This window comes from Actinomadura oligospora ATCC 43269, assembly GCF_000518265.1.
Classification (GTDB): Bacteria; Actinomycetota; Actinomycetes; order Streptosporangiales; family Streptosporangiaceae; genus Spirillospora; species Spirillospora oligospora.
Genome location: NZ_JADG01000009.1, coordinates 57672 through 114454, shown reverse-complemented (window position 1 = coordinate 114454; position 56783 = coordinate 57672). Strand labels below are relative to the sequence as shown.

At 71.8% G+C, this 56783-nt stretch carries 53 protein-coding genes (2 of these 53 cut by a window edge); 17 read left to right on the top strand and 36 right to left on the bottom strand.

The features are described 5' to 3' along the window. Together P696_RS0114780 and P696_RS0114775 are read left to right on the top strand one after the other, a co-directional pair. Window positions 1–626, top strand: partial view of an LLM class flavin-dependent oxidoreductase gene (locus P696_RS0114780; RefSeq protein WP_026412950.1) — the 3' portion only. Its footprint begins 247 nt before the window's first position; 626 of the gene's 873 nt are visible here — the last part of the coding sequence; its start codon lies beyond the left edge, outside the window; its stop codon occupies window positions 624–626. A gap of 142 nt (window positions 627–768) precedes the next feature. Then, window positions 769–1098, top strand: coding sequence for a DMT family transporter (locus tag P696_RS0114775; RefSeq protein WP_026412949.1), 330 nt, complete (start codon window positions 769–771; stop codon window positions 1096–1098). A gap of 46 nt (window positions 1099–1144) precedes the next feature. Here P696_RS0114775 and P696_RS0114770 read toward each other — a convergent pair whose 3' ends face one another. The 4 genes from P696_RS0114770 to P696_RS0114755 all read right to left on the bottom strand — a co-directional run bounded on the left by P696_RS0114770 (window position 1145) and on the right by P696_RS0114755 (window position 5279). Beyond that, a complete protein-coding gene (locus tag P696_RS0114770) occupies window positions 1145–2299 on the bottom strand; it encodes a CU044_5270 family protein (protein WP_026412948.1) in 1155 nt (384 codons plus the stop codon). Beyond that, a complete protein-coding gene (locus tag P696_RS0114765) occupies window positions 2296–2889 on the bottom strand; it encodes an RNA polymerase sigma factor (RefSeq protein ID WP_026412947.1) in 594 nt (197 codons plus the stop codon). The genes P696_RS0114770 and P696_RS0114765 overlap by 4 nt, the downstream gene beginning before the upstream one ends. 92 nt (window positions 2890–2981) lie before the next feature. Continuing rightward, window positions 2982–3731 (bottom strand): hypothetical protein, encoded by a 750-nt coding sequence (locus P696_RS0114760; protein WP_026412946.1) that lies wholly within the window; start codon window positions 3729–3731, stop codon window positions 2982–2984. Between the two features lie 141 nt (window positions 3732–3872). Further along, complete coding sequence (locus P696_RS0114755) at window positions 3873–5279, bottom strand: aldehyde dehydrogenase family protein (RefSeq protein WP_026412945.1); 1407 nt, start codon at window positions 5277–5279, stop codon at window positions 3873–3875. A gap of 224 nt (window positions 5280–5503) precedes the next feature. Between P696_RS0114755 and P696_RS45555 the strand changes: the two genes are divergently transcribed. Then, a complete protein-coding gene (locus P696_RS45555; protein ID WP_051467612.1) occupies window positions 5504–7114 on the top strand; it encodes an alpha/beta fold hydrolase in 1611 nt (536 codons plus the stop codon). Window positions 7115–7326: 212 nt separating this feature from the next. Then, a complete protein-coding gene (locus tag P696_RS0114745) occupies window positions 7327–8766 on the top strand; it encodes an alpha/beta fold hydrolase (protein ID WP_026412944.1) in 1440 nt (479 codons plus the stop codon). 79 nt (window positions 8767–8845) lie between these two features. Here the strand turns inward: P696_RS0114745 and P696_RS45550 are convergent, their stop codons facing one another. Together P696_RS45550 and P696_RS0114735 are read right to left on the bottom strand one after the other, a co-directional pair. Beyond that, window positions 8846–9115 (bottom strand): hypothetical protein, encoded by a 270-nt coding sequence (locus P696_RS45550; RefSeq protein ID WP_051467610.1) that lies wholly within the window; start codon window positions 9113–9115, stop codon window positions 8846–8848. A 281-nt stretch (window positions 9116–9396) separates the two neighbouring features. Next, window positions 9397–10020 (bottom strand): hypothetical protein, encoded by a 624-nt coding sequence (locus P696_RS0114735; protein WP_026412943.1) that lies wholly within the window; start codon window positions 10018–10020, stop codon window positions 9397–9399. A 265-nt stretch (window positions 10021–10285) separates the two neighbouring features. On the opposite strand from P696_RS0114735, the gene P696_RS45540 reads away from it, so the two are divergent. Next, window positions 10286–10735, top strand: coding sequence for a hypothetical protein (locus P696_RS45540; protein WP_051467608.1), 450 nt, complete (start codon window positions 10286–10288; stop codon window positions 10733–10735). Between the two features lie 196 nt (window positions 10736–10931). Beyond that, on the top strand, window positions 10932–11159 hold the full coding sequence (locus tag P696_RS0114725) for a hypothetical protein (RefSeq protein WP_034484972.1): 228 nt from the start codon (window positions 10932–10934) through the stop codon (window positions 11157–11159). An 86-nt stretch (window positions 11160–11245) separates the two neighbouring features. Here P696_RS0114725 and P696_RS52465 read toward each other — a convergent pair whose 3' ends face one another. The 4 genes from P696_RS52465 to P696_RS0114700 form a co-directional block, all read right to left on the bottom strand. After that, complete coding sequence (locus P696_RS52465) at window positions 11246–12544, bottom strand: cytochrome P450 (RefSeq protein WP_170026462.1); 1299 nt, start codon at window positions 12542–12544, stop codon at window positions 11246–11248. Window positions 12545–13033: 489 nt separating this feature from the next. Beyond that, the gene (locus P696_RS0114710) at window positions 13034–14074 is read right to left on the bottom strand and encodes an ABC transporter substrate-binding protein (protein ID WP_026412940.1); all 1041 of its coding nucleotides are present in this window, start codon (window positions 14072–14074) and stop codon (window positions 13034–13036) included. Window positions 14075–14138: 64 nt separating this feature from the next. Next, entirely contained in the window at window positions 14139–15029 is an 891-nt protein-coding gene (locus P696_RS0114705) for an ABC transporter permease (RefSeq protein WP_026412939.1), read from the bottom strand. Next, the gene (locus P696_RS0114700) at window positions 15019–15831 is read right to left on the bottom strand and encodes an ABC transporter ATP-binding protein (RefSeq protein ID WP_026412938.1); all 813 of its coding nucleotides are present in this window, start codon (window positions 15829–15831) and stop codon (window positions 15019–15021) included. The genes P696_RS0114705 and P696_RS0114700 overlap by 11 nt, the downstream gene beginning before the upstream one ends. Window positions 15832–15988: 157 nt before the next feature. Between P696_RS0114700 and P696_RS0114695 the strand changes: the two genes are divergently transcribed. Together P696_RS0114695 and P696_RS0114690 are read left to right on the top strand one after the other, a co-directional pair. Next, window positions 15989–17641 (top strand): sensor histidine kinase, encoded by a 1653-nt coding sequence (locus P696_RS0114695; protein ID WP_026412937.1) that lies wholly within the window; start codon window positions 15989–15991, stop codon window positions 17639–17641. Next, window positions 17638–18315, top strand: a complete 678-nt coding sequence (locus P696_RS0114690; RefSeq protein WP_026412936.1) for a response regulator — start codon at window positions 17638–17640, stop codon at window positions 18313–18315. The genes P696_RS0114695 and P696_RS0114690 overlap by 4 nt, the downstream gene beginning before the upstream one ends. A 77-nt stretch (window positions 18316–18392) precedes the next feature. On the opposite strand, the gene P696_RS0114685 is transcribed toward P696_RS0114690, so the two are convergent. The 12 genes from P696_RS0114685 to P696_RS0114630 all read right to left on the bottom strand — a co-directional run bounded on the left by P696_RS0114685 (window position 18393) and on the right by P696_RS0114630 (window position 40050). Next, the gene (locus P696_RS0114685) at window positions 18393–19271 is read right to left on the bottom strand and encodes a toll/interleukin-1 receptor domain-containing protein (protein ID WP_026412935.1); all 879 of its coding nucleotides are present in this window, start codon (window positions 19269–19271) and stop codon (window positions 18393–18395) included. After that, the gene (locus tag P696_RS0114680; RefSeq protein ID WP_026412934.1) at window positions 19252–21834 is read right to left on the bottom strand and encodes a CHAT domain-containing tetratricopeptide repeat protein; all 2583 of its coding nucleotides are present in this window, start codon (window positions 21832–21834) and stop codon (window positions 19252–19254) included. Before P696_RS0114680 ends, P696_RS0114685 begins: the two co-directional genes overlap by 20 nt. Before the next feature lie 9 nt (window positions 21835–21843). Next, window positions 21844–25119, bottom strand: coding sequence for a hypothetical protein (locus P696_RS0114675; protein WP_026412933.1), 3276 nt, complete (start codon window positions 25117–25119; stop codon window positions 21844–21846). Continuing rightward, entirely contained in the window at window positions 25119–25769 is a 651-nt protein-coding gene (locus tag P696_RS0114670) for a hypothetical protein (RefSeq protein ID WP_026412932.1), read from the bottom strand. The genes P696_RS0114675 and P696_RS0114670 overlap by 1 nt, the downstream gene beginning before the upstream one ends. Before the next feature lie 71 nt (window positions 25770–25840). Beyond that, window positions 25841–26602: a Crp/Fnr family transcriptional regulator gene (locus P696_RS0114665; RefSeq protein WP_026412931.1), complete on the bottom strand. Its 762-nt coding sequence runs from the start codon at window positions 26600–26602 to the stop codon at window positions 25841–25843. A gap of 142 nt (window positions 26603–26744) precedes the next feature. Next, window positions 26745–27797 (bottom strand): toll/interleukin-1 receptor domain-containing protein, encoded by a 1053-nt coding sequence (locus P696_RS52460; RefSeq protein ID WP_051467606.1) that lies wholly within the window; start codon window positions 27795–27797, stop codon window positions 26745–26747. Window positions 27798–27825: 28 nt separating this feature from the next. Continuing rightward, a complete protein-coding gene (locus P696_RS45525; RefSeq protein ID WP_157429717.1) occupies window positions 27826–28866 on the bottom strand; it encodes a hypothetical protein in 1041 nt (346 codons plus the stop codon). A 3-nt stretch (window positions 28867–28869) separates the two neighbouring features. Beyond that, complete coding sequence (locus P696_RS0114650; RefSeq protein ID WP_026412930.1) at window positions 28870–29913, bottom strand: protein kinase family protein; 1044 nt, start codon at window positions 29911–29913, stop codon at window positions 28870–28872. Next, complete coding sequence (locus P696_RS0114645) at window positions 29910–32159, bottom strand: hypothetical protein (protein WP_026412929.1); 2250 nt, start codon at window positions 32157–32159, stop codon at window positions 29910–29912. Before P696_RS0114645 ends, P696_RS0114650 begins: the two co-directional genes overlap by 4 nt. Next, on the bottom strand, window positions 32147–35332 hold the full coding sequence (locus P696_RS45520; protein ID WP_051467603.1) for a tubulin-like doman-containing protein: 3186 nt from the start codon (window positions 35330–35332) through the stop codon (window positions 32147–32149). Before P696_RS45520 ends, P696_RS0114645 begins: the two co-directional genes overlap by 13 nt. A gap of 17 nt (window positions 35333–35349) precedes the next feature. Further along, window positions 35350–37701 (bottom strand): vWA domain-containing protein, encoded by a 2352-nt coding sequence (locus tag P696_RS0114635; protein ID WP_170026460.1) that lies wholly within the window; start codon window positions 37699–37701, stop codon window positions 35350–35352. Window positions 37702–38529: 828 nt separating this feature from the next. Next, a complete protein-coding gene (locus P696_RS0114630; protein WP_034484968.1) occupies window positions 38530–40050 on the bottom strand; it encodes a phytoene desaturase family protein in 1521 nt (506 codons plus the stop codon). A 241-nt stretch (window positions 40051–40291) separates the two neighbouring features. Between P696_RS0114630 and ygiD the strand changes: the two genes are divergently transcribed. Then, window positions 40292–41164: a 4,5-DOPA-extradiol-dioxygenase gene (ygiD, locus tag P696_RS0114620; RefSeq protein ID WP_245627665.1), complete on the top strand. Its 873-nt coding sequence runs from the start codon at window positions 40292–40294 to the stop codon at window positions 41162–41164. 2 nt (window positions 41165–41166) lie between these two features. Here ygiD and P696_RS52455 read toward each other — a convergent pair whose 3' ends face one another. The 6 genes from P696_RS52455 to P696_RS0114585 all read right to left on the bottom strand — a co-directional run bounded on the left by P696_RS52455 (window position 41167) and on the right by P696_RS0114585 (window position 44841). Then, window positions 41167–41619 carry a pyridoxamine 5'-phosphate oxidase family protein gene (locus tag P696_RS52455; RefSeq protein ID WP_051467601.1) on the bottom strand — a complete coding sequence of 151 codons (453 nt, stop codon included), beginning with the start codon at window positions 41617–41619 and terminating at the stop codon, window positions 41167–41169. A 70-nt stretch (window positions 41620–41689) separates the two neighbouring features. Further along, the gene (locus tag P696_RS45505; protein WP_026412924.1) at window positions 41690–42064 is read right to left on the bottom strand and encodes an HPF/RaiA family ribosome-associated protein; all 375 of its coding nucleotides are present in this window, start codon (window positions 42062–42064) and stop codon (window positions 41690–41692) included. 127 nt (window positions 42065–42191) lie between these two features. Beyond that, entirely contained in the window at window positions 42192–42992 is an 801-nt protein-coding gene (locus P696_RS45500) for a DUF6544 family protein (RefSeq protein ID WP_051467599.1), read from the bottom strand. A gap of 283 nt (window positions 42993–43275) precedes the next feature. Further along, window positions 43276–43911, bottom strand: coding sequence for a LysE family translocator (locus P696_RS0114595; RefSeq protein ID WP_026412923.1), 636 nt, complete (start codon window positions 43909–43911; stop codon window positions 43276–43278). Next, window positions 43911–44228, bottom strand: coding sequence for a chorismate mutase (locus tag P696_RS0114590; protein WP_026412922.1), 318 nt, complete (start codon window positions 44226–44228; stop codon window positions 43911–43913). Before P696_RS0114590 ends, P696_RS0114595 begins: the two co-directional genes overlap by 1 nt. 82 nt (window positions 44229–44310) lie before the next feature. Then, a complete protein-coding gene (locus P696_RS0114585; RefSeq protein ID WP_157429716.1) occupies window positions 44311–44841 on the bottom strand; it encodes a DUF4352 domain-containing protein in 531 nt (176 codons plus the stop codon). A gap of 143 nt (window positions 44842–44984) precedes the next feature. On the opposite strand from P696_RS0114585, the gene P696_RS0114580 reads away from it, so the two are divergent. After that, a complete protein-coding gene (locus P696_RS0114580) occupies window positions 44985–45881 on the top strand; it encodes a class I SAM-dependent methyltransferase (RefSeq protein ID WP_026412920.1) in 897 nt (298 codons plus the stop codon). A gap of 78 nt (window positions 45882–45959) precedes the next feature. Here P696_RS0114580 and P696_RS45495 read toward each other — a convergent pair whose 3' ends face one another. After that, a complete protein-coding gene (locus P696_RS45495; protein WP_342669016.1) occupies window positions 45960–46211 on the bottom strand; it encodes an SbtR family transcriptional regulator in 252 nt (83 codons plus the stop codon). Here P696_RS45495 and P696_RS45490 point away from each other — a divergent pair. Both P696_RS45490 and P696_RS0114565 read left to right on the top strand, forming a co-directional pair. Further along, window positions 46149–46607: an SDR family oxidoreductase gene (locus P696_RS45490; RefSeq protein ID WP_211245754.1), complete on the top strand. Its 459-nt coding sequence runs from the start codon at window positions 46149–46151 to the stop codon at window positions 46605–46607. The genes P696_RS45495 and P696_RS45490 overlap by 63 nt on opposite strands. Window positions 46608–46931: 324 nt before the next feature. Beyond that, complete coding sequence (locus tag P696_RS0114565; protein WP_026412919.1) at window positions 46932–47669, top strand: hypothetical protein; 738 nt, start codon at window positions 46932–46934, stop codon at window positions 47667–47669. Window positions 47670–47987: 318 nt separating this feature from the next. Here the strand turns inward: P696_RS0114565 and P696_RS59300 are convergent, their stop codons facing one another. Beyond that, window positions 47988–48284: a GNAT family N-acetyltransferase gene (locus P696_RS59300; protein ID WP_084337500.1), complete on the bottom strand. Its 297-nt coding sequence runs from the start codon at window positions 48282–48284 to the stop codon at window positions 47988–47990. Window positions 48285–48480: 196 nt separating this feature from the next. Here P696_RS59300 and P696_RS0114555 point away from each other — a divergent pair, with 196 nt between their 5' ends. Continuing rightward, the gene (locus P696_RS0114555; protein WP_170026456.1) at window positions 48481–49011 is read left to right on the top strand and encodes a GNAT family N-acetyltransferase; all 531 of its coding nucleotides are present in this window, start codon (window positions 48481–48483) and stop codon (window positions 49009–49011) included. An 89-nt stretch (window positions 49012–49100) separates the two neighbouring features. Here the strand turns inward: P696_RS0114555 and P696_RS0114550 are convergent, their stop codons facing one another. After that, the gene (locus P696_RS0114550) at window positions 49101–49916 is read right to left on the bottom strand and encodes an SUKH-4 family immunity protein (protein ID WP_026412916.1); all 816 of its coding nucleotides are present in this window, start codon (window positions 49914–49916) and stop codon (window positions 49101–49103) included. A gap of 162 nt (window positions 49917–50078) precedes the next feature. Then, complete coding sequence (locus tag P696_RS0114545; protein ID WP_157429715.1) at window positions 50079–50612, bottom strand: ferredoxin reductase domain-containing protein; 534 nt, start codon at window positions 50610–50612, stop codon at window positions 50079–50081. Between the two features lie 359 nt (window positions 50613–50971). On the opposite strand from P696_RS0114545, the gene P696_RS0114540 reads away from it, so the two are divergent. Beyond that, complete coding sequence (locus P696_RS0114540; RefSeq protein WP_084337498.1) at window positions 50972–52339, top strand: ankyrin repeat domain-containing protein; 1368 nt, start codon at window positions 50972–50974, stop codon at window positions 52337–52339. A 127-nt stretch (window positions 52340–52466) separates the two neighbouring features. On the opposite strand, the gene P696_RS0114535 is transcribed toward P696_RS0114540, so the two are convergent. Then, window positions 52467–53048: a helix-turn-helix domain-containing protein gene (locus P696_RS0114535; protein WP_026412913.1), complete on the bottom strand. Its 582-nt coding sequence runs from the start codon at window positions 53046–53048 to the stop codon at window positions 52467–52469. Window positions 53049–53473: 425 nt separating this feature from the next. Between P696_RS0114535 and P696_RS0114530 the strand changes: the two genes are divergently transcribed. Both P696_RS0114530 and P696_RS0114525 read left to right on the top strand, forming a co-directional pair. Next, window positions 53474–54223: a DUF1963 domain-containing protein gene (locus P696_RS0114530; RefSeq protein ID WP_245627680.1), complete on the top strand. Its 750-nt coding sequence runs from the start codon at window positions 53474–53476 to the stop codon at window positions 54221–54223. Further along, window positions 54217–54603 (top strand): hypothetical protein, encoded by a 387-nt coding sequence (locus tag P696_RS0114525; RefSeq protein WP_211245753.1) that lies wholly within the window; start codon window positions 54217–54219, stop codon window positions 54601–54603. The genes P696_RS0114530 and P696_RS0114525 overlap by 7 nt, the downstream gene beginning before the upstream one ends. A 73-nt stretch (window positions 54604–54676) precedes the next feature. Here P696_RS0114525 and P696_RS0114520 read toward each other — a convergent pair whose 3' ends face one another. Both P696_RS0114520 and P696_RS0114515 read right to left on the bottom strand, forming a co-directional pair. Next, on the bottom strand, window positions 54677–55222 hold the full coding sequence (locus tag P696_RS0114520; protein WP_211245752.1) for a hypothetical protein: 546 nt from the start codon (window positions 55220–55222) through the stop codon (window positions 54677–54679). A 91-nt stretch (window positions 55223–55313) separates the two neighbouring features. After that, window positions 55314–55625, bottom strand: coding sequence for an ArsR/SmtB family transcription factor (locus P696_RS0114515; RefSeq protein ID WP_026412909.1), 312 nt, complete (start codon window positions 55623–55625; stop codon window positions 55314–55316). A 101-nt stretch (window positions 55626–55726) separates the two neighbouring features. Here P696_RS0114515 and P696_RS0114510 point away from each other — a divergent pair, with 101 nt between their 5' ends. Beyond that, window positions 55727–56104, top strand: coding sequence for a glyoxalase/bleomycin resistance/dioxygenase family protein (locus P696_RS0114510; protein ID WP_026412908.1), 378 nt, complete (start codon window positions 55727–55729; stop codon window positions 56102–56104). A 46-nt stretch (window positions 56105–56150) separates the two neighbouring features. Here the strand turns inward: P696_RS0114510 and P696_RS0114505 are convergent, their stop codons facing one another. Beyond that, window positions 56151–56783: the 3' portion of an ABC transporter ATP-binding protein gene (locus P696_RS0114505; RefSeq protein WP_084337494.1), read on the bottom strand. The gene runs 1386 nt beyond the window's last position; 633 of the gene's 2019 nt are visible here — the last part of the coding sequence; the start codon falls outside the window, past its right edge — the gene reads right to left on this strand; it ends in the stop codon at window positions 56151–56153.

Sequence of the window (56783 nt, the reverse complement as noted above, 5' to 3'; positions counted from 1 at the left end):
CGCACGCGATCAGGACCATCGACGACATCAGCGGCGGCCGCTACACCGCCGGGATCGGCGCGGGCGGCACGTCCCGGACGTCCGACGGCGGCCTGCTCGGCGGCCCGGACTGGACGCCCCGCGAACGCGCCGACCGGCTCACCGAATGGGTCGACCTGCTCGACCGCGCCCTCCGCGGCCCCGAGACCACCCACGAGGGCCGGTACTACAGCGCCCGGGAGTTCCGCGTCGGGCCCGGCTGCGTCCAGCGCCCGCGCGTCCCGTTCTACATCGCGGCGGGCGGCCCGCGCGGCATGCGCCTCGCCGCGCGGCACGGCGAGGGCTGGGTCACCACCGCGAACGGCCCCCAGTCGGACGACCCGTACGAACTGGTGCGGATCCACCTCGGCATGCTCGCCGAGGCCTGCGAGGCCGAGGGACGCGACCCGTCCACCCAGCGCCGCGTCCTGCTCACCGGCTTCACCGGCGAGCCGTGGCTGGAGTCGCCCGGGTCCTACGCCGACCTCGCGGGCCGCTACGCCGACCTGGGCATCACCGACATCGCCCTGCACTGGCCCCGCCCCGACTCCGACTGGGACGCCGACATGAAGGTCTTCGAGGCCATCGCCGCCGACCACACCCCCTGACCAGCCCGCCCCCTGACCAGCCCGCCCCCTGACCAGCCCGCCCCCTGACCAGCCCGCCCCCGGGACCGGCCCGCCCCCCACCGGGACCGGCCTGCCCCGGTGGGGGCGGGCCCCCGTTTCGTCACCTCGAAAGTTGCCCGAGATGCCCTACGTCCTCCTCGCCCTGGCCATCGTGTCGGAAGTGATCGCGACGCTGTCGCTGCGCGCGTCCGAGGGCATGTCCAAACTCGGTCCCGGCGCCGTCGTCGTGGTCGGGTACATCGTGTCGTTCACGCTCATGGCCAAGGCCCTGACCTCGCTGAACGTCGGCCCGGTCTACGCGATCTGGTCGGCGCTCGGCACCATCGGCGCGTTCGCGGGCGGCGTCCTGCTGTTCAACGAGCCGATCCGTCCGCTCAGCGTCGCGGGCGCGGCCATCATCGTCCTCGGCGTGATCGTCATGAACCTCGGCGGCGGCGTCACCCAGGGCTGATTCGGCCTTCCCAGAGGTCGATCGGCAGTGGGGGACGCCGTCGTCCTCACTTCCCGGCGATGGGCGGGGCCTGGTCGGTGTAGCCGAAGTCGAGCACCGAGGTGTACTCCAGGTCCTTGGTTCCGGTCATGCCGGACTCCAGGGGGGCGCCCGTCCGCGGGTCGATCACCAGCCGGTAGGCGCCCGGGCCGACCCCCTCCGAGCCCTTGCCGATCCGTGTGAGCGCCTGTCCCCGGCGTCCCCTCTGGTCGGTGACCATGCCCAGGGAACGGACGTCCGGGAGATCCGCCAGCACGCGATAGGCGGCGGCGCGCACCGCCGGCCGCACCGGGCCGATCGGCACGGCGATGAGGTACAGGGCCGCGGTCCAGAGCTGGGCGGAGTCGCCTTCCACCGGACCCATGAGCCCTCCCGAGCGGGTCCAGGCGAGCAGTTGCCGCCGCAGCGTCGCGGTGTCGTCCGACAGTTTCGCGACGTTCAGCCCGCTGGGAGGCTGTCCCATCATGCCGGGTGCGGTGCTCAGGGGTGCGATCCGCACGGGCCTGGGGCGCATGGGGAACGGCTGGCACCGCAGGGACGCCTCGCGGTCGCCGTCAGGCGGGTTCTTGCCCGACCCGCCCACGACCGTGCTCTGGGAACAGACGCCCTGGACCCATGCCGGACTTCCCGCGGCACGCCACGCCTCGGCGTCCGCGGGGGTCGCGGGCCGGGAGGCGAGCTCCTGGCTGGACTCCCAGCTGGTGACGCCGGGCGACGTGGAGTACCACAGGTCCTCGACGACCCGGGTCACGACCCTGAACCGGTGGCCCGCCGCGCTGCCGCGGCGTTCCCGGCCCGCTTCGGTGGAGAAGCGGAAGTAGCGGCCCGCCGGGGCCGCGGCAGCCGTCCTGGTGGCGGCGGCGAGGAGGATGTGCCGCGCCTGCCGGTCGGACGTGGGCGAGGCGGGCGCCGCGCCGTTGCCCGCCAGCATCACCGCCGCGACGCCCGCGGCCACCACGGGCGGCAGGCCCGCGCCGAGCACCCAGCGCCAACGCGGCTTCGGCGACCACCGGCCAGGGGTCCGCCGGTTCGTCGACCGGGGGCTCGTGTCGGGCTCGTCACCGTTCGCCAGTCGCAGCAGGCGCGCGCGGCCGGACGCCGCGACCTCCGGGCCCGCCTTCGGCTCGGCGAAGATCTGCTCGATCATCTTCAGCTCGTTCATGAGTCCCTCTCGTCCTGTGCGGTCCGGTCGCCGAGCGCGCGGCGAAGTCGCGCCTTGGCGCGGTTGAGGCGGGATCCCACGGTTCCGGAGGGAATCCCCAGGGCCTGCGCGATGTCCTCGTAGCCGAGCCCGCCCAGCGCGGAGAGGAACACCACGTCCCGTTCGCCCGGTGACAGGTCGCGCATGGCCCGCACCAGGGCCGGACGGAGCATCTCGGCGGCGACCCGCGCGGTCGCCCGCTCCTCGTGGCCGTCCACGGAGTGCTCCGCGCCCATCCGGCCGATCGCCTTCAGCCGCCGCTGCTCCGAACGCCGGTGCTGGGACACCAGGTTGGTGGCGATCCCGTACAACCAGGGCCGGACGGCCGTGCCGCGCGACGGGTCGAAGGCGGCGCGGCGGCGGAAGGCGATGAGGAACGTCTCGGCGGCGAGGTCGTCGGCGGTCTCCCGGCCGAGCCGCGCCGCGAGGTAGCGGTGGATGTCGTCGAAGTACCGGTCGTACAGCTGCGCGAACGCCTCGGGGTCGGTCAGGGACGACGTGACGAGGCCGGCGTCGTCCTCTATTTCGTCCACCTTCGGTGGAGCTGCCATCGGCTTCCTTTCGGGTCGCGGTCACCCTGTTGTTGGCCGACGACCCGATTCTCTTCGCGCCGATCGCGAAGCCCGTTCTCCGGGGGCGGGGGCTACTGGTACATCTGGCCGCAGACGGCGATGCGGGCCAGGTCGGCCCAGGACATGGCCGTGATGTCCCGGACGTAGGAGCGCGGCACGGCGGTGCCCACGGCGTCCGGGAGGGGGACGCGGGCGCCGTCGGCGGCGTCCCAGCCGCCGACGCTGCCCGCGACGGCGCACTCCAGGTAGGTCGCCGGGTCGAAGTTGTACCAGCGGGCCGGGGTGGCGCGGCGTCCCGACCCGGCCGGACGGGGCGCGTCGACGCCGAAACGGGCACGCGGGCCGGGCGGGCTGTCGGCGAAGTCCTCCAGGTCGGCGAGCTGGGACAGCAGGACGCGCTCCCAGTCGCCGTGGTCGGACGGCTCGTCCCCGGCGAGGGCGAGGTCCTTGGTGCGCCACGCGGGATCGAACGGGGGAGGCGGGGACAGGGCGGCGGCGGTGAACATCGCGGCCACGTCGTCCGGCTCGACGCCGCCGCGGTCCCGCAGGGGGCCGCTCACCTTCCACAGCGCCCGCAGGAACGCCGACAGCGACCACGACGCCGACCGCGCCTCCTGCCCGAGGTGCAGGAAGTGCAGGTACAGCTCACGGTTGGTGCGCAGCACCGGCTCCGGCGGGCCCGCGACCCAGTAGTGCTGCTTGTGGGGGACGCCGCTCTCCAGGACCAGGGCGCGGGCGAGCGCGGAGATCCGCGAGTCGAAGCTCGCCACCCGGAACTCGTTGCCGAGATCGTCCTGGCGCATGACGTCCCACGTGCTCATCCAGGCCCTCCACGCTTCGTCCGGTCCCGCGCAAAGTGTCCCATCCCGGCGCTCTGCCGCCAGTAGCCGCCGCGTCACTTTCCGGACTCGGTTCCCGCCCTTGTCCCGAGCCGGGGCAGGGCGGGAACCGGGCGTGGACGGTCAGGAGCGGGCGCGGTGGATCACCTGGAGGTCGGTGAAGCCGTGCAGGCCCCAGGGGCCGTTCTCCACGCCGACGCCGCTCCACTTGAAACCGCCGAACGGCTGGTGCGGGGCCAGGGCGAGGTGGGTGTTCACCCAGGACGTGCCGCATTCGAGGCGGGCGGCGACGTCCGCGGCGCGGTCGGCGTCGCCGCCCCACACCGAGCCGGACAGGCCGAAGTGGGTGCCGTTGGCGCGGGCGACGGCCTCGTCCAGGTCGCGGTAGGCGATGACGGGGAGGGCCGGGCCGAACTGCTCCTCGTCCACGATCCGGGTGCCGTCCTCGGCGCCCGCGAGGACGGTCGGCTCGAAGAAGTAGCCCGGACGGTCCATCGGACGCCCGCCCGCCGCGGCCTTCGCGCCGCCCGCCAGAGCGTCGGCGACCAGTTCCGACACGCGTTCGAACTGGGGCCGGTTGTTGATCGGCCCGAACTGGACGCCCTCGGACGTCCCGTCGCCGACCTTCGCCTCGCGCGCCCGCGCGGCCAGCGCCTCCACGACGTCGTCGTAGAGGGCCTCCGGCGCGTACACGCGCTTGACGGCCGAGCAGACCTGGCCGTTGTTCATGAACGCCGCGCCGAACAGCTTGTCGGCGACGGCGGCCGGGTCCACGTCGTCCAGCAGGATCGCCGGGTCGTTGCCGCCGAGTTCGAGGGTGACGCGCTTCAGGTCGGGCGCGGCCGACGCGGCGACCCGCTTGCCGGTCGCGACGGACCCGGTGAAGCTGATCTTCCGGGGGACCGGGTGCGCGGTCATCCACGCGCCGAGGTCGTCGCCGCCGCTCACCACGTTCAGCACGCCCGGCGGCAGGACGTCCCGGAGCGCCTCGCCGAGCAGCAGGCTGGACAGCGGCGTGTACGGGGACGGCTTGAGCACGACGGTGTTGCCCGCGAGCAGCGCCGGGCCGAGCTTCCAGGCCGCCAGCAGCAGCGGGAAGTTCCAGGGCGTGATCGCCGCGACGACGCCCAGTGGACGACGCACCACCTCGACGAGCGCCGACGCGTCGTCCTGGACGACCTCGCGCGGCATCTCCAGGTCGGCGAAGTACTTCAGCCAGACCCCGGCGCCGACCGCCTCCATCGTCGCGTCGCCGAGCGGCTTGCCCTGCTCGAGCGTGATGACCCGGCCGATCTCCTCCGACCGCGCGAACAGCACGTCCGCCGCCGCGCGCAGCGCCTCGCGCCGGGCCTTCTCGTCGGTCCGCCAGCCGGCCTGTGCCGTCCGGGCCGCGTCCATCGCCGCGTCGAGCTGCTCCCTCGTCGCGTCCGGCGCCCGCTCGGCGACCTCGCCCGTCGCCGGGTTCACCACCCCGAACGTTCCAGCCGCCGCGACGGCCTCGCCGCCGATCGTCATCGAGTACCCGGCCATGGGACCTCCCACCTCGGCACTACCGAACGGGATTCAGTATTCACCCCGGGGACGGTCACGACCACCCCGTCCGGCTCATGAGGGTGCGGAGGCGGCCCTCGGAGAGGGGGCGCGGCGGTGGGGTTTACCCCACCTGATTCCGGCATGACAGCCCGATGGGCCTTGATCATTTCGGCCCGTAGCGTCGTGTTCGCTAGTGACGGTCCGACCCAAAAGGGGGTTTCGTGAAGAAGCTAGTCGCCGCGGTCGCGGCGGCCGGTCTGGGCATCACCGGACTCGGCGTCCTCGCAGTGACGGGCGCGTCCGTAGGGGTGTCCTCGGCCACGGACGCGTTCGAGGCGCTCCGCCCTGCGAACCTCAGATGGCACGCCTGCGGCGCGGACATCGTCGGCGCCGCGAAGGTCTACGACCGGCTCGGCCCGGTCCGGGTCTCGAAGATCATCCAGTGCGCCGAACTGAACGTCCCGCTGGACCACGCCCGCCCGCGCGGCCAGAAGATCACGCTTCAGCTCACCCGGCTCCCGCACCGGGGCACCGGCAGGGCCAAGGGGGACATCGTGGTCAACCCGGGCGGGCCGGGCGCCAGCGGCGCCCTGTTCGCCCCGGCCGTCTACGCCCTGAACTCCGCCCCGATGCAGGCGGCCTACAACGTCGTCGGGTTCGACCCGCGCGGCATCGGCTTCAGCAAGCCCGCGCTCAGGTGCGACCCCGCCTACGGCAACGCGCCCCGTCCGGCCTACGGCCACGGGGACGCCGGGCTCGAGGCGAAGTGGCTGAAGCGGTCGAAGGCCTACGCGGACGCCTGCGCCCGCAAGTACGGCAAGGGCTCCGCCGTGAACATGCTCGACCACATGAAGACCATCGACGCCGTCCGGGACCTGGAGACGATCCGGTCCGCCCTCGGCACCGGGAAGCTGAACTACTACGGCGGCTCCTACGGCACGTACCTCGGCTCGGTCTACGCCACGGTCTATCCCAAGCGCGTCGGCAAGATGGTCCTCGACGGCAACGTCGGCCCGCGCAACGTCTGGTACGGCGCCCAGGCGCCCCAGAACATCGCGTTCAACGAGAACATGGAGTACTACTTCGGCTGGCTTGCCCGGTACGACGACCGCTACCACCTGGGCAGGAGCAAGGCGGCCGTCCGGAAGTTCTACTACGACCTGGAGGCCAGGCTCACCAGGACGCCGCTCGTCAAGAACGGCGTCGCGGTCGGCGCGGCCGAGCTCGTCGACTCCCTCCAGAACGTCGCGTACAAGCGCACCCAGGGCCTGTGGCACACCTACGCCACCGGCCTGGCCGCCTACAGGTCCGGCGACACCGGCACCTTCCTCGACACCTTCGGCGCCACCACCACCGGCGGCACCGACGACAACGAGTTCGCGGCCTACCACGCCATCCAGTGCTCGGACGTGAAGTGGCCGTCGGACTGGCGGAAATGGCGCGCCGACGCGTCCCGCATGGACCGCAGGGCGCCGTTCTCGACCTGGTTCAACACCTGGTACAACGCGCCCTGCATGTTCTGGAGGGCCAGGCCGGGCACCCCGGTGAAGGTCGGCCGGACCCCGGATCTGCCCAAGAACATCCTGCTGTTCCAGGCCACCAACGACGCGGCCACCCCGTACGCCGACGGCCTGGCGCTGCAGAAGATCCTGAAGGGCTCGCACCTGGTCGTCCAGGACGGCTCCCGCGACCACGTCATCGTGCACCGCGGCGACCTGCGTCCGGGCGGCGTGGACGCCTACTTCGACGCCTACTGGCTGCGGAACAGGCTGCCCGCCAAACCCGTGGTGCACGTCTCGCAACCAGGCGACCCCACCCCGCCCAAGCCCTGATCAGGTAGGAGCGGCCGGACGGCCCCGGGGAGCGGCGCGCAGGTCCTCCCGTCGTCACCGAACGACCGGCTCCGGCGCGCCGCGCCGCAGGTGGGAGGCACCGTCCAGGGGGACGGGCCGAGCCCGCGGCGCGGTGGCCGGAGTCGGCTGCCGGGTGGCCGGTTCCGGCGAAGCCGCTGGGCTCGGCCGGACGGGCGGGACATCATCCCCCCATGCGATCACGACTCTCCGCGGCGCTCGTCGCGGGACTGACGTTGACCCTGGCGGGAGGGACGGCGACGGCGGCGGCGGCCGTACGGCCCCCGATGGCCCCGGCGGCGCCCTCGGCCGGGCCGGGGTTCGTCAGCCCGCATCCGTGCGACGGGCAGCCCGGCTTCACGTGCGCGACGCTCCGGGTCCCGCTCGACCACAGGGACCCGTCCAAGGGCACGCTCGACCTGCAGGTCGGGATGTCCGACACCACCACCGCCCCCAAGGGGACCCTGCTGTTCCTGACCGGCGGCCCCGGCCAGCCCGGCGTGCCCTACCTGACCCGGATGACGCAGCAGCGGCTGCCGGAACTGGCGAAGAACTACCGGTTCGTGATGATCGACCAGCGCGGCACCGGCCGGTTCGGCGCGATCGACTGCCCGAAGATGCAGGCGGAGGTCGGCAGCTCCGACATCGCGCCCGCGAGCCAGGACGCCGTCGCCGAGTGCGCGTCCGTCGTCGGCGACAGGCGCAGCTACTACACGACCGAGCAGACCGTCGGCGACCTGGACATGTTCCGCAGCGCGCTCGGCGTGAACAAGTGGGTCGTGGACGGCGTGTCCTACGGCTCGTTCACGGCGGCGAACTACGCGGCCTTCCACCCCGGCCACGTCGACAAGGTCGTCCTGGACTCGGTGCTGCCGCACTCGGACCCGAACCACGAGCAGATGCTCTACACCACCGGGCAGCACGCCGTGGCGCGCGTCCTTCGCGACGCCTGCCAGACCGCCCCGGCCTGCGGCTACGACCCCGCGCAGGACGTGGCGTACCTGGCGCGTCACCGCGAGGACGCCGTCCTGCTCTGGGACGCGCTCGTCTCCTACGAGTTCTTCGACCCGTCCTACCGCGACCCGAACCCGGCCGGACTGCCCGCCGGATCCGGCGACGTGATCGGCGCGATGCACGCCGCCCGGCTCGGCGACCCCGCCCGCCTGGACGCGCTGATGAAGCTGATGGCGCCCGGCGGTGACCCGGTCGCGGGCTTCAGCGCCGGTCTGCACGAGGCCACCATCTGCGGCGACGGCGTCTTCCCGTGGGGGACGTCCGAGACCCCGGTCGCGCGGCGTCCGGCGGCCCTGGAGTACGCCCGGCGGCATCTGCCCGCGAGCGCGACATGGCCGTTCACCTCCCGCACCGCCGCGGGGAACGGGTTCATCCAGGAGTGCCTGACCTGGCCGGTCGCCCGCCACAACGCCGAGGCGAAGCTCAAGCTCCCGCCGGTGCCGATCCTGCTCGTGAACGGCGACCACGACCTGTCCACGCCCATGGAATGGGCCAAGGAGGAACTCGCGAACGCCCCGCGCGGCAAGCTCGTCATCGTGAAGGGCGCGAGCCACTCCATCCAGAACCGCGAGCGCGGCACCCAGGGACGCGAGGCGGTCTACACCTTCCTCAACGGCTGACCTTCGCCTGCGCGAGGAGCCGCCGCCGTCCGGACGGATACATCCCCGTCCGGACGGCGGCGGCTGTTCGTCGCTCGCGTCAGACGCTGAGCATCCGGTCCACCAGGTCGCGGTAGGCGCGCAGGGTCTGCCGGAGTTCCTCGGTGTCGGACGGCTTCCGGTCTCCGGTGCGCGCACGACCGTCCAGATCGCGCTTGCGAGTGGTCAGGGCCCGTTCGATCGCGGTGACCATCTCGGCGGTCAGTTCGTCGGCCTTCCGGACCGACTCGCCCGGATCGTCCACGAACACCGACTGCAGCGCGTGCCAGCGGTTCCGGTACCGGGCGGCCTCCTCCGGCGGCAGCAGCACGTCGCCGGAACCGGAAGTCCCCGTACCGGCGTTCCCTGCCGCATGGGCTCCAGGGCCCCTCGCCGCCGCATGGTCTTCGGGCGTCGCGCCGTCGGGTGCCTTGGCCGCCGGCGGGGTGGCACCGGACCCCGGGGCGCGAGGTGCGGGTACCCGGGGCCCGGCCTGACCCCGGCCCGCGTGTCCGGCGACGACGCGATCCGCGGGCGGCGTGGGCGGTGTTCCCGGCGCGTCCGGACGGCGCGGGTCGCGTGCCGGATCGGAAGGGGCGGTGGGCATGGCGATCAGCTCCTCGGCGCGGGGCCGCCGCCCCGCTGCTCGGCTGCGGCCCCGGGCGCGGCCTCGTGCCCGGCGCGCTCTCCGGCCCGGTCCCCGGCGTGCTCCGGGACCAGGTCCTCGAACAGCGCGCGGTAGTGCACCATGGCCTGCCGCAGATCCTCGGTCGACGTCTTCTCACGGGTGGCGCGCAGGCGGATGTCGCGCCCGCGCCGGTAGTGGTCCAGGGCGCGCCCGTGCTCCACCGACAGGTGGGCCGCGCGGTCCTCGAAGTCGCGGGCGGGATAGCCCCGCTTGTCCATCACGACGGTCACCAGCCGGTCGGCCTGGTCCAGGGCGGCCTCCGGCGCGTCCACGAACCTCTCCTGCACCTGCGTCCACTGCCCGCGGTACAGCTCCCGCTGGCCGGGGTCCAGGTCGCGCAGCGACAGCTCACCGTGCCGGCGCTCGCGGTCCATCAGCTCGTGCTCGGCGGCGGCCCTGCCGCCCTGCCGCTCCACGGCGCGGTCGTACTCGGGTCCGAAGCGCCGCCGCAGCCGGCGGGTGCGGGCCTGCCGGGCCGCCGCGGCGACCACGACGGCGACCAGGGCGACGACCACGACGGCGACGACGACCATGACGGCGGTCGACATTGCGTCCTCCTCATGCCTCGATCTCATGTCTCGGTTCCGGCTCATGCCTCGATTCCGACGCGCGCCGGAACGAACGGGCCGCCGATGCCCCCTCGCCTCCCGTCGAAACGGACGCGCCCCCAGGGACGGACCGCAGCCGTGAATCGGTCAGGACCGGATTGGTCCGGCAACGGCGTATTCACCCCGGGATGCTGGCGTTCGTGGTCTGATGGTCCGGTGACCGCGCCCCCTCCCGGCGCGGCCGGGCGAGGGGAGGTGACGCGCGGTGCGCCACGCTGCCGGACTCCTCCTCGGCATCCTGCTGACCCCCGCGCTGCTGGCCGGGGCGGCCTGGGGCTACGCGCAGGCGGCGGCGTCCTTCGACGGCGGCGACCGGGTCATCACCGACCACACCCGCGGCTACGGCGCGTTCGCCCTGATGGCCGCGGTCGGGCTGGTCGCCGGGGTGATCATCGTGGCGCGCTGGGCGTCCCCGCTGGTCTCGCTCGTCCCGGCGCTGACGCTGATCGGGCTGTCGGCGGGGTTCCTCGCCGACCCCGGCACGGTGCTCGGCTGGCCCGCCCGGGTGCACGCGCCGGACGACCTGGACTTCGGGCTCCGGATCCTCCTCGGCTCCGGCGTGGACGCGATGCTGGGCTTCGCCCTGCTCGTCCCCACCTGGGCCCCGCGCCGCTGGGGCGGCCGGGAGCGTGGCGAACTCCCCGCCGAGTACTGAACGGCCCCGAGAAAGGTCCCGGGGGACAAAAAATGCGCCCACGGTGAGATAGCGCAGGCGCGGAAAACATGTCCACGGAAGTGTGACTCTTCACACAGTAGCATACAAACCGGATCCGGGCCGATGCGGCTGTGATTTAGGCATCAGGTCTCGGCCACGGGCCCCGCCACGGCCGGTTCGGGCGCATACTGCAGGTATGAAATCCTCTGGATCCGCCGGGCGGCGACGCCTGCCCACCAGCCCTTTCCCGCCTCCGCCCGCCGCTCCGCCCGTCCAGGAGTTCGTCCTCGACGACCGGGTCACCCACGACAAATACGGACTCGGGCAGGTCGTCGGGGTCGAGCCGGGAGGCGCCGTCCTGGTCGATTTCGGGACTCAGAAGGTAAAGATTCTCTCGCCGTACGTGAAGCTCTTCAAGCTCTGAAACCCCCGCCGAACCCGCGCTGAACGCCCGTCGAATTCCGGGGCGTTCATCCCGGATGAGACGCGGCGTTCCACCGCGTTTTCGCCCTACCTCGGAGTGAGGCGGGCGCGCATTCCGGACGGAGTGAGCGTGGACGGGCCGAAGTGGGTGGTGACCGCGTCGAGGCCGGGAACCGCCAGGTGTTTGCGCGCGGTGATGTGCGCGGCGGTGAGGGCGAGCACGGCGAGGCCGAGGTGCGCGCCCACGCAGCCGCGCGGCCCCGACGCGAACGGGAGGTAGGCGCCGGGCGCGTGGGGACGGCCGGCGCCGAGCCAGCGTTCGGGGACGAACCGGCGCGGGTCGTGCGTCCACCAGCGTTCGTCGTGGTGCAGCAGGTAGGGGCTGAACATGACGGCCGTCCCGGCGGGCACCTCGACGTCGCCGAGCGTGACCGCGGTGACGGCGTCCCGGCCGAGCAGCCAGGCGGGAGGACGGACCCGCAGCACCTCCTGCGCGAACGCCCACGTGTAGGGAAGCTCCCGCGCCGGGTCGCCGGTGACGCCGCCCGCGCCGGCCGCCTCCTCGCGGATCCGGTCCGCCGCCTCGGGGTGGGCGGCCAGGTGGTACACGATCCAGGACCAGGCGGCGCCCATCGTGCCGACCGCGCCGAGCAGCGTGAACCCCATCGCGGCCATGGCGACGTCATCGGGCACGGCGTCGGGCTGAGTCCGGATGTGTTCGAGGACCGTGCCCGTGCCCGCCGGGGTGTCGGTCTTGAGCATGGGGCCGATGGTGTCGCGGACGCGCTGGTCGGCGTCGCGGACCCGGCGCCTCAGCCGGGACGGCATCCACGACGGGACGCGCACGGCGGCCTCGGCGGCGCCCCGGGCGGCGTCGAACGAGCCGAGCACGGCGTCCACCAGCGCGGGCGACTCGTCCGGCAGGTAGAGCGGCACCAGCGCCCGGACGCAGATCTCCCAGCACGCCTCGGCGGGGTCGAACCAGGCGCCGTCGAGGGCGTCCAGGTCGGCGGCGAGCGCGTCGCGGACGACGGGCAGCCGGGCGGGCAGAGCCGCCGAACGGAAGGTCGGGGCGGCGAGCTGCCGGGCGTCCATCCAGCGCTGGGTCTGCTCGGCCGTCGGGAACCGGCCGCCCTCGAGCGGGTTGGCGTTCGGCACCGAGTCCCGGTTGGTGCGCGCCAGCACGTCGGCGACCAGGTCCGGGTCGGTCACCACGACCACGCCGGTGTCGAACCGGAACACATCGCCGTAACGGCGCCGGCAGTCGTCGAGAAAGCCCGCCGGATCGGCTTCATAGGCCGTCAGGTGCCGCGCGAGAATGCCGCCGCGCGGCCCGGGAATTCCGTCGCGTGGTCCGGGAGCCGTCTCTTTCGCGCGCTGGAACACCTCGAAGCGCCGCCTTTCCCCGCCGTCCGGTGAATGCGCATGGAAAGGCGCGATGCCGGTTCGCTGATCGCCCTGCCCGGCACCGCGCCGCCGTCTCCGCTAGCGGAGGCGGTAGATGATGTAGCGGCCCTTCATCTGTGCCTTGTGCATGCCGAGGGCACGCTTGACCAGCCTCGCCATGGCCACCGTCCTTCCGGTTCGTGCCGTTCCCGCCCTCGCGGGAGGCGTGTGCGCCCATCTAGACACACGGCCCCGGAACGGGCAACAGACCCCGGTGTCGTTTTCCTTCGACGGTGCCGACCTTATTTCGCTGTCAGCGGCACTACCTGCGGCATTACTGAGAGAAGTGGTATGAGTTCGCATTCGCACCACGGACGGCTCGGAAATGGCGGGGCCGTCCGACGCCGGAAGGGGGAACCGGCGCCGGACGGCCGGGTGGGGCGCGGACGAGGCCGCGCCCCAGGAGGCCGGGCCCTCAGGGCCTGTCCGCTACTGCTTGGCCTTGGTGACGAAGTCGGTGGTGTAGGTCTTGGAGAGGTCGATGGTGTCCTTCTTGCCCTTGACGTTCGGGGAGAACTGGGCCAGGACCTCCAGGACGTTCTTGGCGCCCTCCGGCGGCATGACGCCGTCGGCGGTGAACATGCCGATGGAATCGGTGATGGCCTTCTTGTACAGGGCCGGGTCGCCGCCCGCGTAGTCGGCGGGCATCTTCGCGGCGATCTCGTCCGGCTTGTGGGCCTTGATCCAGCCGAGCGTCTTCACGAAGGCGTTGGCGAGCTTCTGCACCGTCTTCGGGTTGGACTTGACGTAGTCGCAGTCCATGTAGAGCGACGCCGCCGGGTAGAGGCCGCCGAGGGCCTTCTGGGTGCCCTCCTTGGTCCGCATGTCCGTCATGACCTTGGCCTTGCCCGAGGTGGTGAGCTTGGCGATCGTCGGGTCGGTGGTCATGCCCGCGTCGATGCCGCCGTTGCCGAGGGCGGCGATGAAGGTCGCGCCCGCGCCCGCCTTGACGGTGGTGTAGTCCGACGGCTGGACGCCCGCCCTGACGGCCAGGGCCCGGGTGAGGAAGTCGGTGGACGAGCCGGGGCTGGTGACGCCGAGCTTCCTGCCCTTGAACGCGGCGGGGGAGGAGACCTGGCCGGCCTTGTCGGCGGCGACCATCTCGGCCTCGCCGGGCACGTCGGCGAACTGCACGACGCTCTCGATGCACTTGCCCTTGGTCTGCAGGTCGATGGTGTGGTCGTAGAAGCCGACCACGCCCTGCACGTCCCCGGAGATCAGGACGTTCTCGGCGATCGCGCCGGCGGGCTCGGTCAGCAGCTGGACGTCGACGCCCTGCTCCTTGAAGTAGCCGAGCTGCTCGGTGAGCTTGGCGGGCAGGTAGATGACCTTGTCGATGCCGCCGACCATGATCTTGACGCCGCCGCCGGAGTCACCGGCGGAGGACGACTTGGAGCTGCGGCAGGACGTGAGGGACAGGGCGGTCGTCGCGGCCAGGACGGCGGCGGTGACGCGGTACGCGGTGCGCATGGGGTGGGAACTCCAGAAGAACAGGGGGACGGGAGGAACGGGGAACGAGGGACGAGGGGACGGGTCAGACGGGGTTGCTGTCGGCGGCCGACGGCGGACGCCAGCGCAGCAGCCGGCCCTCGAGCATCGTCAGCAGCCACTCGGCGAGCAGCGCCAGCACGGTGATGATGATCATTCCGGCGTAGATGCCGGCCGCGTCGAAGGTGCCCTGGGCGTGGTTGATCAGCAGGCCGAGGCCCTTGTCGGCGCCGCTGTACTCGCCGACCACCGCGCCGATGATCGCGAAGCCGAACGCCGAGTGCAGCGAGGCCAGGATCCAGGACGTCGCGGACGGCACGACGACGGTGCGCAGCACGGCCCACCGTCCGGCGCCGAGGATCCGCGCGTTGTTGACCAGGTTGCGGTCGACCTCGCGGGCGCCCTGGAAGGCGTTGAAGAACACCGCGAAGAACACCAGGACGAACGCCGTGGCGACCTTGGACTGCATGCCGAGCCCGAACCAGATCACGAACAGCGAGGCCAGGATGATGCGCGGGATGGCGTTGGCGGCCTTGATGAACGGCGCGCACACGTCCGACAGGAAGCGGCTGCGGCCGAGCACCACGCCCAGCACGACGCCGCCGAGCGAGCCGAGGACGAAGCCGAGGACGGCCTCGCGCAGCGTGTAGGAGATCTGCTCCCAGATGGAGCCCTGCGAGGTGCCGTTGGAGAACCAGTCGACCAGCCGGTCCCAGATCGCGGTCGGCCGCGAGTAGTAGAACGGGTCGATCCAGTTCCGCGCGGCCAGCTCCCAGGAGCCGAGCCACACCGCGACGAGCACGATCCGCACCAGGTAGATCGTGAGCCTGCGGCGCAGGGCGGCGGACTTGGCCTGGGCGATGGCCCGGGCCTCCTCCTCCGGCGTGGGCGTGGCGGAGGCCGAGGCGGCCTCCGGGGCCTTCACGTCATGCGGCACGGCCGGTCCCCCTCTCGCGGGTGATCTGGACTTCCTCGCGCAGCGACTCCCAGACCTCGCGGTAGATGTCGAGGAACTCCGGCGTGAGCCGGACCTCCTCGGCGTCGCGCGGGCGCTCCAGCGGGACGTCGAAGATCCCCTTGACGGTGGCGGGCCCGGCGGTCATGACGACCACCCGGTCGGCCAGCACCAGGGCCTCCTCCAGGTCGTGGGTGACGAACACGACGGCCGCGCCGGACCCCGACCAGAGGCGCAGCAGCTCGTCCTGCATGAGGCCGCGGGTCTGGACGTCCAGGGCGGAGAACGGCTCGTCCATCAGCAGGATGGACGGCTCGTTGACCAGGGTCTGGGCGAGGGCGACGCGCTTGCGCATGCCGCCGGACAGCTGGTGCGGGTAGTACTTCTCGAATCCGGCCAGGCCGACGCGGGCGACCCACTCGCGGGCCTTCTCGCGCGCCTCGCGCTTGGCGACGCCGCGGTAGCGGGGGCCGGTCGCGACGTTGTCGAGGACCGAGCGCCAGGGCAGGACGGCGTCGTTCTGGAACATGTAGCCGACGCCGTCGGGGATCCCGGTCACGGGCTCGCCGTGGACCCGGACGGTCCCGGCGGACGGCGGCTCGAGGCCGGAAACCAGGGACAGGGTGGTGGACTTTCCGCATCCGGTCGGGCCGACGACGGCGACGAACTCGCCGGGCGCGACGGTCAGGTTCAGGTCGCGCACGGCCGTGTGGAGGCCGGCGCCGGACCGGAAGCGTTTGGTGGCCCCGTGAAGTTCGATCACCGGGGCTTTCTGCTGGGACATGCCCGGCACAGTAGGAAGTGACGGGGGTCACGGGAACCCTTGTCCGCGAAGCCCGCGCTAATCGCATAACCGCACGTTGAGCCCGTTGCGCGGGTTCTGCTCTTTTTGCTCGCGGAGGGCTGGGCGCACCGTAAGGCATCGGGTACTTTGACCTGCCATGCCCGTCCGGTTCCGCCTCCCCTTCGCCCGCCAGGTGCTGATCTTGCAGATCGCCGTGGTGGTCGTCGTGGGCTGCGCGGGCTACGCCCTGGTGGCCTGGCGGCTGGACGGCGAACTGCGCGACCAGTTCGGGCAGCGCGCGCTCACCCTCGCCCGCAGCGTCGCCGCCGATTCCGACATCGGCCGGGCCGTGGTCGCGGGCGACCCCGGCCACGTGGTGCAGGACCGCGCCGAACGCGTCCGCCGCCGCGCCGGGGCCCTCTTCGTCGTCGTCACCGACCGTCACGGGATCCGCTACTCCCACCCCACCGAGTCGCTCCTCGGGCAGCGGGTCAGCACCGACCCGTCCGCGCCGCTCGCCGGACGCGAGGTCGTCCGGTTCGAACGCGGCACGCTCGGGCTCTCGGTGCGCGGGAAGGTCCCGCTGTACGACCCGTCCGGGCCGGAACGCGCCGGGCACGTCGTCGGTGAGGTCAGCGTCGGCTTCGACGCGGGCGCCATCGACCGCGAGCTGGACGACGCGCTCAGCGGGCTCACCGCGTTCGTCGCGGGGGCGCTGCTGCTGGGCGTCCTCGCGTCCGCCGCGATCGGCGTCCGGCTGCGCCGCCAGACCCTCGGCCTCGAGCCGTATGAGCTGGTCGAACTCGTCCACGAGCGCGAGGCGGTGCTGCACGGCGTCGGCGAGGGCGTCGTCGCCGTGGACTCCGCGGGCCAGGTCGCGGTCTGCAACGCCGAGGCCGCCCGGCTGCTCGGCACCTCTCTCGAACGCGGCGTCCCGGCCGGGGACCTGGACGTCCCGGGGCCGCTCCGCGACGTCCTCGCCGGACGCAGCCCCGCCGCCGACCTGTTCGTCACGGCGGGGGAGCGGGTGCTGGTCGTGAACCGCCGCGAGGTCCGCCGCCGGGGCCGGGACCTCGGCGCGGTCGTCACGCTCCGTGACCGCACCGACGTGGAGACCCTCGCCCGCGAACTCGACTCCGTCCGCACCCTGTTCGACGCCCTGCGCGCCCAGCGGCACGAGTACGCCAACCGCCTCCACACCCTGTCCGGACTGCTCCACCTCGGTCACCACGAGGAGGCCGCGGGCTACCTCGGGACGCTGGTCGCCGACGCGTCCGGAGCCCCCGCCGCCGCCGAGCCCCTCCCCGCCGACCCGCTCCTCGACCCCTATCTCCAGGCGTTCCTGTCCGCGAAGACGGCCGTCGCCGCCGAACGAGGCGTCCGCCTGGACGTCGGCCCCGGCAGCTTCGTCCCCGGGCGCGTCACCGATCCCCTGGACGTCACCACCGTGGTCGGCAACCTGGTCGACAACGCCGTCGAGGCGGCCCGGCAGGGCGGCCGGCGACCCGCCTGGGTCGAGGTCGAACTCCTCGGGGACGGCCCCGACCTGCACGTCACCGTCGCAGACTCCGGCCGGGGCGTCCCGGCCGACCTGCGCGGCGAGATCTTCCGCGACGGCGTCACCACCCGCGAACCGGGTGACGGCCGCGCCCGCGGCCTGGGCCTCGGCCTGGCCCGCCGCACCGCCCGCGCCCGCGGCGGCGACGTCACCTTCGCCGCCCCGCCTGGGGAGGACGCCGAGGACGGACGGACCGGGGCGGTCGTCGTGGCACGACTCCCCGGAGTACTGGGACAGGAGGCGGACCGATGACCGACCGGGACTTCCGCGTACTCGTGGTGGACGACGACTTCCGGGTCGCCCAGGTCCACGCCGGGTTCGTCGCGTCCGTCGACGGGTTCCAGGTCTGCGGGACCGCGCACAGCGCCACCCGCGCCCGCGAACTCGCCGTCGAACTGGACCCCGACCTCGTCCTGCTCGACGTCTACCTCCCCGACGCGTCCGGCCTGAGCCTCCTGCCCGGCCTCGACGCCGACGTGATCATGGCGACGGCCGCCAACGACCCCGCCTCCGTCCGCGCCGCCCTCGGCCAGGGCGCCCTGCACTACCTGGTCAAACCCTTCGCCGCCGAGGCCCTCACCGCCCGGCTCGCGGGTTACGCCCGCTACCGCCGCGCCCTCGCGGGCCCCGGCGAACTCACCCAGGACGCCGTCGACGCCGCCCTCCGCGAACTCACCGCCCCCCTGACCACCGGCTCGGCCCGCCCGTCCGGACGCACCCCGGTCACCGCCCAGCTCGTCGCCGAGGCCCTCCGCCGCGCGGGCGTCCCCCGCTCGGCCGCCGAGGTCGCCGAGGACGTCGGCATCTCCCGCGCCACCGCCCAGCGCTACCTCGCGAGCCTCGCCCAGCGAGGCCGCGTCCACGTGGCCCTCCGCTACGGAGCCACCGGCCGCCCCGAACACGAGTACTCCTGGTCCCCCCGCTAGCGACCCTGGCCGCCCCTTCCACGCGCCCCGATACTCGTTGCTAGCGTCATGGGCTTGGACCACGCCGCTTGACGTCCTCAGGGGAAGAGGTGACGGAACGCGCGCTCCAGGAGCTTCTGTGCCGTGGCGGGGCCCATGCCTGGATCGCACGGGTCCGGATCCGTCCGGTATGGGCCGAGCGGATCTCCGTCCGTCGGTCCTCCGTCGGACGGGCCGAAGGGCCGCGCCCTGACCTCCAGGTCCACGATCGCGCCCTCACCTATGCCGTGCTCGTCCAGGGGGCCGGAGGGCAGTGGGCGTTCGTCCTTGAGTAGCGCGTAGGTGAAGCGCAGGCCAATGCGCCCGTCCAGTTCGCTGATCTCGTCCGGCAGTGCGAGTTCCGCGTGGACCTGGCCGTACAGCGCCGTGCCGGTGACCGCGTCCGGAATTGCGATGACGTGCGAGACGTCGAAGGCCCGATTGCGAATGTAGATCGTGCACGCGGCGTGGGGCCATGACCCGTCCGGGGCAGGGACGGGCAGGACGGGAAGCCGGAGGCCACGGTCGCGGCTCCAGGCCCCGACCAGCTCCGCGACGGCGGTGTCCCATCCGGTGAACGCGTCGAGCCGGCGGCGGGCCGTGAGCAGCTTCGGGACCGGGCTGTCGTCCACCCGGAGCACGACCAGGAAGCCGCGCCTCTCGTTGATCATCAGGCCCGCGCTCCACAGGTCCTGCACCCATGACTCGCCGGGGCAAGCCCGCGACCACACCAGCAGGAAGTAGTCGGACGCGACGATTCGGGCCTCGACCGTGCTCACGATCTGGTCGCCGGGGAGGAGATCGTGGTTCGGGCGGAACACTTGGATGCCCTCGCGCCGCAGATGCTCATAGAGCCGTTCGGCGGTCCTCTGGTTGGCGTCGGCGTAGCACAGGAAGACCTGCGGGACGCTCCGCCGGTCACCGGAGGGTGGGACCACTGTGCCTCCTCGGCAGGGAGTCGGTGACGTGCCTGCGGACCCAGCGCCGCAGCGGACCGGCGGCCGTCTGCGGGCCCGCGTCGCCATAGAGCGTCCAGCAGGCCCAGTGCGCCGGATGGCTCAGCCGCTCGTCCAGGGCGCACAGGTCCCGGAACGCCTCGCGGAGCGCCAGGTCACGCGGCAAGTGGCGCAGGCGGTGCTGGAACACGTCGAGCAGCGGGGCCGCCGCGTCGTCCAGCGCGATCCAGCGTGCCGCCACGACGGCGGCCGCTCCGGCGCGCAGCCCGGCGCGGACGAACCCGTGCCGCTCGTCCCGCCCGAGTTTCTGGGACATGCCCGACTCGCACGCGCCGAGGACGAGGGTGCCGCAGCCCCGCAGGTCCATGGCCGCGAGCTCGCGGGACGTCAGCTTCCCGTCCGGTCCGGCGGGGGACAGTTCGAGGAAGGATCTGTCCGCGTTGTCGGGGTCGTGCGTGCCGTGCGCGTCGATGCGGACGATGTCGTGGCGACGCTGGGCGAGGCACGCTTCGAGCTGCTGGGGTGTCGCCTCCGGCCCAAGCAGCGCGTCGCTCGTTCGTGCGCGTGAGGTGGTGAGCCCGCCGTGCTGGGGATCGACCAGAAGGATGTCGTCGCCACGGCGCCGCGCCGCACGGTCGCGCAGCGGCGTGAGCAGCCGCAGGCAGGGCAGGTCCGACAACGCGTAGCGGAGGCCCAAGGGCCCTTCGCCCGTCGGCATCGGGAGAGCCCCGAGCGGCACGTCCGCCACGTCGCCTCCCGCGACGACGGCGATCCTCTGGACGCGCGAAGGGATGAGTTCGAGGGCCGCCTCGATGCCGAGGGCTTTGGCGAGCGCCGCCGTCATCGCCTCGAACCCTCCGTCGCGGACGGCCGTCGCCAAGCTCCCGGGATGCTCGTGGGACATGGCGAGATTCTCGACGGTGGTTTTGAAGTTGTCCCGGTCGCAGGAGAGGGACACGTGCGAGGACGACCCTGTGGTGATGAGTACATGGTGGACGCGTTCGGGCGTCGCGTGCATCAGCCAGGCCGCCTGGTCGATCGCCAGCGCCCCGGCCACCGTCCCGGCCCAGTTCCGCGCGCCCTTCCAGTCGCCCGGACCTGGAAGGTCTCGAAGGGCCCCGCCGGATGTGCCGGGCGGCACGACCATCGGCAGGATCAGCGCTCCGCGCGCCCCCTCCACGGCGACGGCGACCGCCGCCGCGCGGGGTTTCGCCGCGTCCTCCGCCAACGTGACGGTCGCCTCGACCAGGTGGTCGTACTCGGTCGGCATCGTCTCGAGCATCCCGGACACGATCCGGTCGGTGCGCTGGAGCAACGCGATCTTGCTCTGCCGCTCGCGCGCCTCGACCCAGTGCCGCATCGCCTCGCCGGCGTCGCCGGGGCCGCCGCGCTTGAGGAGCGCGTGGCCCAGCCGCCAGAGCGCCTCGATGTGGAACTCCCGAGCGTCGGCCTGGCCGGCCTCTTCGACCGCCCGCCGGGCGTGCAGGATGCATTCGTCCAGGGACCTGTGGTCCGTTGGGGCGAGCTCGACGCGTTTCCAGAGCGTCTCGGTGGCCGCCAGGCGCCAGAGCGCCGTGTCCCGCGGACTGTTCGTCTCGGAGGCCAGGCGCCAAAGGCGCTCCGTCGCCTCGTCCAGTCGCTCTTGCCGGACCAGGTGGCGGACGTGCTGGAGACGGCCGTCGAGCCGGCCGGGCGACGGATCGTCCACGGAGCCCGGCGTGCGGAGCCGTTCCAGCTCCCTCAGTGCGAGCGTCGCATCGGGTGCGTGCGCTGCCGCCTCGTCCAGGAGCGGGTCCAGCTGTTCGAGGACGTGCGGCAGACGGAGCAGGACGGCCAGGAGAATGAACTCGCGCAGCACGAGCCAGTGCATGGCCTGGTCCATGCCGGGCAGACCGAGGGACTGTTGAAGCACCGTCCAGGCGTCCTCGTAACGGCATTCGAATCTGAGGCGTTCGGCGTGCCGCAGATGGTCCGCGACCGTTCGCGGGGGAGCCGAGGCCAGGTCGGACGGGTAGCCCGCGCGGAGGCGGACGGCGGCGATGTCCATCGCGATCTCGGTGACGGCCCACGCGAAGTCCGGCTGGGAGACGAACGCCTGCTGCGCCTGGTCCAGCAGTTCCAGCGCACGGTTCTCGTGCCCGGCGTTCGCCTCGGCCAGTCCGAGGATGCGTCGCACCCTCGCCACCTGGTGCGGGGTGAGCCGGTCGGCGCGTTCGGCGAGGAGCGTCTCCGCCGCGGAAGCGGCCCTGGTGTGGTCGCCCTGGGCGGTGTACAGCTCGGCGCGTAGCAGCCGGAGGCCGACCGCGTCGGCCGACTCGGCCTCCACATAGGCTGTCGCGCGCCGCTGCGCGAGTTCGATCTGTTGCTGGCGTTGGAGCCAGACGACATGGGCCTCCATCACCGACACCCGCAGCTCCGCGTTCCTTCCCGCAGCCTCGACGGCGCGGGAGAACGCGGCATCGCCGGCCGGGACGTCACCCGCGTTGAGTTTCCGTACGGCCTCCCGAAAATGCCGTGCGACGGGATGGGTGTCGGGGACGTCCATTCGGGCTCCTCACCGAGACTGGGTGGGACTCACCGGGACCAACGGCGACGAGTCGTCGGGGCAGCCTGAGTCCTGGTCATCGTCGGGGCAGATGAGGACGAGCGGTCCCTGTCGGAGCGAGCCGGACGGTACGGCGTTCGCGCGTGGGGTGGCCCCGGAGAGCCGCACCAGCCGCAGTTGTCCGGGAACGGGACGGTCACCGATCTGGATTTTCGCCCTGATCTCATCCGGCAGGGGCAGCACGTCGTTGTACGAGTTCTGCTGAGGTGTGCGCGCGGCGTCGACATGGTAAATGCGGATCGGCACGTGCTGCTGGAAGGGGTTTGCGGGCAGAAGGCCGTTGTGGAGAATCCGGTCCCCCAGACTCGCGGCCGCGAGTACGGTGTTGTCGCCGTGGGGCATTCTGTCCAGCCAGCCCGACTTCGGGCCGGGCCGAAGAGTGAACGTGCCGCCCGCGTGTTGGACGAGGAAGTTGTCCCGGACAGCGAAGGTCGGGCCGTCCTTGGGCGTGGACGGAGTGAATTCGGTGGCCGCTCGGACGCGTTCTGCCCAGAGATCGTCCGGTGGGACGACGGTCACCTCGTGCGTGCCGACCAGCGCCACGCCGTCGGAGCCGTGCGGTCCGAGCGGTTCACCGCGTAGGAGCCCGTCCCCGGCCCGCGCCGCCTGCCGCTGCGCGGCCCTGATCTCGGTGAAGTCTCGGACGGCCGCGGCGCCTTCCACACTCCCGTCGGCCCCCACCATCGGGTCGTCAGGGCGGTACCAGACGCGGTCGTCCTCCGCCCGCACCTCGGTGGCCTCGCCGTCGCGGGTTCTGATCCGCAACGGCTGGGCTGTTCTGGGCGGCGGGCCGGCGATCTCGCGCGTCGGCTCGTCGGCCGTCCCGTCGCGCAGCCCGGTCCAGCCGGGCGGGCCACGTGGCCTCTTCGGGCCCAGTCGCGCCTGAAAGAGGCGGGGAGTCCCGTGGACGTTCCTGCCGAAGCGAAGCAGGTTCGTTCCGCCGCCGTCCGTCTCGGGGGCGAGAGCGAGGTACGGGTCGCCCTTGCCGCCGATCTTGATCGGGTTGTGATCGCCGTTGTCGCCGACGGCGTCGTCCTGCCGGTGTTCCAAAGCGATCCGGGCGCGTTCCAGCAGGTCGGAGTACCAGTGCAGCACGATCGAGGTGCCCTGTCTCACCGCCTTCAGATGCGTCCAGGCGTGTCCCTGGAAGCTGACCTTCTCGGTGAGGACGCCGTCGTCGACGTGCGTTTCGACGCCGAGGGCGCGCGTGGTCCCGTCGATGCCCAGTCGGCCGAATGAGCTGTCTTCGCGCCGGCGGCGGGTCGAATCGACGTGCTGGCTGCCGTTCCTGCCCGCGCGGAACGTGCGTTGCAGGGTCTCGACGGGACCGCCCCCAGGGTCGGGCCAGATCTGCTTGATCTGGCCAGAGTTTCCCTGGTCGTCCACCTTCGTCGCGGGCTCGTCGAAGGATCCGGCGCGGCGCATCGGGTCGGGTAGCGGCCCGGGCCCGGGGTCGTCGGTGTGTCCCGCGCGCATCCGGTGGCCAAGGTCGACGCCCCCTTGGATGAGCATCCGGCCGCACTGCGAGAACGATGCGGACACCGGATGCAGGAGCCCCTCACCCCCGCCGGACGGCGTCCGCAAGAACGTGATCTTCGACCGTTCGCGCAGCTTGTCATGGTGCTGATACCAGGTCTGGAAGCTCAGGTCCGATCGGATCCGCGGTTCGGCCGGCAGGTGCGTGTCGGGCCGGGTCGCGGTGAGCCAGTCGAGTGCGCCGCTCCACCGCATGATCTGCTCGAGCCGCGCATACTGCGGCTCGTAGTCGGCGACGTCCTGAAAGTGCCGGTCCCACCAGCGCAGGCCGCGCCCGAAGGCGTAGCTCGGGTCGATCTCGCCCCCGCTCCCGGCCTTGCTCTTCATGAACACCCGGGTGGCGCGGGCCCCGACGTCCACGTGATCGGAGCCGTAGGAGAAGCCTGTTTCGTTCTGCCCGAACCACAGCCGTCCGACGTTCGGCGTGGCTTTGACGGTGCACAGTCCTGCGGGGATGGTGGCCTTGGGGTCGGGAACGAAGCCGGGCACCGCTTTGTCCGGGATGCCGCTTCCGGTGTTGTTCACCCACAGTTTCGCGATGAGGTCGGTGTAGAAGAGCGTCATTCCGACCTCGGTACCGTCGAGCTTTCCGAGGTAACGCGCCTTCTGGTAGGCCCATTTGTGGGACAGCGCGCTGTCCAGGGCCCAGAGCAGGGTCCGGTTGCCGCCGACGCCGAGGCTTGCGAGTCTCGGGTCGTTTCCCTGCCGGAAGAGCGCGCGGTTGACGGCTGCTTCCAGATCGTCGCGGGAGTTGAATCCGAGTGCCGTCCAGTTGCCCGTGACGATGGCCCTGGCGGCGGCGCGGCTCATGTTCGGGTTCGCGGTGCGAAGGTCGTCAGCCGTCTTCACCGGCACCGGATCGATAGAGAAGCCGGGCGATTGCCCCGAGCGATCGGCGTAGCCGCGCTGGAGGGCCGCGATGTCCTCCGGGGTGAGGGGTGGGGCCTCGCTGTGCCACTTCCAGCCGCTCGCCCAGATCTGGCCGTTCTTGGCCTGCAGCGATGAGAAGGCGGACGTGCCCTGAAGGAACGCGCGCAGGCCGTCGGGCCGGTCCACCCGCATGGTGGTGAAACCGTTCTCGGCGCGCACGCGCGCGGTCGGCTCGGCGGGGCCGTCCGTCACGTCCACCGTTTCCGTCGCCGGATCGACGGTGTACCGGTGCACCTGCACCGTCTCGGGGTCGGAACGGTGGTCGGTCCGGTACTGATCAAGGATCTGACCGATGGTCCGGGACGCGTTCGGGTCGTTCTTCTCGTCCAGGATGTGCAGGCGGCGGTTGGCTCCGTCGTACAGGGGACGTCCGGGGCCGGTGGACTGGTCCGCCATGTCGGCGAGGCCCTCGTCGCGCACGGGGGTCGAGTCGTAGGTCGCGTCGCGGTAGCTCCGGGCGTCCATGCCGAGGTGGACGGCCAACGCTTCCCGTAGCCAGTCGCGGACCTGCTCCCGCGCCTCGCGCGGATCGGCCCGATCGAGACGGGCTCCGGTGTCCCCGTAGGAGACGAGGAAGGCCCCGCCCCCGGCCGGCGTGTTGGCGGTTGGCGGCCTTCGGCCCGGTGGCAGGGGACTGGTGGACCCCTGCGGGAGAAGCGCGAGGAGCAGCACGACGACGAGGACGGCGGCGACCGCGCCCACGGTACGCGTGCGTTGCAGCCAGAGGGGAGGGGGCAGGCTGGGGAGACCGTTCGTCATCACTTCTCGGAAGGTCGGGCGGGGATCTCGAAACGACGGCCCGGGGCGTGCAGCCATGCGGCGATCAGCCGGTCCGGCAGCTCGACCGTCAGCGGCGCGAAGGCGCTCAGGTCACGGCCCCCAGGCCCGGGAGGGGCCAGGTCGTCCAGGAGCGCGGCGGACAGCACGACCGCGACGCCGGGGCCGGCGTGGACCGTCAGTGCCGTCCGGGCGCGCGCATCGGTGCACATCCGGTGGACCGCGGTCACCACCGTGCCTTCGAAGCCGTTCCCGGTGAGCCTGGTGAGGCCCTGGTCGAACGCGATCACCAGGCGCGGCGCACCGGCCGGGGACGACGCGGCCCCCGTTGCCGCGTCGTCCAACCGGTGCGTGATGTCGCGGACGACCCGCGCCTCGTTCGCCCCCGCGGGAAGGACCAGCAGGAGCGTCTCAGGTTCGGCGCGGTCGCCCGGCGGGCCGAACTCCTGGAGGAACGACCGATCCAGCCCGGCCGCCAGGCATGCGTGTCGGACCACATCTACCAGCCGTTCGTGCGACGGCCCGCCGGAGGCGGCCCGCCGGTCGGCGGCGTTCTCGTCTGAGGAGGGGTCCTGGTCGGGGACGGCGGTGACGGCCGCGCAGAGTCGTCGTACGGGATCGGACTCGGGCATCTGATCCTCCGCGCCGGGGCCCGTGCGGGCCGGGCTCGTGCTGGACGATCCCCACTATGGGCGGCGTGCGGTCAGCTGATTCCGTACTCGGGCGGAATCTCGGTGATCCCCGCCACCGAGTGCAGCGCCGCCCAGTCGCGGACCACCATGTCCTTGTACCGCCAGTGCACCACACCGTCCCGCCTGAGCTCCCTGATCCCGCGCTGTACCGTGTCGCGGCTGAGGCCCGCCAGGCTCGCGATGTCGGTGTGCGTGAACCCGTGCACGACGGTCCCCACGACGGGCGGCCCGTCCGCCTGGTCGAGGGCGCCGAACTCACCGTGCCGCAGCGCGAGGAGGAGCAGGGTGCGCGCGATGCGCACCTGCGTGGGGGAGCTGCCGTGCTCGACCCGGTGCCAGGTGGCGTTCCGGAGCTTGGCCGTGACGACCCGGGACACCGCCAGCCACGCGTCCGGGTTACAGGCGAGGAACTTCAGGAACGGGGCCTGGCCGATCCGGCGGACCACGCACGGCCGGATGGTGGTCACGCTGGCGAGGCGAGGGCTGCCGTCCAGCACCGCGAGCTCGCCGACCAGGTCTCCGGTCTCCCGGATCGACAGCAGCACGCTCTCACCCTCCTCGGTGTGACCGACGATCTTGACGCTGCCGTCCTCGATCAGGTAAACGTCGAGGGCGACGGTGTCGCCCTCGGTGATGATCGTCTCGCCGCTGCCGATCTGTCTACGGGTGCCGAGCTCCAGCAGGCGGTCACGGGTGGCGGGGGGCAGGGTGCCGAGCAGGCTCCGCTCCGGCCAGCCGCGGAGAGGATAGGGATGCCTGGCGTCTGCAGCCATGGACGCACCTCTTCGGGAGCTGTTCACCGAACACCGACGATAGTTCGATACCCCGAACCGGTCTTGAATCTCCGGTGATACATCACCGGGTTCAGCCGCGTCATAGGAGCCGGGCCGAGGCATGGGGGAGCGGACCTCCGCGTCACACGGACGGTTCGGCGCGCAGTGCGCGGGCCAGCAGGTCGATGCGGGATTCGTCCTCGGCGTGGGCGCCGGTGAGGTCCAGGGGCTGCCGGATCGCCGCGAGCTCGGGCAGCGAGACGTCCTCGACCAACACCGGGACGAACCGTCCTCCGCCCGGAGCATGGACGCGGCTCAGCAGGGCCGCGTAGTCGTCCATGACCTTGGCGTTCGCCAGCGCCGCGCGGCTGAACAGCAACACCCCGTTCGGCGCGGCGGCGATCGCCCGCTCCCGTTCGTGCAGGATCACCGATCCGATCTCGGCCCAGGGGTCGATGTAGACGGCGAGACCCCGGTCCCGCAGGCGCAGCGCCAGCCGTTCGGCCAGGGTGACGTCCTGCTCGGCGAAGCAGATGACGGCGTCCACGCGTCCTTCCGGTGCCGTCGCGAGGTCCGGGAACGGCGCGGCGGTCTCCTCGGCCGGACGGACGGTGTCGGGAAGGGAGAGCGCGTGCGCATCGTGCCCCGGGACCCAGACCCAGGCCGGTTGGTCGAACTCCTTGTTGACGACGCGCACCTCCCGGAGTTCCTCGGCCGGGAGGCGGGTGTGGCCCTGCCTGATGGCGTCCTCGAAGATCCGTTCGGAGTAGGCGACCGCCAGGTCCGCGTCGGAGGCGGCGAGCATGGCCTTGAGCACCGTGCTGTCGCACAGCCGGGCCACCGCGACCACCCCTGCGCCCAGGTGCCCGTTGGCCGCCGGGACGGCGACCCCATGGTGCAGGGCCAGCCGCAGCCGCAGCCGTGCGCTCGCGGCCACGTCCCGGTTGTGCTCGCGCAGCGCGGCGGCGAGCTCCCGGGGAAGGTTCTCGACCGTTTTCGGCTCGGACTCCCCGGCCGGAAGGACGGCCAGCTCGCCGTCCCCGCCGGGCTGCCGGAACCAGGTGCGCCGGGCCAGCCCGGCGCGTTCGGCGGCGTCTTCCAGAACGCGCAGCAGCCCGTTCTGGATCAGCCCCTGCACATGGTCGTTGGCCGAGCCGTATCCCTTCGCGTCCACGGCGACCAGCAGATGCCTCATGTCCTCTCCTCTGTTCTCGGTGGGCAACTCATGTTCCGATCCGGGCGGCTTCGGGTGAGTCGAGCACGCCGGTCATCGCGAGCAACGCGACCAGCGGTCGCAGCACCCGGCTCGGATGCACGCCCAGGTCGAAGTCGCCGCCCTCGGTGCGGGCGTTCGGAAGCGGGTTCGCGCCGGTCGCCGTGGCGAGGTGCAGGGTCGCGCGGGCGCATTCGCGGTATGGGCGCGTCCAGGCGTGTGCCCCGCGCTGGTGAAGGTAGGCATAGACGTCCGCGCTCTCGCGCAGCGATTCGTCCGCGGTGAGCACGTGCGTGTCGCGGCGCAGCCACAGCGCGAGCGGCTCCTCGAAACGTAGCCGGTCCGCCTTGGTGAGGACGATCGCCGCGCTCACCTCCGGTAGCCGTCCGGATGCCCGCAACAGGTCGAGGACGGCGCCGAAGGCGGGTTCGCGATGCTCCGAGCCGTCCAGGCGGGTGGGATCGGCCACGAACACCAGGCCGTTCGTGGCGTCGATGAAGGCGGCGGCGTCCGCGACACGGGTGAGCGCGTCACCCGCGATGTCGAACAGCGCGACCGGACGCGGCGTCCCCCCGTTGCGCGCGACCACGAAGGCATCGGCGAACATCATCTGGTCGGCCGGGGTCGGGGAGAGCCGGCGCGCCTCGGCGAACAGCGGATCGACCTGGTCTCGCAGGTACTGCTGGTGCAACAGGATGTCCAGCGGCCAGCACGACAGGCCATGGTGGCGGCTGAGGTCGCCCCGTTCGATGGCCCTGACCATGGCGGCCAGCAAATGCGTCTTGCCCGAACCGCGCGCGCCCACGAACCCGAGCACGACCGGTGGGCCGAACTCCCCGTAGGCGGCGGGCAGATGGTGTTCCGTGGGCTCCGGGCTCGGGCATCGGATCCGCGCGGTCCGGCGCAGCCTGGCTTTCCGCTCAGGCCCGGCGTTCAGCGGGATCGTCAGCTCGACGTGCTCGCCCGTCTCGGCGTCGAGCCGGTACAGGGGCGGATCCCGCCAGTCGATCTGCTGGAGGCAGACCGGGCACGACACCCATTTCTCCGTCACGGGTCACCCCTTGATCAGCAGGACGGTCAGGACCAGCAGTGCGATCGCCGAGGCGGCTATCCACAGCCAGTGCGAGGAGGGCCGGGAAAGGACGGGGAAGGACGGTCGGCCTGTGGCCCGGTCGGAGTGGCCAGGCTCGTCGGGCGCATCCCCGACGTCGACGGGCTTCAGGCCACGGACCTCGTAGAACTCACGTCGTCCCTGGACCAGCGCCGGGTTCGGCTCCAGTCCGTAAGGCACCGGGTCGGTGGCCCCCACGCGGCACACCATGTCGGCGACCGTCGGCCGTCGGTCAGGCGGGCCGAACACACCGTCGAGCAGCCTGGCCAGGCCAGGTGGAAAGGGGTGGGCGAGCGATGCCGACGAGGCGCCGGAGATGTCCGGCTCCTCGCCAGTCGCCATGAAGAGGACGAGGCGTCCCACCGCCCACAGGTCGTCGCGGTCGGTCACGTGGCCGTCGACCTGCTCGGGGTGCTGTTCCGGGGCGCGCCACGGCGGCGGTCCGCCCGCCACCCGCGGCTCGCCGACCAGCGCGGACCGGCTCAGGTCGGTGATCTGCACGCGGTCGCCGTCCCAGCGCACGGTTTCCGGCCCGAGCGCCCGGTGCGCGATTCCGGCGGCCTCGAGCATCCGGACGCCGGCGACCAGGCTCGCCTGGAACCGGCGCAGATCGTGTGGCAGCAGGCGGCCCGCCTCGGTGCCACACGGCATGCCCCGGCACGGCTCGACGAGCGCGAACGGCTCCGTCCCGGCCACGTCATAGCCGATCAGCCCGGCCACCTCGGCCCCGGCCAGGCTCCCGACGCGGCGGTGCAGCCGGAGACCCGCGAGGATCTCGTTGTCCAGCAGGCGCAGGCTCGCCGCCGAGCGGGTGGCCGGACGCAGGAGCCGCCCCTCGAACACGCCTTCCGCCGTCTCCAGCCTCACCCGCTGGACGCACAGCCCGGGCGCGCGGGGCACCTCGTCCGCCACCAGCTCCGTCTCGGCCGTCACAGGATCGCCGTCGCGGGCGTCGGTGAAGCGCAGTTGCGCGTTCGGCGGGTTCACGACTTTCCTCCGTGGTCGGTTCCGAGGGCGTCGTCGGACGGCCAGTGCCGTCGGACCAGGTCGGGAGGTACCGGGACCAGGCGCAACGTGCCCGCGTGCCGTGACGAGCGCACCCACAGCGTGTCGGCCGGGCAGACCCCGACCAGCGCGCGACGGGCCGCACGTGGAGCGAACCGCACCACGGCCGGAACGGTCTCGGCCCGGTACAGCAGTCGCAGGTCGTCGGGTCCGAGGAGCTGCCACATCACGTCCTCCGCACTGCGCGCGACGTCGGGGCGCACCGCGAGCGCCTCCTCGTCCGGCATCGGCGCGGCGTCCTGGCACGCCGCGAACCTTGGCGGTTCGAGCGTCCCCACGTGGCCGACGTGCCGTTCCCACTCGTCAAGCAGCGCGGCCGTCACGGTCATGGCCCGGTCCCGGTAGGCCCCCGGAGAGTCGGCGGACAGCTCCTGCCGGCATGACGCGAGGACGGCCTGCACGAGGTCCCGGAGATAGTCGGACACCGCCGACCGCGACGCGCCGCTGGATCCGTTCGAAGGGGTCCCACTGTGCAGCGGGTGCGCCCGGCGCAGAGTTGTGGCGTGCCGTCGCAGGGCCTCGCGGACCCCCTCGGCGGCGGCTTGCGCTCGGACGGCCTCGTCCATCGTGGCCCGGTGATCGGCTGCCCGGCCCCATTCGGACACCAACCGTGCGGCCGTGGCCCTCAGATCCTCGAGGGCCTTCGGCGCTTCCGCCAGGCCCGTCTGGACGGTCCAGCGGCGGCACTGGACGCGCCATGTCCACAGGGCCGTCACCCCGCCGAGGACGATCGCCGCCGGAATCGCCCCCAGCTGCACCAGCTCAGGGACAGGTGGATGGAGAACCGCCACCAGGAGAGCACCGACGAGCCCGGTCGCCGCGTTCGCGGTGATCGGCGCCCTCCGCTTCTCCCAGGAGGGGCGGACCGGCCCGCGAAGCATGGTCAGCGATATCAGAAGCGCCCAGAGAACAGTCGTCGCGATCCCCGCGCCGACCCCGAAGGGGCTGGTCGCGGCCAGCGCCGACACGCCCAGGCCGACGGCGGGCAGCCACGGCTGCTGTGGCGTCGGCGATGTGCCGCCGAGGCGGTTCAGCAGAACGGTCGGGCACGCCCGCTCCAGATCGGCGTCAGCGTCGATGACAGCGCGGATGTGCCAGCCGGTCAGGTCCCGGAAGCCTTGGATGAGGCCGTCGAGCGTCGCGTTCCGGGCGAGACTGTCGGTGACATATCGGTCATATCCGACCCTGGTCAGGGTCGGATCCATACCGCGGGTCTTGGGCAGGGCGACGCCCTGGTCCCTCAGGATCCTGCTCTGGTGTCCCAGCGGCTCGACGTCGGGCGGGACCTGGTTGAACAGCCACATCCACCGTGCCCGCAACGCCGTCAGCGCCGATCCCGCTTCGGCGGCGGCCCCCGCGGCCGAGGCCTCGCCGGACGAGCCTGACCACAGGAGCGAGGACTCGCCAGGCCACCGAGCCGCGGCGATCGCGCTTACAGCGCGTCCGGCCCGTTCATCGGCCCTGTGCAGCGGACTACCGGCCCGTAGCCGGCCGCCCGCCACGTCTTCCGGCCCGACCCCGTGCCTATGTTCGGAGGCGTCGCGAGGGTCGTACTCCGCCTCGGACGCGACCTCTACGGCGGGTGGCGGACCCGGCTCCAGCATCCGGGTGATCGCGGCCATCAGGGCGTCAGGGAACTCGGAGGCGTCCGGCAGCGCCCCGGCCAGCCGAAGGCCGGGGTTGGACACACCGCCGGGGACGGCGGCGGCCAGCTCGCCGGCCCGGTCGAACACCTCCGGAATCCGCAGCAGTTCGCGCAGCCGGACGAGGCCCGCGTCCGGCTCGTTCCAGCGCGCCGCGACCGTGCCGTCCCGCATCCGCCAGTCGTGGCCGCCCGGGTCGAGAACCCACAGCAGGCCGGAGTCCTGCCCTGTCAGCAGCGGTTCCGGCACGTCCAACGCGACCGCGCCGTCCGCCGGACGGCCCACCGCCACGCACATCATCCGCCGTACCAGGGCCGACCGGTGTAGCAACGCGAACGCCTCCGAGTGCGACACCAACCGAACGGTCTCGTCCGCGACCAGCAGCCGCCCCGTCACCGAAGTTCCCTCGAGCAGCGCGCGAGTGCACCGCAGTGCCTCCGAGGCGTCAAGCCCGCGCAGGTCCAGCTCCCTGACCGCCGACCAGCCCCCGGCCGCACGCGCCGCTTCAGGGCTCAGCCCGCCCACTCGCTTACTCCCGGTCGTTGGGCGGACTCGGCTCGCTCCAGTTCCAGCAGGTTGCGGCGTATCGCGTGGACCTCGGTGAACTCGTGGGCGAGCGCCGCCGGCAGGGTGCACGTCCAGAAGCCGCGCAACTGCGCCGCGTGCGCCTGCGCGGGGGGATTCAGTTCGGGGGCGAGTTCGTCCAGCGTCACGATCTCCTCACCCGCCAGCGAGACGAACAGCCGGTAGAGCTCGTGCGGCGGCACCGGACGGGTATCGACCCCGTCCGGGACCTCCCGCATCAGCCGTGCGCAGAAGTCGCGCCGCAGTTCGCTGTCGTCGGCGAAGGAGCACATCTCGTAGGCGCGCAGCAGAGAACCCCACGATGACGCTCGGTCCAGCGGCTGGAGCCGCAGGGTCATGGCGACCTCGGGGCTGAAGCGCACCTTCACACTGGCCGGGGACGCCGGATCGCCGTCCACGGTCACCCGGCCGTTCCACATCGCGCACAGCAGGCGGTGCAGGATCTGCACCCGGTGCTCCTCCCGCGTGGCCAGATACCCGAAGTCGTAACCGGTACGCTGCCGCCATCTCAGATAGTCCTGCGGCAGCGGGCGTTCCAGCGCATCCGCCCACGCCCGCAGCACCTCCCGCACCTCACGGACGTCGGTGATCCCCATCGAGGTGCGGAACAGCACGACCGAGACGGTCTCGGCGGCGCCGTGGGTGAACTGGTAAACGGCGTCGTCCTCGCCGGGCAGAGCCAGGGTTCGGCGCAGGTACGCGTCGATCGCGGGGTCGGCCGCCGCGGCCGGATAGCTGACCAGCACCTTGAGGACGCCGCGGCCCTGCGGGGTGAAATCGGGCGGCACCAGGCCCGCCAGTTTCGCCCGGAACGGCGCGAGTTCCTCCTCGCCGAGCCGCCCCGGCCCCTGCCCCGCCGCCTCCGTCAGCAGATCGCCGAGCATGGGCAGCAGCGGTCCGCGCTCCAGATCGGCATGCCGGAAGTGGCCCTTGACCGCCGTCGCCAGCCGGGCCTTGATCCCGTCCACGGCGCGGGTGGCGGTGTCGACGCCGCTGTCGGCCTGCAACGAGGCGAACGCCGCCCGCCAGCCGTCCGTGCCGACCAGGGCGTTCAGCAGCTCACCGTCGCGCGCCCCGGCGGGCAGCACCCCCGCCGCCACCTGCGCCTCGGTGATCCGCCGGAGCACCGTGCGGTGGAACCGGTCCAGGTTCCCGCCGTCCGGCAGAAGGTAGGACTGCCCGGCCCGGGACCGGCACAGCCGCTCGGCACGGCCACTCTGCCGGTCCCGTTCCCTGCGGGCGCGGTCTTCCATCGCGTCGGTGAACGCGCGCAGCATCGCCTCCGCTCGCTCGAGCTGTGGCCGCCAGCGCGGGGTCAGCCGCGACCACGGCTCGGTCCACAACACGTTTGTGCGCCACTCGTACCAGGCGTCCTGGTCCTCGCGGGCGCGGACGGGCCCCGGGTCGCTCCACCGGGCCGGCATGAACCCGCCGCGGCGATCGTGCAGATCCGGGATTCGCGGCCTGCTGCCCCCGCCGTCCAGCTCCGGCGGCTCCGGGGACTGTCGGCGTCGCGCCAACAGCCCGGACGCGCCGAGCCGGTCGAGCGCGCCCGCGAGCTCGGGATGCCCGAACGCCGCGCGCTGCGCGCGGAACGGGTCGTGATCACCGAGCAACTCGTCCAAACCCCGCACCGGGTCGAACCCGGCGACGAGATCGGGCACCTCGCGGTCGAGCCGGGCGCGCAGCAGGTCCAGTCCGCCGTGCATCTGGGCGGATCGGTCGGACAAGGCCAGGGTGATGTTCCGGGCGCCGCGTGTCGGCTGCGGCTCGTCGAAGTCCTCCGCCGCCCGGGCCAGCAGCTCGTGTAGCCCGGCCGCGGCGAAGAACCGCTCGATCGAGTCCCGGTTGGCCTCCGCCGCGCCGGGCGGGGCGGCCAGCTGTGCCACACCGTCGGCGAGCAGCCTTTCCGCGACCAGGTCGGCCAGCTCGTCCACCGGGACGCCGAGCGACGCCACCAGCGCGGTGGAGACGCCCCGGTCGCCGATGCCGTCGGGCGCGCGCGTCTGCCGCTCGACGGCGGTGTTGATGAAGCTGTCGGCGAACGACTGGTACTGCTCCCCGCCGTTCATGGCCTGCTCGTTCGGCCTGGTGCCGATCAGCGACAGCACCAGCGAGGCCACCGAGCGCCGCAGGTCCTCCGGATCGATCCCAGCGGGCCGCGTGAACAGGAAGGCGGTCTGCGTGACGCCCGGCCGCATCGCCACCCGGACGGTGCGCTGCCCGTCCGGGTGGCGCACGGCGACGTCGTCCGGGGGACGCTCGGAGCGTCCGTTGAACGCGTGCAGGGCCCCACCCTCGTCGCCGGAGTTCTGCTGGTCCACGAGCCGGAACAGATCCAGCAGGGCGCGCGCCGCGTTGAGCTGGGCCGGACGGCCGCCGCCCAGCCCGTCGGGGAAGGCCGACGGCAGCAGCACCAGCGGGTAGATCTTCGGCCGTAGCGCGGTGCGCTCGAAGCGCTGAGCGACCAGGTGCAGGATGTCGTGGAAGAGCCCGGCTCCGGTGCCGCCCGCGACAGAGAACGCCACGAAGACGTCAACGGCGGCGGCGTCGGCTCCGTCGCCGTCCGCCAGCGCGAACAGGTCGGCGTGCGCCGTGCCCGAAGCAAGGCCGCCTATCGCCTTGTCCAGCTCCCGCACGACCGGACCGGTTCCGTCGCGGAAGGACTCGAAGAGCACCGCACGGCCGATCGTGGGCAGTTGCCCGGCTCCTCGCGTCAGCGGCGAGACGCGCGGTTCGCCGGATGCGGGCGGCAGCCAGTCCACCGCACCCGGCATCCAGAGCCGCAGGTTGCGGGCCAACTCGGGGTAGGTGTCCGCGCGCGGCACCAGCCCCCGGAGATAGTGCGCGGTGGCCCGGGCCGCCGGGAGGTGCGCGGGGTCTGGGACGACCTGCGCGGGCAGCCGCTCCAGCTCCGCCTGGCTCACGTCGGCGTACACGAACCGCAGGCAGGACGGCAGCTCGTAGCGCATCGCGTCGCGCCGCCGCCGGAACTCGGTGCCGTCCGGGCCGCAGATCTCCTCGCGGAGCCGACGTTCCAGCTCGGCGCCGATCCGGCAGCCGCTGCCGCCGAGTCCGACGAACATCACCGGGTGATGCAGCTTGATGGTCACACTGTCTCCAGGGAGGGTCAGAGCCACTTGTCTTCGGGTGGGTCACGCCACGTGGAAGCGGGGAGCGTCCCGGCGGTCGGATCCGGGTGCGGCTCCGGGCTCGGGTCCGACTTGGCCTCGTCTTCCGAGGGAACGGCGGATTCCAGCGGCGGCCGGAGTGACTCGGGGCGCTCGGGGCCCCAGAGGAGCCGGTCGAGGAACGGGACGGAGAACGGGCGGCGCGAGTCGTCCTTGAAGAGCAGCCGCAGCCCGGGCTCGAGGCGGTCCTCGCCCGTGCCGATGTCGGCCATCACCGTCCGCCCGTCGGGGCAGCGGACCGCGATCCGGCCGTCCCGCGTCCGGCGCATCTCGAACGCCTGGTCACCGACCTTCGCGTGGGCGGGCACGCCGTCGCGGAAGGCGAAGCGGAAGACCTCGGGCCACCGGCCGTCGCCACCGGCGCGGATCTCCCTCGCTTTCGCCGAGCCGGTCGTTCCCAGGGCGCCCCCGACAGAATCCCGGACGACCTGGACACGCAGGCCGCGTACCGAACGCCGGGACCGGCGTGCCCGGCGCACCATCATCCAGGCCATGCCTGCCGCGACCAGCAGCGTCCCCCCGATGAAGATCGCGGTGGCGTTGCGGGCCCACCAGCCGGGGGGCTTCCGCACGCTCAGCGTCCGCTGCCGGGCGACGTAGACCTTCGTGGGGTCGGCGTCGTCCACCATCTGCACCGTCAGAGCGGCGCGGCCGAGGACGGATCGGCGGTCGACGAGGACGGCGAAGTCGTCCAGCGAGCCGCCCGGTGGGACGGTCACGGCGGCGGGTGTCGTCAGGCGCGCGCCGAACTCCGGGGGCGCGTCCACGACGATCCGCGCGCGGACCGGACGGGCCGTGCGGTTCGTCATCCGGAAGGTCCCGCGCACCGATCGGCCCGGATGAACCGTCGTGCCGCCGTCGAAGACGACACCGCCTGCGACGTCCGGTGGGCGGCCGGCGACCTTGACCAGCGCGGTCGGGTTCGCCTCGGACCGGATGCCCTGGGCGGCCACCGAGCCGGTGAGCGTCACATCGCCGGGCTCGGCGGGCAGCTTGAACGTGCCGGAGTACGTGCCGTCGTGCGCGGTCTCGTCCGGGGGCACCCCGTCGTCGTGCACGGTGACCGGCCGGGGCGTGCCGACCGGACGGCCCGACGCGACCACGCTGAAGGCGAGCTTCCCCAACTCGGCCGGATCCGCGACCCGGCCGAGCCGGGTCAGAAGAGACAGCCGCACCGTGACGGTGCCGCCGGTCTGCGCTGTCGGTGGCTCGGCCACGAGCGTGGAACGGATCAGCCCCTGGTACAGCACCGTCGCGCTGACCGACGTTGCGGCCGTTCCAGGTGGCATGGTGAGCCTGACCCGCCACGTGCCGTTCAACGGCGCGGCGACGCGCAGGGCCTCGATCGTGCCCCGCTGGCCGCTGCGGGTGAACGTCGAACCGTCCCGCGAGCCGGTGCTCGGCGCGACCGCGCCCCTCGGGTCGATGAAGTCGACCCGAACCCCTGAGTTCCCCTTGGCGACGGTGAGCGTCGCGTTCGAGGCGATGTCGGGGACTTGGAGACTCAGCTCCAGCTTCCCGCCAGGGTTCAGCGTGCCTGAGTTGCTGGGGGGCGCCACGTAGCAGGATGCGGTGGCGTACGCCTCGACCAGCGACCGGACGACCTGCCCCGAGTCGTGGACCACCCGGGCCCTTGGCCGGGAGTCGGGCCGCTGGTCGCACGCCTGCTGCGAGCCGGCCGCCGCGAACGCGTCGAGGCTCGGCCGGTCGACCTCCGGCCCGAATCCCAGCGGCCAGATCTGTACTCGGCCGTCCCGGGCACGCTGGAACAGCCGCTTGAGCCGTCGTTCCGCCTCTGCGTTCCGGCTCCCAGGGCCGTAGGCCGGGGACCTCGGCACGTCCAGCCGCCCATCGGTCAGCAGGAAGATCGTCCTGACCGCGCCAGCCGGCGAGCCCGTCGACAGGATCGACAGGGCCGCGTCGAGCGCGGCGACGTGGTCGGTGTCGTTGCCCTCCGCCGCCGTCCGCCGATGCAGGCCCTGGACGCAACCGGCCAGGTACTGAAGGTCGCCCGCCGTCCCGATGACCGTGGGGCGGCAGTACTGGTCCACGGCGTGCTCACTGCCGCCGTTGTCGCTGCCGAACCCCACGACGGTCACGCGGGTCCGCGGGTTGAGGCCGCTCTGCGCGATACTGGCCGCCGCCTCGATCTCCTGCCGGACGTCCTGGGGCTGCAGGCTGCCCGACTCATCCACGGCCACCACCACGTCCAGCGGTGTCGCCTCAGCCGCATCGGCCCACGCCGAGGACGGCGCGACGAGAAGGACGGCCGGGGCAAACGATGCGGTCACGACGAGGGAGGCGGCCAGAACATGCGGAATCCGGCTCGCGCCGTGACGCCCCCACCGCGCGCCGAGCCGGCCTGCCCGATCGTGCTGGGAACCGGATCGTCGCTGTACTCGTGCCATCGTGCGTACCTCGTGAGCACCGAAGGGCTGGCCGAACCCGGTGATCCGGATCCGGTGTCGTCAACGATGCTGCCAAGGACACGCAGTCGAGATTCCGTACGCATCCGCATTGTCGCTCAGCATCTGAACGGGAATCTCCGAACGCCTACGGACAGGGGGCGGAGGACGCGTTCGCCAAGGCGCTCAAAGGCGAGTGCGGCCCAGCTTCGGGTCGTTACCGGCGCGAGCGGCGCCCCGAACCTCGGAGGCGTGATCCGAATCCCGCCGGAATCGCCCCACCCGGGGCCTTCGCCGACACCCGGTTCCCTGACGGGTGCACGGTGAGGGTGACGGGATGAACGCCGGATCCGAGCACGACGTGCGCGATGACGGCGGGAAGGGAGAGCAACTCCAGAGACACGCCCGCCCGATCTCCTCGGCCAGAGCACCAACCGCCCCGTCAACGTCAAACCAGGGTGTGCCGCTCCGGCGTACGGTGAGAACCGGGGGTCCCTCCACCCGGTCACCGGGACCGGTTCCCCCCCGGGGGGCGACTCAGCGCCCTGGACTGACGAGATAACCGGGCAGGAAAACCCCCCTTCGCTGAGCTGGGGATACCCCTGCCCATCTCTTCAGATCCTCCAGAAAGGGAGTCCAAACTCCCCCGACCGGGGTGGCCTGTTGGCGCCTGCGGAAGCGCGCTCTGCATGCCATCACGACCTCCCGAACTCTTCAGGCTTCCAGGACGGCGCGGGCGGCGTTGTGGCCTGGGATGCCGCTCACTCCGCCGCCGCGCCGGGCGCCCGCGCCGCACAGCAGGACGCGGGGATGGCCGGTCTCCACGCCCCAGCGCCCCCGCTCGGCCGGGTCCTCGGCGAACGGCCATGACAGGTCGCGGTGGAAGATGTGCCCGCCGGGCAGGCCCGCCTCGGCCTCCAGGTCGACCGGGGTCTTCGCCTCGACGCACGGCGCGCCGTCCGGGCCGCGGAGCACGCAGTCCTCGACGGGTTCGGCGAGGACGCTGTTCAGCGAGGCGAACGTGGCACGAAGGGCCTGCTCGCGCGCCCCGTCCGGATCGGCGCGGAACAGCCGCGCGGGCATGTGCAGCCCGAACAGTGTGAGCGTCTGCGCCCCCGACGCGCGCAGCTCGGGGCCCAGGATGGACGGGTCGGTCAACGAGTGGCAGTACACCTCGGCGGGCGGCAGCGGCGGGACGCGTCCGGCCGCGGCGGCGGCGTGGGCGGCGGCCAGCTGCGAGGCGCTCTCGTTGATGTGGAAGGTGCCGCCGAACGCCTCCTCCGGACGCACCGACCGGTCGCGCAGCCGCGGCAGCCGCGCCAGCACCATGTTCACCTTGAGCTGCGAACCCTCGGGAGGTTCGGCGTCGCCGCCCATCAGCCGGGCCAGCGCGGCGCGCGGGAGGTTCGCCAGCACGTGCCGCGCGGTGACGGCGTGCTCGCCCGTCCCGTCCCGGAAGGCCACCTCGCCGGACGGATCGATCCCGATGACCTCGGCGCCCGTGCGCAGGTCGGCGCCGGCCGCGCGCGCCGTCCTCACCAGGTCGTCGGTGAGCGCGCCCATCCCGCCGACGGGCACCTTCCAGTCCCCGGTGCCGTCGCCGACCAGGTGGTAGAGCAGGCACCGGTTGGCCAGCAGCGACGCGTCGCCAGGGTCGGCGAAGGTCCCGATCAGCGCGTCGGTGAGCACGACGCCGCGCACGAGGTCGTCCCCGAACCGCTCGTCCACCACGTCGCCGACCGGACGCTCGAACAGGTCGCGCCAGGCCAGGTCGTCGGCGACGATCCGGCGCATGCCGGCCCGGTCGGTGAGCGGCTCCAGCAGCGTCGGCGCGACCTGCCGCGCCACATGCCCGGCCATCGCGGAGAACCGCTGCCACGCCTCGAAGTCCTTGGTGCCGCCGGTCAGCGCCGCGAACGAGGCGGCGGTCCGCGCCGTGTCCTCGTGGTCGACGAGCAGGCCGCGGTCGCCTGACGGGGTGTAGGAGGCGTAGCGGCGGCGCCGCAGCTCGACCCGGAGCCCGAGGTCGCGCACGATCTTCGTGGGCAGCAGGCTGACCAGGTAGGAATAGCGGGACAGGCGCGCGTCGGTGCCCGGGAACACCCGCTGCGAGACGGCCAGCCCACCGAGATGGTCGGCGCGTTCCAGCAGCAGCACCCGGCGTCCCGCCCGGGCGAGGTATGCGGCGGCGACCAGGCCGTTGTGGCCCCCGCCCGCGATCACGACATCATGCATGAAGCCAGCAGAACACGCGGAAGCCCTGATCCCAAGGCCCGCGGGGCGCCGATGGGGCCCTGTTCGGCCTGCTCTCGCTCTCCCTATGGCTCAACACATGGCAAAGGGTCCGGAGCGAAGCCCGTTGCTGATCCGGGAGGGCAGGGAGCGCGCGGCATGCTCGGGGAGGTCGTCCCAAACCGAGGTGGTGCGCTGGCCGTACTGGTCAGGCACCGACCGCCCGTCCTGACAGGAGATCCGCGTGACGGCTTCCGCCGCCTCCGAGCCCATGCCCGCCGCGTTCCTCGGCCACGGCAGCCCCATGAACGCCATCGAGGCCAACCGGTACACCGCCGCGTGGAAGGCGTTCGGCCAGGCGGTCCCGCGTCCGCGCGCGATCCTGGTCGTGTCGGCCCACTGGTTCGTGAACGCGACCGCGGTGACCGTGATGCCCCGCCCCCGCACCATCCACGACTTCTACGGCTTCCCCCAGGAGCTCTTCGACGTCCAGTACCCCGCGCCGGGCCTGCCGGAGCTTCTCGAGGAGGTCAGCGAAGCCGTCAAGCCGACCTGGGTGGGCGCCGACGCCGACAGCTGGGGCCTGGACCACGGCACCTGGTCCGTGCTCGTCCACGCCTTCCCGCGCGCCGACATCCCCGTCGTGCAGATCAGCATCGACGCCGGCAAGCCGCTCGACTACCACTTCGAGCTCGGAACCAAGCTCGCCGCCCTCCGCCACGCGGGGGTGCTGATCGTGGGCAGCGGCAACGTCGTGCACAACCTCAGGGACCTCGACTGGGACCGGCCCGACAGCGGCTTCGCCTGGGCGGAGCGGTTCGACGACAGTGTCAGGCTCGTGATGCGCGACGATCCCGCCGGCAGCCTCCGCCTGCAGAGCCACCGGGACTTCGTCCTCGCGGTCCCCACGCCGGACCACTTCATCCCCCTGCTCTACCTGTCCGGACTCGCGGCGGCGTCCGGAGAGAGCACCGACGTCCTCATCGACGGCTACACCTACGGCGCGATCTCCATGACCGCGTACACGCTCGGCGTCACCTGTCCTGGTGCGGCGGACGGCGCCGGGGCGGCCGCGGCCCTGCCCCAGGGCGTCCCGCCCGACGCCACCAACCTCTGACGCTACGGGGACAGGCGCTGGCCGGTGACCTCGGACGCCGGGATGCGGATGAGGAAGGGGGCGGGCTCGTCCTCGCCCCGGGTGCTCGCGGTCGGCCACCGGACGGCGTGCCGGTCGTCGACGACCTCGGCCAGGCCCCTGACGAGGACGCTCCAGCCGGTGTGCGGGGCCGGTCCGACGTCGTCGGCCTCGAAGGTCAGCGGACGTCCGGTCCGGACGGCCCGCAATCCGCTCCCGGCGAAGGCGTGGGCGATGATCGCGTCACCGTCGAGGACGAACGTGACCGGCACGACGATCGCGCGTCCGTCGCAGGCGCACCAGGCGATGCGCCCGACCGCGACCCCGCCGAGCAGGCGCAGGCAGGTGGCGTGGTCGAGAGCGGCGTGGTCGAGAGCGGCATGGTCGAGTGCGGTGTGGTCGAGGCCGGTGTCGGCCTCAGCGCCGGTCGTGGTCATCCTCGGTCCCGTTCCCGTCCGGACGGGTGGTCCCGTCCGGCCGCCGTCCTGATCCGTGATCCGTCCGGTCTCAACCGGCCCGCCGAGCCCCGCGCGGGTGCCGTCCCCGGCGGGACTCCCAGTCGCGCGCGTTCCGCTGCAGCCGTGAGGTGATCCTGTCGGCCGTCAGGCTGATCGCCTCGTGCAGGGACGCCGCCGTGGCGTGCGCGTGCACCGGCCGTCCGTTGAGGTCCACGCGCACCGACACCGTCGGCACCGGCTCCTGCGCCAGCGTCGCGTGGACGTACAGGACCGGTTCGTGCGCGTGGTCCAGCACCCGCGTGAACGCCTCGCGAGCCCAGTCCACCTGACCCGGCGGAACGGCTCCGTCGAACGTGAAGGCGATCGTCGGCGCGGCGGTTCCGGCCGCCGCGGCGGGGGAGGGGGAGTCGGTCGTGTGAGGCATGGCGTCTCCTCTTCGGGGCCGGACGGCCCGGCCGTCCGGCTTGCTGTCCGATCACCACGATGGCCCCGCGGAGATCATCAGGCCCAGGGCCGTTGGTCCCTGCTCGAGGCCCGTCCGGCCCCGCGTCTCAGCTGTAGGCGGCGCGGTCGACGGAGAACCGGAAGAACTCCCCGTCCTGCCAGTCGGGGGTGCCGTAGCCCCAGCCCGCCTGGGCCAGGGAGGGGATGGTGAAGCCGCCGAAGGTCCGCTCGCGCTGGACGCGCACGCCGAACAGGTGCTCGTCGAAGCGGCCCCCGCCCGGATCGCCCCAGCGGGGCGTCGTCACCGACACCAGCTGCCCGGACGGGTGCACGGTGAGGGTCACGGGATGAACGTCCGAACCGACCGCCACGTGCGCGATCGCCCGCATCTCGTCCAGGTGTTCCCACTCGACGGACGGAGACAGGGCCGCCGCCGGGGCGAGCACGAACTCGGCCGCCAGACGGCCCCGCGCGCTGCGGGTGACGTCCGGACCGGACGCCGAGATCAGCGGAACCCCGCCGAGGATCCGCCAGCGCATCTCCCCCTGGCCGTCGCGGTACTCGTCGAAACCGGTGACGGGCAGCCCGGCCAGCCGGGCGGAGGCGGCCCAGACGAACCCCTGGGACGGCTTGAGGACCTGCCCGGCGTCGAAGGGCCACCAGCGTCCGGAGATCCGGATCCGGCCGTGCATCTCCAGAAACGCCGTGGTCAGCAGCGGCGTGCCGGGGGCGATGGCGTGCAGCAGCCACCGCCGGGCGGCCACCGGGAGCCGGGAGGCGTGCCCGGGTTCGAACACCCCGACCGGTCCGCTGGGCACGGCGAGCCGCTTCCAGTCGCGCTGGGCGTCCTCCGCGAGCCGGGGCGGCCGGATCGGAGTCTGAGCGGGTGGACGTGCCATGAGGTTCATCGATGCTCCGCGCATACTCCCAGCCTCCGCCGCACGGCGCCCGCAAGGGAGGGACGAACGACCCCTTCCCACCTGGCAAAGGGCCCCTGTCCGGGGTTGGTGAAGGGGACCGCGCGGTGTCAGGTCAGGCGAGGGCCAGGAGGCTGACCGACGCGGCGGCCGTGCCCAGGCCGACGATCGGGCCGAGGTCGCGCCCGGATCGGCGCTGACCAGCACCACCGCCACCAGCGCCAGGGCAAGCCGTCGCCCACACGGCCTCGAGCCGCCCGACTCGGAAGCGTCCTCAGTGGGAGGTGGTGGCCAGCCGCAGACCCAAGCCGATCATCACCGCTCCGCTCCCCGCGTCCAGGGCGCGACGGACGCGTCGCCGCGTGATGAACGCGCGGAGCGAACCGACGATGTTGGCGAGGAGGATGAACCACGTCGCGCTGACCAGCACCGCGACTGCCGAGAGCAGCAGGGTGTCGGCCGTCGCCGGGTGGGCCCCGAGGAACTGCGGCATCAGCGCGACGAAGAACGCGGCGGCCTTCGGGTTGAGCAGGTTGGTCAGCAGAGCCCGCCGGAACCCGTCGACGACCGCGTTGTCCACGCTCGTCCCCGCCGTCGTCTCTGGCGGCGCCCCCGAACCCCGGGACGCCGCCAGAAGTGACGTGACGCCCAGGTAGAGCAGGTACACGGCGCCCGCGATCTCCGTGAGAGTGAAGGCCGCCGCCGACGCGGACAGCAGGGCCGCCACTCCGAGGGCGGCGGCAGCGGCCCACACGAACACACCGCACGCGACGCCGAGGGCCGCCGCCATCCCGCCGCGACGTCCGGTGACGGCGGCCTGCCGGACGACGACGGCGAAGTCGGGCCCGGGGGACATGGCGCCCAGCTGGATCACCGTCGCGAAGGCGATCACCTGTCCCGTGGTCGCCATCAGCGCTCTCCGTCCCGGTCCGTGTCGGAGGACGCACCGGCTCGGTGCTCGTCCAGTTCGAGATCGATGAAGGCGGCGATCATCGCGCGCCACACGGCATCGGCCACGCTCGGCGACAACCCGGCGCCGGCAGCGCGCTCCCGGGCCGCCTGGACGACCTGCTCCACACGACCGGGCGCGCGCACGGCCTGCTCGTCGATCTTGAACGCTGCCGCCCGCCGGACGAGAGCCTGCCGCTCCGCCAGGAGACGGACCAGGTCACCGTCCAGCGCGTCGATTCGCGCGCGGACCTCGACCAGAGACGTGGGATCGGACATGAGAACCTCCGTCGAATTCGGAGCCGCCGCCTATGCCACGCGCCGAGCCGCAATCCGCAACCCGCAACGCGTGGACGCCGTTCTAGAGCTTGAGGTCGGCGACGGTCTTCGGCTTGGTGCCTCTCGGGACGTCGTAGACGAGGACGACGGTCGTTCTCGCGCCGGGCCCGAGGTCGTTGACCTTGCCGTGCCCGACCAGGACCGTCTGCCCGAACGTCTGGTCCCACAAAGGTGGGAACTCCGAGCCGTCCGCCCCGTGCAAGGACAGGTGCGCCGGTGGGGTGACCGGACGGTCGGTGATGTTGTGCAGCGAGACGCGTACCAGGAGGTACCGACCGGCAGGCCTGGTCGTCCCGTGAAGCGAGTCGGTCAGCGACGTCGCCCACGAGGTGCCCGCCACCTCGGCCCGGAAGTCGCTGAGCGGGGATTCCAGCGTCCCGTTGTTCTCGACCAGGCTCGGAGAGGCGCCAGGCGCCGGGGCCCCCGTCGGCGCACCCGTCCCGGCGGACGCGCTCTCCAACGGGAGCGTCCGGCTGGCGCTGCCCGCCTCAGGATTGGACGAGCAGCCCGCGGTGAGCAGGAAGGCGACGGCAAGACCGACAAATCTGATCACGGGGGCAGAATCCCACGCGCCGCCGACCCCGGGCCACAGCCGGGCCGACTCGAGGCGTCCACCGGAGACTGGCCGCATGGCGCCACCCAACGGGCGGACCACCCGGCATAACGTTCAGTGACACGGGCCTTGGAGGCGGTTCCATGTCACACGCGGCGGAGCGCAGGGCCGACTATCTCCTCGGCCACGCGGCGCTGGAACAGCGCAGGCTGCTCGTCCAGGCGTCCTACGTGCGGTCCTGGACGGAACGGCTGCTGCGCCGCGCCGGACTCACCGAGGGCATGTCCGTCCTGGACATCGGCTCGGGCCTGGGCGATGTCGCGTTCATCGCCGCCGAGATCGTCGGTCCCGGTGGACGCGTGGTCGGGGTCGAACGCGACCCCGACGCGGTGGAGGTGGCACGCGGACGCGCGGCCTCCGGCGGACACACCGACATCGTGACCTTCACTAACGCCGACCTGACCGAGTTCGATCCGATGTGTCCCGGTCTGGCAGGGGATGGTCCGGTGGTCTCCGACGGTCCGCGCCGTCCGTTCGACGCGCTCGTCGGCCGGTTCGTCCTGCAGTACCTGCCGGACCCGGTCGCCGCGTTGCGCCGCCTGGCCGGGTTCGTCCGTCCTGGCGGCATCGTCGTCATGCACGACATGGACGTCTCCAGCCGAGACGTGAGCTCCCCGCCCTGCCCGCTCTGGAACGACTGTTACGCACTGCTCGCCGACCTGTTCCGGGCGCACGGGATCGCGCCGGACTTCGGTCGGCACCTCACCCGCGTGTTCCTGGACGCGGGGCTCCTGTGGCCGGACGTCGACTCCGGAACCATGACGGGCGGGAAACCCGGCTCCACCGTCTTCACCTGGCTCGGCAGCGCCGTCCAGGCCGTCGAACCGCTCCTGCGCCAAGCCGGCATCGCCCTCCCCGACGGCCTGGTCGTCGACGACGAGCTCGCCGCGACGCTGGAGCGGGCGGTGCGGGACGACCGCAGCATGGTCCTGGGCAACACCCACCACGGAGCCTGGACCCGTCTCGACCGATCAGGGTGACCCACGGCAGACCCCCTCCCGCACCAGAACCCACGCGACATCAGGACGACCGCCGTCGAGCACGTGCCCGACGAGGCTTCACGGACGGACGGTGAGGCCGTCCAGGGTGAGGTCGAGCAGGCGCTCGGCCTGCTCCCGGTGTTCGGCGCCCGCCGAGGTGAGGGCGATGCCTTCCAGGGCGGCGCTGAGGTCGGTGGGGCGGATGTCCGTGCGGATCACCCCGGCGGCCGCGCAGGCGTCCATGAGCGAGGCGATGGCGGGGGCACGATGGCCGTCTCGCCCTTCGACGACCTGCGCCAGGACGACTGGGACGCCATGGTCTCCACCCACATCACCGGCCTGCTCAACGGCATCGGGGCGGCCCTGCCCGTCTTCCGGCGGCAACGCTCCGGCCAGTTCGTCAACGTCGGCTCCACCACGGCCCACGTCGTCAAGAGCCCTCAGGCGGTCTACGCGGCCACCAAGACGGCGGTGAAGGTGCTCACCGAGGGCCTGCGTCAGGAATCGGGACCCGACCTGCGCGTCACCCTCGTCTCGCCCGGCTTCACCCACACCGAGGGCGTCGGCAAGGGGGCCAGCCCCGAGGCGGCGGCCGCGATGATCCGGCAGCGCGACGAGATCGCCATGCCGCCGAGCGCGGTCGCCTCCGCCATCGCCTATGCCATCGCACAACCCGACGGCGTCGACGTCAGCGAGATCGTCGTCCGCCCCACCGCCCAGGCATGATCCGAGGCGATGCCCCGGAGTTCGGGCCGAAGCCGTTCTTGGTCGGGTGTCATGGACGTCCACAGCGCTATTCAGCACGCTGGTCCCCAGCGCCTCCAGGGAGAACTCCCCGGCGACGAAGTGCTCCTCACCCTCGGCAGTGTCAGGTTAAAAAAACCCGTTGGCCGATCGCGGTGGCCGCTGCTACTTTTGCGGAGGCCGTGCAAGAGACCGAGGAGGTGGTACCCGTGAACGTATCGACATGGGTGCTCCCCTCTGGGGCCACGGTCGGGCGATAGGTCGTCCGGGAGCGCCGTTCAAGAGCACTCCCGAAAGGCACGACCAATGCGGTTCACTTCTGAACAGCGCCTCGACGACGGCGTCCTCGAGCGCGAATTCACCCTCGGTGAGGCCACCGGCATCCTGTGGACGCCCGAATCCGCCTCCGCGTCCGCACCGGTCCCGCTGATCCTGCTCGGCCACCCGGGCGGGCTGGACAGGCAGCGTCCGCGAGTGGCGGCACGGGCCCGGCACTCCGCGGCGGACGGCTTCGCCGCGGTCACCATCGAGTTCCCCGGGAGCGGTGACCGGCCCCGTTTCCCCGTCGCCGAGCAGGCCCGCGCCGACCTGCGCCGGGCGCTGGAGGCCGGCGAGCCGGTCTCGGGCGACATCGTCGACCGGCTCATCCTCCCGCTGGTCGACGAGGCGGTCCCGGAATGGCAGGCCGTCCTGGACGCCGCCCTCGCGCTGCCCGAGATCGGCGGCCCGGTCGCGTACTCGGGCGGAGTGATCTCCGTCGGCGTCCGGCTCGCGGTGGTCGAGCCGCGCATCTCGTCCGCCATCCTGTTCGCCGGGAGTTTCATTCCTCGCGTCATTTTCGAGGAGGCCCGGCAGGTCACCATTCCGCTGCACGTCCTGCTGCAGTGGGACGACGAAGGCAACGACCGGCAGGCGGCCCTGGACCTGTTCGACGCCTTCGGCTCCAAGGAGAAGACGCTGAACGCCAACATGGGCGGACACACAGGCGTCCCGCAGCACGCGGGCGAAGCCGCCGCCCGCTTCCTCACCAGGCACCTGAGCTAGCCACGGCTCGTCCCCGTTAGGCGGCACCAGGACACCGCACATCGAGAACAGGCCCAGCCCTCCTCGACGACGGCGTCCAGCCGAAGCACAACCGCCCCGCCCACAGCGGCCCCGGCCACCAGCCGACCCGCCGTGGGCGGGGCACCTACGCTGCCCAAGAACTGACGCAAGAGCATGACGGCCTCACCCTCAGCCTCGACCTGATCCAACAGAACGTCGAGGCTGAGAGCTCCCTGCTGCGCAATCCCGCACAGCGCTTCATTTCAGGTGCTGACGACGTTGTTCCGGGGTCGGGTACGAGCTGGGTTCGAGGGGATGTCACAAGACGAGTCCCATGTAGATCTCGTCGATTGGCTGCCCGTCGGTGATCAGAGATGCGTGTCGTAGCCCTTCACGTTCGAAGCCCCAGGATCGGCAGGGAGCGATCGGGGCTTCGTTGTGGACCCATGTGGTGAGCTCCAGGCGGTGAATGGATCGACGGCGTGCCTCGTCGATCGCGGGGTGCAGTAGCGCACGGCCGATGCCGCGCCGGTGATGTGAGGCTCGGACGCCGAGAACGACATGGCCGCGTCCTTGCACGCGCCGCCATGGCAGGACTTGTACGGAACCACGCAGTTCGTAGAATCCTGGACCCGATCAGCCTCGAACCCACCCTGCGGACGGGCCTGAAGGTTCGTGAGTATTCGGGTTCGGCAGGGACGGTACGTCAAGAGCCAGCGCACGAGTACCAGTCACGGTGCGAGGCGTGCCCGTAAGAGATCAAATGTCTGCCTTGCTGCTTTCGAGGTGCCACCTCTGGGTGCTGTCGAGAGTGTCGACGCTGATCTTGCTCGACGGGCATCCTGAAGCCATGGCAATCATCCGGCCGTCAGCCGATGGGGAAGGCGAGGCGCTTGCCGGGCTTCGCCGCGCGCTGGACGCCGAGACGAGGTTCATGCTCGCCGAGCCTGGCGAACGCGGAAACGAGCTCCCTGACCAGTCGTTCCGGTTCGTCGCCGACGAGGATGGGCGGCTCGTCGGCGTCATCGACGTCTTGGCGCTGCGGTGGCGGCGTGCGCGAGGCCGGGGCGCCGTCGTTCTTGGGGTGCGGGCGTCGGCTCAGGGGCAGGGTGTGGGCCGTGGCCTGCTGGACGCGGTGATCGCCGAGGCGCGGCGGCGCGGGATGTGGCGGTTGGAACTGAGCGTCATGCGCCATAACCGTGTCGCCTTGCGTCTGTACGAATCGTGTGGCTTCGAGGCGGAGGGGCTGCGGCGGGCGTCGGTGTGCGTGGACGGTGAGTTTTTTGATGAGGTGTACATGGGGCTGGTCCTCGACCGTGCAGTCCCGACACAGAGGGGTTGACGCCCTCCATATTCGGCGGGATCGACGCTGAGGACGCGGAGCCTGAGAGGGCTGCCTAGTGCCTGTTCCGAACCCGCGATGCCACAGCCTTAGTCGGCTTGGGTTCGCCGCGGCTCCCGCGTCTGCGGATCGATCCCTCGAGTCGCGAAGTAGCGCAATGCTTTGTCCGACCACGTCCAGTCGGAGAACAGACCGTCGGCGAACCCGTCCGCGATCCACTCCCAGGAGTGGCCGAGGTCGAGCTCACCGCCTTGGGACTCGGCCCAGGGCGGCGGGCTCACTCCTTCAAAAGCCGGCGGGTCCACCAGGCTGAGGTGCCGGAAGGTCTCGTAGTTGGCCTCGGCGGCCCGCTCGAAGGGTTCGACGTCATCGAGGGGGACACCGTCGAGGTGGCGGCGCGTCTCGAAGTGGGCCAGCGCGTAGACGAAGATGGCGAGAGTGCTGCTCTGGAGGATGCCGTCACCACCGAGCACGAGGAAGTGGACCCGGCCAGATTCCGGGTCCAGGACGAATCGAGCGGCGTTGGCCTCGCAACCCAGGGCGATCCAGTTCCGATACGCAGCGACCTGGTCCGAGCCCCACCAGTCCGGATGCTCGACCGCCAGCGCGCCGATCGTGGTCGGCAGGACGAAGAAGGCGTCATCGATCGTGAAGATGTTGGTCTCGACCGGCAATCCGACCTCGACCAGCATCCGGCGCGTCGGCTCGTGGGACACCGCCGCCGTGGCCCACTCCGCATCGGCCCGCACCATCGTCCATTCACCGAACGCCTCGTGAGCGCGTTCCCGCACAGTGTCAAGCGCCAATTCCGTCACGGCGATTATCCTCTCCCAAATGCGGCTCTTTCGTCGCAAAACCGCCTCGCTCCTCCAGCGGTCCGCCGATCCCCGCTCGGTGTCTGTCATCGCGCGTTCGAAGAGCCCACAAGCGCTCAGAGCGCGATTGTCACCCCGCCGCGCGCCCTTGCGGGCGGGAGGTGTTCGCGGACTGGGCGGACACCCCGCCCGCGCCCTCCGCCTGCTCGCGGCCGTATCCTGCCGCACCCCTTGGCGCTGGGAGCAGAAGGCTTAAGAGACGCCGCCCAGTGGATCGGACGCCAGCTCGTAGAGCCTTCGGGCGAGAGGGTGCTGCAGGCTGGGATCGATGGCTCGGGCGAGCGCCACCAACTGCTCCGGCGGGAGCAGCGCGCCCCTGCGCGTGGGCTCACGCAGCCACATCTTGACCCGCGCGCCGCCGGGCACCTCCACGACCAGACGCGGCATTGGACGTGCTGCCATAGATGGGGCGATGCTCTCGGCGCGGACCTGCGCTTGGGACAGGTCGAAGTGCTTGCGGCCGGTCACCGAACGGCGGATGAGTACCCGGCCGTCGAGCCAGAACGCCTGGCCGTAGCGCCAGGCCAAGACCGCCGCGAAGGCCGAGATGCTCCCCACGGCGAACACCAAGGCGAAGACGCCGAAGATCGACATGCCGCCTCCCGCGTTGAGGAACATGGTGGCGATGAGAGTGAGCATCAGCTCGCAGAGCACCAGCACAGGAAGTGTGCAGCCGAGCTGGACGATCCAAAGCGATCGCGGCCATCCCGTGTTCAAGCGGAGCATCGCCCCTCCTTGGCTGACTGGTGATCCTACGAGATCATCAGCGCCGAGTGCGGGGATTTGCATCGTGATAGTCCCTTTGATGGCGAATTCCATCGAAGCGCCCTCTGGCCCCGCCGCGAGAAGGATCGTCCGCGCGACCTGCGCCTTGAGCTCGTAAATCCTGCACGCGGCCAAGATGGCTCGCCGCTTTGAACGACGAACACCGGCCCCGTTCGGGCCCTCTCGGCACGATCGCGACCGTCCCGTAACGGCCGTTCTCGGGATGGGTGTTGTCGGTGGTTCCGTCCGCACCGGTGGGGTGGTCGCGGTGTTCGTGCAAGTTGGGTAAAGGGTGGGTGATCTGCTGCTAATTTGACCCGATGCGAAGCGAAGGTGTGCACGCCGAGGTGCTGCGTCAGGTCGAGCGGCTCGGCGGGACCGTCCCCGGGACGGTCGAGGCGGGCGTGCACTGGACCGACGCGCCCAGGCCGCTGCCGCCGGAGACCGAGACGCTGATGGCGATCACCTGGCCGCCGCGGACCCTGCTGGTCACCGCCGAGTACGGAGACAGGGTCAGCTTTCCGCAGGGGGTCGGCGGGGGTGATCCGTTCGGGGTTGACCGGCCATGCTTCGTGATCGGGTTCAACGAGTCGACGCAGTACTACTGGGTCGTCGATCTGGACGATCCGCGGCCCGGCGATCCGGACGTCCACCGGATCGACCACGACGGGTCCGACGCGGCGGACGCCTTCGGTCATCCGCGGCGGCTGTCGCAGATGCTGGCCGGGTTGACCGTCTACGAGCCGCCGGACTCCGCCCGGCTGGCCAACGCCTGCGCCTACGGCGACCTGGAGACCGTGGTCTCCGCGATCGCCGTGGGTGCCCCGCTGGGCCCGGCCGAGGACGACCGCTCAGAGATGACCCCGCTTCACTTCGCGACGATGTCGGGCTCGGCCGAGACGGTGCGGGCGCTGCTGGCCGCAGGTGCGGACCTCAGCGCGCGAACCGGCCACGACAGCCTCCTGACGGAGCTCGGCCTGCACCCCGACGACTTCGGGATGGAGCGGATCGAACGGCGGGTCACACCGCTCTGGATGGCCGTCCGAGGACCGTTCCGCACCGACCGGCCCGGTCCCTCGGCGGAGGTGGTGCGGGCACTGCTCGACGCCGGAGCCGACCCGCGGGCGACCGGCCCGATCCGCATGACGCCGCTGCACGTCGTGGCCGAGAGCCGGTTCAAGTGGGAGCGCGAGCGGCCGGTCGCCGAGCGGCTGGAGATCCTGCGCCGACTCATCGATGCCGGCGCGGACGTCGAGGCCGAGGACCGGCTCGGCCTGACGCCGCTGCTGGTGGCGGTCGACGCGCCGGAAATCGTCGCGGCGCTGCTCGACGCCGGAGCGGACCCGGCGCGGCGCACCGCTTACTCGGACCTGTTCGGGATCGAAGGCATGTCCGCCCTGCACGCCGCCGCGGGCGGCGGCCACCAGGAGGCACTCCGCCTGATGCTCGATCGCGCCGCCGATCCCGACCCGCGCACGACGGCGGGCGCGACGCCCCTGCACTGCGCGGTGTGGCGGGAAGCCGGGACCGGAGTCATAGAGACGCTCATCGCCGCCGGAGCCGACGTCAACGCCCGGATCGCCGACCCGTCCGGGCTCAAGGTCGGCAGCGACACCCCACTCGGCATCGCCCGGGAGAAGAACAACAACGAGATCGCCGAACTACTCGCCCGGGCCGGCGCAGCCTGACCCGCTCAGGCGGCCGCGCCGACAGTGCCGAAGGTCGCCTGATTGCGGCGTCCATCGGCAGCGGGCCCACGGAGAGTGCACGGCGAGGATCCCAGCAAGGGGAGTGGGCGAGGCTCCGGGCCGGATGTCAGCGGGTGCGGGCCTTGAGGTGGGCTCGTTCTCCCTGCTGCCCGAACAGGACGAGGAGCTCGACGGTTTGCTCCCCGGCCGGACCGAGCCAGTGCGGCACGTGGGTGTCGAACTCGGCGGCTTCACCCGGCTTGAGGATCACGGTACTGTCGCCCAGGATCAGGCGCAGCCGTCCGGCGAGGACGTAGACCCACTCGAAGCCCTCGTGGGTCTTCAGATCCGGCTCCGTGCCGGGTCGCGCCGGAATCAGCAGCTTGTGCGCCTGGATGCCGCCGGGGCGGCTGAGCGGCACGTAGGTCATGCCGTCCCGGGTGACGGGCCTGAGGTGGATGCGGGGATCACCCGTGCGCGGCGCGCCGACGAGCTCGTCCAAGGGGACGGCGTAGAGCTCGGCCAGCGGCAGCAGCATCTCCAGGGTCGGCTTGCGTGTCCCGCCTTCGAGGCGGGAGAGCGTGCTCTCGTTGATCCCCGTCTCCTCAGCGACCCTGGCCAGCGTCATGCCGCGACGGCGTCGCAGCTCCCGCAGCCGCGGTCCGACCGCCGCCAACCTGTCCCGCCTCGCACTGTCCACGTCCACCATCATGCCGAAACAGCACGAACCTCCTGCAACGCCAGCGACACGAAGCGCCCACTCCTCCGCCGGGACGCGCCCCATCAAGCCAAACTCTGCAGCCGACCACATAATGGCAGGCAGACCTTGCGCAGCCCGATGCCAGAAGGCAGGTTCCCTTCGTACTCGGGGACGAGCCAGATCATGTGCGAACCTCGGTATCAGTCGGACACCTCGGCCTCCGCGACAGCCATTCCAGCGGCTAGTGCAAGTGTCAAGAGTTGTGGACTGTTGAGCCCTTCGACCCTAGCCCCGCGTGCCTGCCGCATGCGCGGCTAGGGTCGCTAGATGGCGATTGGCGCACGGACGTAGGGTTGCGTGAAGCTGTCACCAGGGTTGTTTCAACGAGGAAGCAGGGCGAACTATTCGCCCTGAGTCGACCGGCGTTGCGAATAGTGCCGAGCGGGCTTGTCGATCCCAGCGCACCGGGCTCGCGGCTGGGCGGCGGACATCTGGCGACCGCGGGAGCGCTCTGGCCGGCGTCGGAAGACGGTCCGTTGGACCTGCTCGCTCAGCTCGACCTGTCCGAGGTCGCCGGAGTCTGGCCGGACGGCCCCTTGCCGGACCATGGGCTACTCACCTTCTTCTATGACACCGAAGACCAGCCATGGACCTATGTGTCCCCCAATCCCGACAAATGGCGGGTGTGGTGGGAACGCGGCGAAGTGCAGCCGCTGTCGACGCCGGAAGGGTGGGAGACGTTCCCAGGTCGCCGCATCCGATTCGAGCCGGCGATGACCCTGCCCAGGGCCACTGAGGATGACTGCGTCTTCCAGAGCCTCGGTCTGACTGCGGAGCTGAGCGCTGTGGACGACGCGATCGGGGGCGGCGGGCCGGCCTTTCACCAGCTGATGGGCTGGCCGCATCTGCTCCAGGGCGGGATGACCACGACATGCCAGCGGGAAAGCGCTTTCGTCCGGGACGGCTTGGATCGGTTTTCCCCGGAACGAGGTCTCTCCGGACAGAACTGGGACGAACTCGACGACGCTACCCGGGCCGCCGACTGGCGCCTGCTGCTGCAGCTGGGCTCGGACGCCGAAGGCGGCTGGTGCTGGGGAGACGGTGGCGGACTCTACTTTTGGATTCGCGCTGACGACCTGGCGGCAGAACGGTTCGATCGGGTCTGGATGGTGATGCAATGCTGACAGCAAGACCTGCTGGCGCGATCACCTCAGAAGAAACCGCCAGGCCCGCCCGCTGCCTAGTGGTGGCCTGGTGGCCGACGGTGGAGACCGTCGGCGGTTGGTGGAACCGGCGTTTCGACCCCGAGATCGATCTCGTGGGGGCCGACCGGGCTCCTGTCGCAGACACCGTGTCGTTCGTCGGGTCGATCAAGTGGCTGGTCAGCCCGCTCGACCACCACGACCTGACGGCACTATGCCGCGCTGCGGTCGAAGTGCCCGGCTTCGATCCTGGCACCACTGGCCTGGTCCTCGCGTCACTGAGTGGCGTGGCCCCCGACCTCGACCTCACAGGCTGCTCGCTATGGACGCCTCAAGACCTCGTCGACTCCTGGGCCGGTTAAGGAGCTTCAGCTGGTTCCGGTCGTCGACTCCGCCGCTTTCTGCGTCGGGTGTTCTTCGCCTGCGAGTGGACGGTCATGGATTGGGATGGTCGACGAGCATTTCTCGCGTTGGTTTGTCCGCCAGGAGTCTGCCGCACACCGCCTTGAGGGGCGGGTTCTCGTTCAACCGGACGTAGCCATGTGGCCGCTGCCATGATCCCAGTTCGGTGCGCAGGTCGTGCTCGGACAAGCCTGTGTATTCACGCACTCGCAGGATGGGGATCGCGAATGCCTGCTCCAGGTCTTTGACGTACTCCAGGACGCTTGCGCCGTTGACCGGGCGTGCCTGCTCGGCGATCTCTGCGATGCGCTCAGGCGGCGCCGCGATCGCCGGGCCCAGGTCGATGACCGCCGACAGCGTGCTGACCGGGGCGTTGAAGTACACGAACCACGTCGTCGGGGTATCGGTCAGGAATCGGCGACGGAACTCGTGACGCTTCTCCCCTTGCCAGATCAAGTCGTAGTACTGGCGATACAGGGACATCACGATCGGTTCTGGCAGCGATGTCATCTCGATGCTGGCCGGAGACCCTGGGAAGTCGTTCTGGGGTGGTTGCTGAGGGAGTTCGTCGCTGACCACACCGTCAGTGTGCCGTGAGGTCGAGTTCGCAGCGTACGAATGACCAGACATTTGAAGGCCGGCGGACTTCGTGGGCGGGCTGGAGGTGCTGTTAGGAGGGTGGGGTTGCTGATGTGAGGATGGTTTCCAGGAGGCCGGGGAAGCGGGTTTGCAGGTCGTTGTGGCGGAGGGTCATGTAGCGGGCCTTGCCTTCGGCGCGGGTGTGGGTGAGGCCCGCCTCGCGTAGGACGCGCCAGTGGTTGGAGAGGGTGGAGCGCGGGACGTCCAGGTCGTCCGGGCTGCAGGACACCTCGCCGCCGGCGGCCAGGCGGCGCACCAGTTCCAGGCGGACGGGGTCGGCGAGCGCGCGCAGGACGGCGACCAGCTCCAGGTCCGTCGTCGGGGGCTGGGCCATCGATCGCATCGCGCTCTCCTTCTGTCCGACCGGGGTTGACAGGTTCGGCTCGGTCCAGCATACGATCATTCCCTTATTTCGGAAACGGCGAAATGATCAAGGAGAGGCCCATGGCCGTGCTCACCAGTTACGCCCGCGTCTACGTCGACAGCCTGGACGCCGCCCTGCCCACCTTCGAGGCGCTCACCGCCGCCCGGCCGGGGCTGCGCTTCCCCTACCGCGACGTGGAGCTGGCGAGCATCGGCGGCTACCTGCTGGTCGCCGGGGCCCCGGAGGCGCTGGCCCCGTTCCGGAACGTGCAGGCCACCACCATCGTGGACGGCCTCGACGACGTCCTCGCCATCGTCGAGCGCGAGGGAGGCGAGATCCTGGACGGCCCGAACGAGGTCCCCACCGGACGCAACCTCACGGTCCGGCACCCCGGCGGCGCCGTCATCGAGTACGTCGAGTTCGACACCGCCAAGGTCCAGGCCCAGGCGGCCCACTAGGGCGGGCCGGCCCGGGAGAGGTCCGGGCCGGCCGCCCGAAGCGGGGTCATTCGGCGAGGTCGAGGTCCGCGGTGGGGCGGTATGCGGACGCCTGGAGGTCGTACAGCTCGGCGTACAGGCCGCCCACGGCCATCAGCGCGCCGTGGTCGCCCTCCTCGATGACCCGGCCGTCCTTCAGGACGTAGATGTAGTCGGCGCGGCGGACGCTGGCGAGCCGGTGCGTGATCAGCAGGACGGTCCGTCCGTGCCCCTGGGCGTGGACGCGGATCTGCTCGAACATGCGGTGCTCGGCGCGCGCGTCGAGGGCGGCGGTCGGCTCGTCGCAGACCAGGAGCGGCGCGTCCCGGTAGAAGCCGCGGGCGGCGGCCAGGCGCTGCCACTGCCCGCCGGACAGTTCCTGGCCCCCGTCGAAGCGCTTGTCCAGCAGCGTGTCGAAGGAATGCGGGAGCGTGCCGATCACCTCGTCGGCTCCGGAGTCGGCCGCGGCGGCGCGCATCCTGTCGCGGATCAGGGGATCGGCCAGGTCGTCGCCCATGGCGATGTTGTCGGCCGCGGTCATCGGCCAGTGCGTGTGGTCCTGGGCGACGACCGCGATGTTGCGGCGCACGATCTCGGGGTCCAGGCCGCTGACGACCGTTCCGTCCCAGCGGATCCGTCCCCGCTCGGGCGCGTACAACCC

Bases quoted from the DNA above. Each gene is read 5' to 3' on its own strand.
- P696_RS0114775 (WP_026412949.1), top strand. From the start codon at position 769: ATGCCCTACGTCCTCCTCGCCCTGGCCATCGTGTCGGAAGTGATCGCG.
- P696_RS0114770 (WP_026412948.1), bottom strand. From the start codon at position 2,299: ATGAACGAGCTGAAGATGATCGAGCAGATCTTCGCCGAGCCGAAGGCG.
- P696_RS0114765 (WP_026412947.1), bottom strand. From the start codon at position 2,889: ATGGCAGCTCCACCGAAGGTGGACGAAATAGAGGACGACGCCGGCCTC.
- P696_RS0114760 (WP_026412946.1), bottom strand. From the start codon at position 3,731: ATGAGCACGTGGGACGTCATGCGCCAGGACGATCTCGGCAACGAGTTC.
- P696_RS0114755 (WP_026412945.1), bottom strand. From the start codon at position 5,279: ATGGCCGGGTACTCGATGACGATCGGCGGCGAGGCCGTCGCGGCGGCT.
- P696_RS0114745 (WP_026412944.1), top strand. From the start codon at position 7,327: ATGCGATCACGACTCTCCGCGGCGCTCGTCGCGGGACTGACGTTGACC.
- P696_RS0114735 (WP_026412943.1), bottom strand. From the start codon at position 10,020: ATGTCGACCGCCGTCATGGTCGTCGTCGCCGTCGTGGTCGTCGCCCTG.
- P696_RS0114725 (WP_034484972.1), top strand. From the start codon at position 10,932: ATGAAATCCTCTGGATCCGCCGGGCGGCGACGCCTGCCCACCAGCCCT.
- P696_RS0114710 (WP_026412940.1), bottom strand. From the start codon at position 14,074: ATGCGCACCGCGTACCGCGTCACCGCCGCCGTCCTGGCCGCGACGACC.
- P696_RS0114700 (WP_026412938.1), bottom strand. From the start codon at position 15,831: ATGTCCCAGCAGAAAGCCCCGGTGATCGAACTTCACGGGGCCACCAAA.
- P696_RS0114695 (WP_026412937.1), top strand. From the start codon at position 15,989: ATGCCCGTCCGGTTCCGCCTCCCCTTCGCCCGCCAGGTGCTGATCTTG.
- P696_RS0114690 (WP_026412936.1), top strand. From the start codon at position 17,638: ATGACCGACCGGGACTTCCGCGTACTCGTGGTGGACGACGACTTCCGG.
- P696_RS0114680 (WP_026412934.1), bottom strand. From the start codon at position 21,834: ATGGACGTCCCCGACACCCATCCCGTCGCACGGCATTTTCGGGAGGCC.
- P696_RS0114675 (WP_026412933.1), bottom strand. From the start codon at position 25,119: ATGACGAACGGTCTCCCCAGCCTGCCCCCTCCCCTCTGGCTGCAACGC.
- P696_RS0114670 (WP_026412932.1), bottom strand. From the start codon at position 25,769: ATGCCCGAGTCCGATCCCGTACGACGACTCTGCGCGGCCGTCACCGCC.
- P696_RS0114665 (WP_026412931.1), bottom strand. From the start codon at position 26,602: ATGGCTGCAGACGCCAGGCATCCCTATCCTCTCCGCGGCTGGCCGGAG.
- P696_RS52460 (WP_051467606.1), bottom strand. From the start codon at position 27,797: ATGAGGCATCTGCTGGTCGCCGTGGACGCGAAGGGATACGGCTCGGCC.
- P696_RS0114630 (WP_034484968.1), bottom strand. From the start codon at position 40,050: ATGCATGATGTCGTGATCGCGGGCGGGGGCCACAACGGCCTGGTCGCC.
- P696_RS52455 (WP_051467601.1), bottom strand. From the start codon at position 41,619: ATGACCACGACCGGCGCTGAGGCCGACACCGGCCTCGACCACACCGCA.
- P696_RS45505 (WP_026412924.1), bottom strand. From the start codon at position 42,064: ATGCCTCACACGACCGACTCCCCCTCCCCCGCCGCGGCGGCCGGAACC.
- P696_RS45500 (WP_051467599.1), bottom strand. From the start codon at position 42,992: ATGAACCTCATGGCACGTCCACCCGCTCAGACTCCGATCCGGCCGCCC.
- P696_RS0114595 (WP_026412923.1), bottom strand. From the start codon at position 43,911: ATGGCGACCACGGGACAGGTGATCGCCTTCGCGACGGTGATCCAGCTG.
- P696_RS0114590 (WP_026412922.1), bottom strand. From the start codon at position 44,228: ATGTCCGATCCCACGTCTCTGGTCGAGGTCCGCGCGCGAATCGACGCG.
- P696_RS0114580 (WP_026412920.1), top strand. From the start codon at position 44,985: ATGTCACACGCGGCGGAGCGCAGGGCCGACTATCTCCTCGGCCACGCG.
- P696_RS45490 (WP_211245754.1), top strand. From the start codon at position 46,149: ATGGCCGTCTCGCCCTTCGACGACCTGCGCCAGGACGACTGGGACGCC.
- P696_RS0114565 (WP_026412919.1), top strand. From the start codon at position 46,932: ATGCGGTTCACTTCTGAACAGCGCCTCGACGACGGCGTCCTCGAGCGC.
- P696_RS0114550 (WP_026412916.1), bottom strand. From the start codon at position 49,916: ATGACAGACACCGAGCGGGGATCGGCGGACCGCTGGAGGAGCGAGGCG.
- P696_RS0114545 (WP_157429715.1), bottom strand. From the start codon at position 50,612: ATGCTCCGCTTGAACACGGGATGGCCGCGATCGCTTTGGATCGTCCAG.
- P696_RS0114540 (WP_084337498.1), top strand. From the start codon at position 50,972: ATGCGAAGCGAAGGTGTGCACGCCGAGGTGCTGCGTCAGGTCGAGCGG.
- P696_RS0114535 (WP_026412913.1), bottom strand. From the start codon at position 53,048: ATGGTGGACGTGGACAGTGCGAGGCGGGACAGGTTGGCGGCGGTCGGA.
- P696_RS0114525 (WP_211245753.1), top strand. From the start codon at position 54,217: ATGCTGACAGCAAGACCTGCTGGCGCGATCACCTCAGAAGAAACCGCC.
- P696_RS0114515 (WP_026412909.1), bottom strand. From the start codon at position 55,625: ATGCGATCGATGGCCCAGCCCCCGACGACGGACCTGGAGCTGGTCGCC.
- P696_RS0114510 (WP_026412908.1), top strand. From the start codon at position 55,727: ATGGCCGTGCTCACCAGTTACGCCCGCGTCTACGTCGACAGCCTGGAC.